Genomic DNA, 57,671 nt, shown 5'->3' with positions numbered 1-57,671 from the left:
GTGGTTTACTATTTTCAAATGAAACATTTAATGGAGCATCAGATAGTATTGTATCACTCCAAAATGAGTTTGGATTTCCATCTATAGCATTTTCAAGAGATGTTTCGTTATTGCAAGATTGTATAAATCCTTCCCCTAGCTGAAAGCTATAATTTAAACATGCTGTATATACTTTATTATCATACCTCAACATATTATCTCGTTTTAAAAATGGCAATGTTAACACGTTTTCATTTTCATCAAAATTAGCATAACACTTCTCTAGTATCCATTGCCCAGCTCTATCTTTTTGAATATTTCTACTTTTATCAAAGTTATTTGAATTTCTAAACCTCTCTATTATAAATTTAGACATATGTTTAAATGAAGTAGAATATCTACAACTCTCTAATTTATCTTTTATTTGATTTATCTTAGTTGTTATGCTATTTATATATGATGTACTGATACCATCATACTTTGATATCAATTCACTCATTGAGTTAACTACACCAAAACTGGTTAATAAATCTATATATAGTTCATTCATAGTCTTATTGATTGATTGAGATTTAATATTTACCTCATGCTCATTTAGACTTGATATTAGTGTATTATTTTTAATTTTCGTCTTAAATTCATTTTCTAAAATCTTTCTTTCTTCATCAGTTGAACAATTTGAAGCTATTTGACTTACAATTTCTTCTATAATCTCATCTTTTATTTTATTTATATTCAAGTTAGTACCTAGCATATTATATTCCAACCTTTAATTTATACTTTTCGCAACATTTATCAAGTATATCAATTAATTCATTTATAGCTGTTTGTACATCTTCCTTAGTTTTCATTATTTCAAATTCTACTCTGGTACCATCCCATTCTGATTTTTTCCAATTAATTGGTCTAATACCTTCCTTTATCAACTTAATCCACAAAGATAATTTATGAACTTCATACATATTTTCATCCATTAGTTCTAGTTCTCTAGTTAACTTTTTTCCTATGATAACACCGCTTTCCATAATATACCCTTCCAAACTTTCTTTTGAAATGAAATATCTATCTTCTTCAAAATCTTGCACAAAATTTCCTCCTTTATCTATTTTGTTACTTTATGTTCATTCAGTATTTTTATCTTCTTTTATTTTTCCATTTATAAGTATTAAATCTTTATTAGTTATTATAACTTTATTTTCCTCAAATGATATTCCCTTTTTTAGTAAAAATGCTTCCAATAAATCTTGAGTTTGAGGTAATATAAATTCTTCTTTAACTCGTTGTATGACCTCATCTATAATTTGCTCTTTAGAACCCAGAACTTTTTTACCATCATATTCAAAATATCTTTGAATTACATTTATTAGATATGCATCAACTTTATCTAGCCCTTTTACATAAATGTTATCTTTTTTCTGTTGTATTCTCATATTTCACCAACTCACTATATTGTCTATATGTGTTACTATTTTTTCTTACTTATAACTTGCATTAATACTTTTTCGACTTCTTTATCACTATTTTCATAATCATCATATATAAGATAAATATCCTCTTTTTTATCTCCTGATACTGTTTCATAAATATTTATTGTATCTAAATTTCCTTCTTCACTATAATTAAGCAGTACATCTTCATTAGCACTGCTTACTTTTATTAACTTATCATCATTTTTAGAATCTCTTAATATAGTTGTTACATCATTTAAATCTGGATATTCAGTATTTGGAAGTCTTCCTAAATCTGGATTAATTAAACCCATTTGAGCTTCTGTAAAATCATCATTATATAAAAGTGCTATTGCATTAATTTCAGGGGATTCTCCTGCCAAATTTGACCATATCTTAGCTCTTATTTTTACAGTTTTAGGTATATCTTCCTCTTTTTGTATAGTATATGGTACAGTATTATTTGCTCTTATCTGAAATACTTCTTTTTTATCTGTTATTAGATAATATATTACTTCTGACCCTTCTGGTATATCTTGGTCCACCAGTAGAAAAAAATTATTTAATGACGAACTTTTATGTTCATGAGTATAAATATCAACTGAATTATATTCTCCAAAACTGCTACCTTCATTTAAAGATATACACGTTTTATCAAAATCAAATTTTATATTTATGCTATTTAGGACATCAGAAAATTCCTTATTTTTAAATTCATTTATAAATAAGGAATTTGCATATCTATTATTATCAAAATTAAATAAAATTCTATCAAAAAACAAATTATCTGAATAGTAAGATATATCATTTTTAGATGAATTTTTAACTATTTCTTTATCAGTACATAACTTATCTATTATATTTTTGCTTGAAACCTTAGTAAATTTTTCACTCATAGTTCACCTATAATATAGAGTGTTGCCCTGTCAAATATTCTTTATTAAAAACAGGTATTACACTATACTCACATTTATTTAAAGTTTTATGCACGTATTTTATTTTATCAACTTGATATTGTATCTCAATAAAGTCTGTAGGAGAAAGTTCCATATGAATATATAAAATTTTAAATTTAGAATTAAATGTATAACTATTTCTATCTAACTCTATATTATTTACACTAACTCTTATATATTTACTTACTACTCCACTTATCTGCTTGGATACATACCACTTTTGATTTGAATTATACTCTAGCATTTTACTTTCATTTAACAAAACTTCAACCTTTGGATTCGGTATTTCTGTTAATAAATATTTTTTCCACTTTTCTCCTATTTTTTCATTTACATATAATTTATAACTTGTACATTTTAAATTTTTTATCCTTGAAAAAGTTATTGTATTTTCCGTATATATCTTTGTAAGATTATTGATATTTTCATACATATGTATACCTACAATACAGCCACTACTGGGTCTGATATATTTCCTTTCTCATCATATAAATATATAGTGTAGTTGTACTTATTTGAATAAAAGCAGTAATCCTTTATTGACAAAAGTGGATATCTAGAATTTAATACGACCATCTCAATTGTATCATTATCTTCTATATTATTTATATAATCATTATAGTATTTGCCACCTTGCCTTATGTATATTTTAAATATCGTGGCATTTTCATCTTTCATGTCAACTGGTTTTTTCTGCTCATCTATACTTAAATTTGTTACATCTTTTCTGTAAATGAGCATTTTATCAATTAATATTTCAAATTTATCTTGAAATATTATTGGTTTACAATAGTCTGTTGATATGTTTTTGTATATGTTTTTCATCCTAAAAGCTCTAGATTTTCTATAAAATAATTCTCTTTTATTCTTATGCCATATATTTGGTAATTTCACATATCTTATTCCATCAGTTATTAAAGTGGAATCATCTGAATGTATCTCTTGACTAGTTATAGTCTTTATTACTTTACTATATAAGTCATCCTTATTGATATTTATATCTTTCGAAACTTTTTCTCTCTTTATCTCTTGCCATTTGGTTATTTTAATGTCATCCTCTTTTACTTCTAATACTTGAATTATTTCATCTGGATTTTCATATAATTCACAAACGCCTACATTTGATAGTTCTGAGATAGATCCATCTTGAAATTTACTTATTACTCTATACTCATATTTATTCTTTTGTTCTTCTTTTTTCTGGTAAAATAAGATGTAGTTTTTACCTTCTATTGTAGATACTACTGGGTCAAATACTCCATGTGCATGTATATCTATATATGTAACTATATCTATAGAAAAATCTAAGGTAACTTTATTGTATTCAGCATTGGATTTTTTTATTAGAAATCCATTATTATTTCTAATCTTTATTATGTCGTCAATTTCATATTGTTCTGTTATAGTTCTATATGTCTCATATCCATTATAATCAGTTTTTTTCTTAAATAAAATTCTTGATATAGTTTGATATGAACTTAATTGTATTTCTATTTTTTCTTGAGGAACTGAGGATAAATCATTTTTTAAATTTACAATTAATTTTTTAAAAGGAATTACTATTTCAAATGGTAGCGTAAATTCAGTATATCCATTATATCCTTTTGGAAAATCATTTCTACTAAGTAAAAAATCTTTGATGTTAGTCGATTCTATGTCAGCATTTTCTTCTAATATTTCTATAATTGGGTCTTGATTATTTATGTACTCTTCTATTTCTGTTTCTGATGAAATATTTTTAAATCTATAAATATAGTGTAGTAAATTTCCTTCTGTAGATTTACATATATTTATTTTGGGATGTTCCAAATAAACTCACCTCTTTTCCATTTTATTTTTGTAAAATCACTTTCACTCTTAATATACCTTGCTTATACTCGAATTTGTTCAACATTTTTTATTATATTATCAATTTTTTATACAAATAAATTTTGCAATTTAAGTTTGCCACAAATAATATATATGATTACTATAAAAGGGATTGTTTCAATTTTAATTAAAACAATCCCTTTATCCTAATATACTTACTATTTTTTTTGTGCTATTGGAGTCCATTCTGCTAGATATTTTTCACCACTAGTTGTATTACCATCACTTTTAGTACAAACATAAAGACCTATAGGGTATTTAGCATTCTCCGCATCTTTATCTTCTGTTTTTGTATCCAATATATGTTTTATCCATATATCACCTACTTTAGGTTTTTTAAATGGTTTATAATCTCCAGGGGGACAAAAAGATAGTATAAGTCTAGGACCTGGCATACCCTCTCCATCTCCAAAACGAATAGCGTTATTGAAAAACCACACACATCCACCATTTCCATCTTGAGGTCTATATGATAATATTCGTCTACCTTTCCTCTTAGTACCAGTATTATCTTTATACTCAATAGCTTCATCATATAAACAAAAATGGTCAACCTCTCCATCACTATCAGGATGTTGAGTATCCTTAATGTCTCCACGTAATGATATTTTTCTATCTCCTTCATCAGTTATAACTATCTTAGAATTCTGAATCATGGTTAAATCCCCATACATGGAATCCCCTCGTCTTTTGACATAATCTTTTTTAATATTTTTAATTTCATTTTCTATATTGATTATATCTCTTTTTATATCATCAATATCATCCCTTAGTTCATCTAACTGCTCTTGAACATTAGTTCTTACCTCTTTAAGTTGAGCAAGTTCTCTAGTTGTAACTGAACTTTCACTAATACACTTATTAGTATCACTAACTAAAACTCTTGAGCCATTTCTTCTATAATCTGTATGTCTTTCCATATTATCATTTGAACAAAAAACATTTCCATTATCATCTGTCATAAGAATTTTTTTAGCATTATCACTTCCTTGAGCTATTACAACATAATAATCAAAAGTATCCCAAATTTCTTCTACTTCATTATCAATCTTATCCAATCTAGACTCATAATCATAATGTCTATGTCTAATATGAGAATATCTATTATCATAAATCGATTTTGGTTTTATAAAATGATTTGTCTCAGGAAGTCCAGATATTGTAATTGGACTTTGATATTGATGAACTATACAAGAACTAGACATATATGGTTGTATATGTACTTCTGTTTTTTCATCTATAGCTAAATATAATTCAAACTTATGAGTAACTATTTCCACACCATCAACTGTAGTAGAGTCTGACTTCACATGATACAGTCTTAATACATCTATATCTCTTTGATAACTATCTCCTTCATGTTTATATGGTGGAAATTTTTCCGCTTTATAGTCATTTTTACTAGGGTCTGGAGGAGTCTTATAACCACTTAAATCAATAGGTCTTTCATGTGCATGATTTTCACTTGGTGGTGTCATACTTGAATATGTTGAAACACTTTCCTCTATATTTAACTTTTCTATAGTTGCTTTTTCTTTATCTTCTATATTGTTATTTAAATGATTCTTTACATCATTATTTTTGTGTGTTGTTATTCTATCTTCTTTTGTTAAAGTTTCTTCAGAAGATAAATCTTCGTTTATAAATGGTAATTTTTCATCATGTAATGACACATAAAAAAACTTATTTGTACAAGTCCATCCATCCTTATTTTTGTTTGTAGGGTCTTCAAACAAACCAATATGAATATCCATAGTAGTTGGATTATTTCCTTTAAGAAGAGTTATGGAACCTCTAAATAGTGAGTTGTAAATTCCTTCTGTCATCATATCAGTATGGTCAAACTTCCCTATATTAGGCTTTGTGTAGTCTATGTAATCAGATGTAGATTTAACAAATTCATCAATATAATCTTCATTTTTCATTTTAGCTACCATGCTATTTGCAAATATACCTTGATATGGAAGTTTACCATCTGTAGAAAAATCAGGAGCATTTCCAACTCTTCTCGGAGTAAATGTAGCTATTTTGATATATCTTTTATTAGACACCATTGCGGCATGTTTAAAATGGTTGTATCCTAATCTATCTTTAAAATCAACAGCATGATATCCATCTAGACAATCTGCATTTAATCCACTATTAGGTCCTTGATTTAACTCGCTCCAGACTTTTTTATCATTTAAAGTTAATTCACTTGTTATAATATTTAATCTTGGTTTATCTATCCACCAATCGAATTTAATATCACTTGCTCTAAAATTCATTTTTGCATACGAATATCCATCATTTAAGTCAGCATCTCCAAATGTAACTGATAACTTAACACCTTTGAAATCATGCAACTTCAATTCATTTGTAAGTAATGTTGCTGAAGGTAAAACACCCAATAAAATCACCTCATTTAATCTAGTAATACATTTTTAAAGTTATATTTACTAATCATCTAATTTATTTATTTTTTAACGAGTTTCATTTAAATATATTTTTTATGAATCTCAAATTATGTTATACATTATAGTTCACATTTTCTATCCATATACTTGGTCTGATATGTTTTTGATTGTCTATATTTTTATGGACTTCTATGCTAGTTTGAGGCAATTCCTCATCTCCTATTACATCTACAAATTCAATAATAGGATAACTACCATAGGCAGCCCATTTTTGAACAGCTTTTTTAATATCTTCTTCAGAAAACCTTCCACCATTTTTATAAAGTAACTTACTATCTATTCTTATTATAATTACAGAGTTTTCTTGATATGGTTTACCATCAAGTGTACCAATATCTAAATAATAATCGCTTTCAGGCTCTAAATCTCGACGAAGTCTATCTTCCATTTCTTTGATAATACCTCCACCTCTTAATCTAGTATCTATTAGATTTGTAGACTTTAGCGAGGTATGATGTCTTACAAAAATTCTACCTATATGTAAATCGAATGGTTCTAAGGCTTCTTGATTATCAAATTTATGATATACACAAAAATAGTTGTCTTTTAGAATATCACCTGTCCCTCTATCTATTATTCTCATCGGCTTTAAAAAAAAATGGATTGTTCGATTAAATAAATCATATGAGTTTCTCATTTCATTTATCTCATTTGAAGTGTCTGTATAAAAACTATACATATTTGGATTTAAATTTAAATCTATAATTTTACTATTTTTATCTTGATTTTTATAATAGCCTCTATAATTAAGGTTTTTTTCTTCATAGCTATAATCTACTAGTATTTTATCATTGTCACTTATTGAATCATTAATTTCTATAAATCCATACTTGAAATTAAATCCTTTTATTTCAAGTTCTTTTTTATTTTTATCACTTAATATCTTATAAACTCTTAAATTAGTTGGTTTCCAACTATTATCTACTTTTATATACATTGGAGTATTCTTTACTTTAATAGTATTATTTCCAACAAAACTTCCCTTTTCTTCAGATATATCAATGTATGGCTTCCCATATTTTCCAAATATTTGTAAGTCGTATTCTGGTATAGAATATATAAGTTCTATTGTTTTATCAATTCTTTCGTATTTTTTACTAAAATAAGCATATTTAATGGTTGGGAACCATCCTTTTAAAGGTTCTTTTTCTAGAGGTGTTCCCACAATAATTTGATTTATGTTTCTACATACTACTGAATATCCTTTATAAACTTTTCCATTAGCTGACTTATATATAGAATCTTTATCTAAGGTTCTAGTGTTTTTATTATTTCCAATAATACTTGAATTTTGTTCTGGAAATCCAGTATCTTCATATGTTCTCCCATATATAAATCCACTTCCATCTGATGCTGTATATATCAAAGTTTTATCCTTTGAATACATGGTATTTAAATTTTGAATATTATATTTAACTCTAAAAGTTGAATTTTCATTTATTTTGTCTCTATCTTCATCAGATGAATACTTCATAAATATATCTCTTGCTGTCATATATCCGTTTGTATCCTTTTCAGATATAATCATATCTTCATTCTTAAAACTATCGAGTTCTGAATATAATGCATATTTTTTATTTATTATTTCCTTTGTAATAGGTGCTATTTCCAAATCATCAGCCACTATAATATATTCAATTTGTATTTTGGTTCTTTTATCCTCTAATATTTCATATTCGAACACTTCTATAGAAGACTTATTTGTTATGCCTTGAAGCCTATTCACTTTATACGACTCTAAGTCACAACATTGAACTGGATTTATTTTTTCAAGTATTCCTACTTTGATTTCTAAAGGATTTACACTGTCTTTTCTATAAGCTTCTTCTGACAAACCATCATACATAACATATATAGGATTTTCTATAGTTGGAATAAATGATGTATATATATATGCATCATATACATTTTCATATTTAGTTTTTTCTATAAAGACCTTATACTTAAATTTATTTTCATCTATTGGATAATTATTTCCTGAAACAAGACTTATGTTTTCTGAATTATACAGACCATTTATATCTAATCCAACATTATCATAAATTTTGTACTTTAACTTATATTTGTAATACAATGGAACATTGTCCTTAAATTTATTTGTTATATAAAATAAATCATCATCTACCAAATATTCTCCATTAATCTTATGTAAAAGACCACTTTCATCTGGATACATTATTATTTCCTTTGCCTGTTCTGGATATAGATTTGATATCTCATCTTTTTTATTTACAACACCACTGTACTTAGCTGACCCATTATATAATACTTTTAATTTCCTAACTAAACCTTCATATCGCGTATATGCATTATAAGTTTTGGGATTATAGTCAATCAATTCATTCTCAGTTTCAACAAAATTTACAGCTTCGAATATCGAATTTGTCAGATTTAAAACACCATATCTGTCACCATCATTGTATATCTTATCTATAGGCACTCTTTTTGCTAATAGACCTTGAAATTCCTCATGTTGAACTTTATGTTCTGGCTTGAAATCAGTGATAGTAGATTCATCCCACATAACAAAGTCTCTGTATAAAATTCCCCAATATCCTTCTAATTCTGTACCTTTTTCACCATCAAACTCAATAGTCTCTGGAAAATAATCTTCATTTTTTGTAGCTAAGTTTCTTTTATGAATCCAATCATCAACAAAATGCAATGTTACATTATTGGTATTGGTTTCTATTACAGAAACAGTATCATCTAGAGATGCTGTTGTATTATAATAATAGGCTAAATTTACTGCACCACTTGGAATATTTCTTCCAAGTTTAATAGATTTATTACCTTTATTATCGATTTCCTTATGCACTTTTGTATTGGAAAATAAATCTCCCGATATACATTCTTCTTTTTCCAAAATAGATTCATATTTTGGTGCTTGCGGATAATCTATAGTAGGTATTTTGAAATCAGGCGTACTTATATCAGGTCTTTGATTTACTACAATATCATCTTTAGGATTATATTCGGTTGCAATTGTTCTTGCATGCCAAACTATATAAACTATTTCTCTTGTAGGTGAATCAATATTGTATTCTTTATTTACAAAGTTTTTAAATATAATTTTTCCATATTCATCCCCTAAAAACTTCTTATTTTTTATAAAGGATATATTGGCACTGTTAATTACTTTTATACTTGCTCCATTATTTACTATATCATTCTTAACTTTAGTCACTATCTCAACCTTACAATCATATAAAGGGTATGGTATTACACTAAAGTTATTTATAGCATCATTAGTTTCAACACATTTATCAATATTAAATTCTTTATCTGTTGAACTATAAACTACTGTGGTTGGTAACTCTATAGATTGGTCAACATTGCTTGATATATTCACATTTACTCTATCTTCTTGTTCATCATCAAAATATATTTCTATAAATCTTTCTTTTGAATTTATAGGTACTATTTTTTGCTCAATTAAAATATCGATTGTTTGAATATATGTCATACCATTTTCTAATTTCACAACAAAGTCAAAAGAGTCTTCTCCTATGTATAAATCATTTGCATAATAATTAAAATAAATTATATTGTTTGAAATATTAAAAGTAACATCTCCAGCTAATTTTAAAAAAGTCTCTTCTTCAATAGAGCCTTTTTTATATGCATCTCCTAAAGAATTTATTTGACCATCATTTATCAGAATAGCTCCTTGAAGGTTAGACCCATTTGTAATCTTATAATTTAATGTTTTCAGTTTACTAATATCCATAAAACATTCCCCTTTTGTAACTTATCTATATTTTTCTATTTACTATATTAATTTCATCTTTAGCATTTTCATTGGCAATTGCTTTTATAACATCTATACAATTGCCTGTCCAACTTGTATAAATACATGCAATTATTCCATTAATATCAGTTCTATCATTTAATTTTTCTATTGTTCCAAGAGCAGCTTCTATGTTTACAGATGCACCTTCAATTGGATTATTATATTTATCTGTTACTGATATTAAGATGCTTATATCATCTTTTCCATTTGCAAATATAAAGTTGTTTTCTGAGTAAATCTTTAAAAAGTAAGGTTCTAAAGTGTAGTCTGATATGTATATATATCCATTGTATAGGGTATTGTAGATTGGATTTAATGATATATGCTTTAATTCTTTTAGTGAAGATGTTTTATGAGTTTCAAAATATACCTTCACCTTAGTTGGGTATTTTTCTTCAAATTTATGCAATTTTATTTCAACTTCATCTTTTTCATAGTCATATAAAGCTATAAAAGAGTTCTTAATTTTGTATCTAACATTTATTGTACTTCCTTTAGGAATTTCCTTTTCAAAAACTACAACATTATTTTCAATATTATAGTTATTCATTGATATATCATTTATTGTAATCTCTATGGTTGTCTCATCTATACCTATATTTTGTAAGTATAAAGTTTTAAATCCTAGAGATTCAAATTTTTCTTCATTTTCAAGTGAATATTCTCCTGTTTTACTTATAAAAAATACTTGAGTATATGGTTCCTCTATTCCAATTTCATATATAATAATAGGTGAATATTGTTGTGGTATAGGAGACATTCTTATAGTTTTAGTATATGGAACCTTAAATATTATTCCATCTTGGTCTAATTCTGCTATAAAATCATTTTGAGATACATATAATGATTGTGCTTTTAATGGTTTTTTAGTTATTTTACCTTCACCATCATATAAAAGATTATATTCTTCAGAATATACATCTACTTTGGTAAATTTTATACTTTGAATATTTTCTACTTTGAAATCATTTGCTTTTGCGACTGCCTCTGCATATTCCTCAATATTTTTTATAATTGTATATTGTTGGGTATCATATGGTAGATTATATGATGTTATATTTTCATATTTAGATGAGTGTTCTGTAGGATTATAAGTGGCTTTAACTTGTATATTTCCTATCGCAGGTACAAATGTTTCTAAATTCATTCCTGTATACTCATATCTTCCAACTTTTAGATTTAAACTATATAATTTTGCTCCCTCTTTCAAAACAATTTTAAATCTCACAAATCTCTTAGTTTCAATCTTTGTATTATTTTCTACTTGAATCCATTTATCTGAGTTTAGTTTTCCTTCTAGATTAATCAACACATTATCATCCTGTATATAAAATTCTACTTTTCCATCAAACTTCATTGCTGGCATTATATATCTTAAATCTGCTGATTCTTCTACTGTATCTCCTAAATCAATTATATTAGTTATAGATACTGAAATAGAATTATCTGATAATGGCATCAATACTTCTTCTCTATAATAAAAATTGAAACTCAAGAAAGAGTCAATAAAATTTCTCCAATCAGATTCACATTCATAAATTAATTCTCGATGTTGTAGTTTAGGCATTTTAGACGGTTTGAGTACAAATCTTAATTTAAATACTTTGCATAGTATTAAATTTTGAGGAATGGGTTGTCCATAAATCAATTTAACTGGTTGCATCCATTCTCCATAAATATCGTTATGCCCTACATAATATACATCTACAGTACTGAATAGACTAGATTTTTGTATCCATGATATTTCTTGAATAGATGTAGGTTTTTTGTTGAATACAAATGGTGTTGTTTCATAAATATATTCATCAAGAAAGTCATAATAATAATCGTTATAACATTTTGTTGGTTTTGGCCACAGCATATTATCTTTGTAGAAAAATTTTGAACTGTCAAGTAATAAGTCTTTTTTATTAGTTTTTCTAATATCGTATCTTTCAAATTTTCCTTCTGACTCTGATACATTCAATGTAACTTTTATTAATACTCTAAATTTATTAAAAGCATCCTGTAATACTTTTTCTTGACCATTCATATTGCATTTATTATATAAATAATACTCATCTTGATTATAATAATAATATCCATTATGTATACTTGGACACCAACGTGCTAAAGCATTTTGTAATGTCCTTAAAGACACAATTATAATATCATCAATATGCCCATATCTTATAGTAAGCACTTTGGGATAATCTAAAATCACCACATCACTTATACTAGCTTCCACTACAAGCTCAAACCTCTTATACTCAGTTGAATTTAAATTAAATTCGGTAAGACCATATATATAAGTGTGTTTTCTATTATCATCAATTATGAATTCCCCTCTATCAACTTGGCCTAAAAACTCCTTATATTCAGTTGAATCTGCAATTATAGAATCTGAATAAAATTTTATTTTATCTCCATTGATTAGAGTATAATTATCTTCGTCTACTTGATTTTCAAATTCATATAAAACATAAGCTTCTTCTGGGCTAAATTTTTCTATGATACAATAATATTTTCTATCATAAACATCAATAGAAGCTTCAAAGGGTGGAGCTGTATCCATCATATCTTTTTTACCATTTTCTGATACCTGAAAATCTCCATTTATAACTCCAACAAGCGAATCATATTCTAATGGTGGAAATATCTCTATATACTCTTTTTGTCTTGTAACTTCTATCGCTTTTATACACACCTTATGGTCAAAATAACCATATTCACTAAATTCAACCCTATTATCAGTTTCATTATCTTCTAAAAAATCCCTATATCCATGCGTATATGAATATATTCTTACTGGTCCTTTTATATCATAAACTTCTATATCAAATTTATATCGCTTTGAATAATCCTTATTTTTTAATTCTGGCATCAAACTATATAAATAAATATCTGCTACTTGAGTATATTCATCAAATATATAATCTAAAGTTAGTTCAGATGTGTAAGTTGGTCCAAATGGTTCTCCTTCAATTTTTTCCCCAATTGAAGATACTTCTCTTGCGCTTACTTTCACTCTTACTTTAGAATCATAAGTTATATAATTAATTTTTGCTTCCATCTTATATCTATAATAAAATTTTATAGTGTTGTATTTCACTTTGTTACTTGCTCTTATTCCATATATTTTATTTAACAGTTTAAATGTCTTTTTATATGTAGTATCTTCTGATTTATATAACTTACAATCATTATAATCTCCTATTCCAGATTGAAAAGCTTTCATTCTACTTGCTATATTAGTATTTATATGTGGAACCATTTCCACTCTTTCTGGCAATTCAAATTTAGTATGATTTGGTATTTCATTTTCTTTCATAATTGTACTCTTTTCTTCTTCCATCTTTTCACCTCCAGTCTACTTTTTATAATATCCATATTTTGAAAAACCTTTTATACTTGAGTCAAGAAATGTTGGTAAAAACGAAAAACTATTGTCATAATCTTCATCTTCTCTTACCCATATATCTTCATCATACTTAAAATCATTCCAAAAAATTGAAGTATCTTCTTTTATCTTTGTTACATAATCAATTAATAACTTGGTTGGGGTTGCATCTGAATTATATAATTCTATACTTAATTTTTTATTATTTATATCTACTAATTCATACATTTCAAGACTCTTTATAAAAGAAACAACTGATGATTGATTTTTTTTATCAGGATTTCCTTTTAATAGAATTTCCCCTGTAGAAGTGATGTAAACATCATCTAAAGTTATTAAATTGTTATCTACTAATATAGTATTTACCAAAACCATCTTTTCAGATATAACAAAATCTTTACTCATATCTTTCCATTCTTTTACTTCTCTAATTCCAAGCTCTCTTGAAATTCCATTGGCAAGACCTCGTTTTGTGGAATTAGCTGGATTTTTAAAAACATCAAGAATTCTAAGCTTATATTCATGGTTCTTTTCTCCTTTAAGCCTAGAACATCCTACTAAAAAACCAAACTCATCAAAAAAATTCCATACATGATGTAAATTTAACTCAAATAAAAATTCTTTATTATTGCACTTTACTTTTATTTTCCCAAAAGGCAAATCTTCTTCTTTATCATATGATTCTCTAACATAAATTACTTTTTTCTTTTTATCAATAAAATAATAATCTGGCTGACTTATGTTGTTTTCTAAATTTTTTTCATTTTTCTTTATTCCAAAAAAAGTATACAAATCCCAACTTCTTTCAAGTATAAGTTGATTTGTATACACCATAGAAATATTATTTACATTAAAGTTGCTTGGTAATAAAACTTTATATACCAAATCGACAAAATCCTCATCTGCTGACTCAATATAGATTTGCTTTGAAGCATAAAGCAATATTTCTTCTATTTCATCTAACTCCATGCCAAAGATATTTAAAAACTCAATCCCAATAGATTTGTTAGGGTTTTTCTTCATTTCAAACCAAAAGGGAAGCATTGATCTTATTTTTTCTGTATATCTTGCAAAATCACTTTCTTTCATTTAGATAATCACTCCTCTAAACTTAAGCCCTACTAAATCTCCATTTAAATTATTTAATGTTTTATTTGCATCAAACATAATATCATTCATTACAAATAAAAGTGTGTCAAATACTGTTATAGACTTATTGTATATATCTGTATAAAAAGCAGATACACAAATTTCTTGAATCCTAGCAACTATTTCCTGTTGCCTATCTGAATTCCAATGATTATACTTATCCATTACTATATCAAGTACATTTACTTCTTCTTGTGAATAGCAATTGCTATCTTTATAAAAACTTTTCAAATCAGCAATAATATTATTTAATGTATAAACACTCTCTGTATATAATTCATCTGTATCCACAATCTTTCCAGAATCCACTTTTTTACATAGTTTTAAAGCATGAATTTTAAATATATTCATATGATTAATTAATATTTCTCTAAAAACAGCCTCTTTTCCCTTATTTTCAAGTGTAAAATGTATTTTTATAATATTTTTATTTAGCTCTATTTTTTTAAATATTGGATGCGAATACAACATTAACTGATTATTTTTGGCTCTATACTGTTCTTTATTCTTTATCTTATATTTTTTTCTACCTAAGTAAGCTCCAACTACAGTTATAATTGCAGTTATAATTGCTACAAAACTCTTTATTAATTCCAAATATACGTTTTCAGTCATTATGTCCCCTATATAATTACTACAGAATCCTCATCTGGAGAAACAATAAATTTCTCATCCCATCTGCAATCATGATTAATTAACAAACAATTTTTATTGTTTATCTTAATACTGTTACAAGAATAAGTTAGTATAGAATCACTAACTTGCATTATTCTTTGCGTCAGTTCATTTATAAATAGTGATTCTCCTATATTTATTGAATTTATATAGCTTATAATTTTTTCTCTTACAGACACTCTTATAGACTGTTTCTCTATTTCATCCACATATGAAGAAAAAACTAAATCTATATTTAACTTTAGATATTTAAAATTAGGTAACTTTACTACAACCTTTTCTCCAAATGATGTTATATCTAATAATGCTTTTTTTACACTTGAAAGCAATTCTTCATCACCTATATTTTCAGCTATTGGCACAATAGTCATACTGCCTGGACCATGAGAGTATCTTTTTAATATTACATCTTTTACACCTTCTATACTTAAAACGGCTAATCTTATTGAAGTTTCATTTGCCTTAGCCAAAGTTAATGTTTGATGAGTAATTCTTTTTCGGTAATCTTCATCTGATTCTTCAAATAATCTTTTGCATCCCACTAATAAACCTATAGCATTTAAAAATTTGCCTGTAGCTGTAGTTACAAAAGCTTGAAGATGGCTCATTGTAAGTACATCATAAAATTCTGATATATTTTTATTTATTATGTCAGAAAAAAGTTTAGCTATAGAACCAGGGCTTGTGTCAAACCCAATTTTATTTAACTCAACTTCTGTTTCTTTAACCAGAGATTCAAAATTTTTATTGTGTATTAATATCATACTTGATTTTCACCCCACTAACTATGTCAATTTCCATGTTAATAACAATCGGATTGTTATTTCTTCTTTCTTTTATGAAAATTAATAATTCTATCTTATTTCTGTGTATTTTAGGTATAAAAAACAAATTATTTTCTCCAACCAACCTGTCATAAAATAATGCATTCTCAATAGATGCTATAATTGAATCTAGCGTATCTTTATTATTTAGTTTTCCTAAAAATTTTTCTATATCTGAACCTATATAGTCCACATTAAACCAATCTTTTGTTACAGATTTTATTCTACAAATACATTTTTGTCTAAGTAAATCATCTGAATTTAAATACAACAAATTATTGGAATTATTATCATATATAAGTTCTCCACTATCTGTTATGCAAAAATCAAACATTTTTATCTACTCCATTTATTTCTATCTTTTTTGTATCAATAACTATCTCACTTCCAGATAAAATAATTTTATCTTCAGCACATATATTTATATTATTTGAGATTATTGACCAGTTTTCTGATTTAGTAGAAAAATCTCCAAAAACTTCTATAGTTTTATTTTCAGCATTTATCCTTAATCCAACATTAGTTGCTGTAAATATGTCTATACTGCTATCATCTCTTAATTTTACAATTGAAGATTTCTTAGGATGATATATACCAACTTCCTTACCTGCAAAACTTCCTTTTTCTTCTATTTTTTCTAAAACACTATCAATAGGATTTTTATCCATAAAATCTTTATATTTTGATTTATCTTTATTATCATAATCTAACCAAGTCTCACTCATTTTCTTAGTTATTTCTCTTGAGTCTCTCTTTATATTTGATAACAGACATCCATCTCTAATGTGAGTTTTTCTTTTTCTTGATAGATGTTGGTGAGACTCATTTGCTATTCCTGTTATCTTAGGCTGAAATACAGAGCCATTATTAAATTGTATATAGACTTTATCATCTTTTTCTAATGGTAATAGATGAACTCCTTCCCCTATATTTTGAAAAGGTACGTTTGAAAAAACTGCACTATTACCTTTTACATTCTCTATATATATATCTGCTGTATTTTTATGCCTATTAAAATCTATGACTTTTCCTATAGAAGTTGTAAATATTGTATTTGAATATGGATCTATGATGTTATCTATTAATTTATCTTTGAGCTTCACATAATCCCCCCTACTTTAGATTAAACTTCATATATGAATTAGACTTTATATAATGGATATGTAATTATAGTGTTTTTATAATTAAACATTTCATATTGTGTAGTAAGCATATTATTTAGATTTTCATAATTATATAATCTTGTCCGTTTAAATTTATCAGTTGTATCGTTTAGATTTGCTAATCTTTCATTATTTAATATATTTGATACAGAAAATAATGCTTTATTGCATGATTTTAGTACATTACTCATACCGCTATATTTTAATGAATTTGTAGTTAACAAACCTGGAGTAATTGATGTTGTAAATCCAGTTTTCATATTTAGTGAATGTGTTACTTTCTTTGCTAAACATACACCTACCATTCCTCCAAACAAATCATTAATTGCTATTAAATCATATACATTTATTTGCGGTTTTCCTGTAATAATCAACTCGCCATCGTAAGCTTCTTTCCATGAGTTTTGAATTTCTGATATACAATTTCTTATGGCCATATGTCTATTATTTGCATATAATTCTCTGTATTTTAAAGTTTTATCCTCTAAGTTAGAAAATACATTAAAATTTTGTATTCTTGAATTGTCTAATACTTTAAGCTTTTGGTTTGACCATTTTATATTGCTATCACTTATTATAAAAGGTGTAGATTCTAAATTACCTAATACATTATAGATTCCTCTTACATTTGTTATTAAATTATTATTATCTATAATTATATTATTATCTATAATTGAGTCATAAAAATCTACTATATGCATTTGTGAAAAAACCTTAGAGTACTCATATATATCATTTTTTATATTATTTATATTAAATTTATACATCCAAATAGGTAAACCAAAAAACAATCTATGTTCAAATAAAAATGGTCTTGGATATACTACAAATTCAGGCATAGATTTTTCACTCATTTTACATATATCCCATATCTTTTTACCTATTGGTAAAAACTCATAAATCGATTCTCCCGTATAATCAATATTCTGAATATCATTGAAGTATATTCCTTTATAAGTACTTAAATATATATTTTTAGATATGTCATTTTGAATTGTTCTGTAAGTTCCTATAGAGTTAGAATCGTACATACCAAAATGCTCTACACCGTATTTACTCTTAAGATTTTTTTCATTACATTCAACGTTTTGGTATTCTATTTTTAAATTTCTCTTACTTATTAAATCTAATATTATATTACTTGCATCTTTTTTTAAATCTATATTATCATCTGAAAAATTCATTTTTTCATCTAGATATTTATCTGTAAGCTCTATACCATCTGATTTTGCTTCTATTAATATATTATCTTTTGAGATATTTATTTCAACTATAGTTCCATTAAATACAACTGGATATTTTGAAGGATTTGAACCATACCCCATACGAATATGTACTCTGGTTCCTTCTTTTAAAACTTTTTGACTGTCTAATTTATTTCTCTTTTCTACTATATCTAAATCAATTTCAGATTTTGAATCTATTTTATATTCCTCTGAACATTTTGATGATATAGGTTGATTTTTATTAAATATATTTAAAACATCATTTTTTATATAATTATTATCATCTAAATTTTTCTTATTATTAAAATCATTAGAAATGATTACTTTTGCACTTGATATGGGAGAATCAACATTTTGTGATATTTTTATATCTACAACAGATTTGTATATATAGTAGTTTGTCCAACTTTTTTTCCCCTCTAAAAAGCCTATATCTTCATCACATAACATAAATATAAAGTTTGGAAATGCTCTAGTAAATGTACCTTTTTGTGAATATAAAAATTCATCCACTAACATATTTTCTACAACTGTACTTGGATTATTCTCAGGAAGTTTTTTAAAGGATTGCTTTGGTTTTACTTGTTCAATATTAAATTTTCCAATCTCATTACCATGTATTTTATTAAAATTTTCATTCTTAAATATTAAATTTTCATCAGAAGGTAGCTCTTTTCTAAATTCGTTCTCCAATTTATTTATATCTTGAGGTTCATATCCATATTTATATTCTGGTTCTATAACTGTATCTGATTTAATATTTTCTAGTTGTACATTAACTTTATTAAATTCAAATTTATCAGGATATATAATATAAAAATCTGGTTCTACAAAACCATTATATTTTTCATTTTCTTCTATTTTATTCATAACAATATCTGTTCTAGGATATTTTATAAGAGATGTTTGTTTAACTCCATTTTTAAATCTAAAATCTCTTATATTTTGTATAGCATTGTCTATTTCGTAATATTTTGGTAAATTTAGAGTTGGATACATTTCTAAATACATAATTTTCTTGTTAACACAAATATCTTGCATAGTTTTCCTATCTATACCTCTAGATGTACAATCTATAAAATCCTCTTTTGTACCTAATCTACCCTCAGGAATTTCATTATATTCATATCCATTTGTTTCCTTAACTTCATCGAATGGTCTAAATCCTATTGGTTTAGTCTTTTGGATTTTATCTATATCATAACTTCTACATTTAATAGTTATATTGTATAGTCCAGAAAATCCTAAAACAGTATCTACTTGAACATCTTTTATCATTATGTATTCTGTGCCAGTCAAATTAACAAGTTCATTTTCCACTTTTATAATATCTATATTTTCATTTTCAAAATTTCTATTTTTATTATTTAATTTGTTGAATTTTTTTATTATACTCTCATCACTAGTTTTAAATACAAACACAAAGTCAATTTTATCAAATCCCATGTATTGTTTTGTTGGTATTTCACCATTATTTAGTTTTATGTTAGAAAATATATTATTTAAATTAAAATTGATATATGTAAGATACACATTTTCTTTATCACTTAATATTTCATCAAAATAAATTTTATTTGTTGTTGTGGTTTTGCTCTTTATTTTATTGGAATCTATATTTTTTGAGTGTAATTTTTTAAATGTAAATTTACCAGTAAAGTTTACTGACTTTATCTTATTAATCCTCGATAAATTAGAATTTTCAAGATTTTTTTGAGTATAAAATCTATACAAATCCCAATCTATATGGTTATCTAATGAGACATAATCTTTATTAAAATAAGGATTTACATTAAGCTCTTCCATAATTATTTTAATTCTTAGACTCTCAGAAAAACCTTCTACAGTTTCAACTGACATACTTTTTAAGGCCACATTATTTATACCATTTGCATTATTCACAACTTTACATTCAATTGGAACAAATGGAGTATATTTAAATTGACAAATTAAATTTCTTAATCCATCTACATAATATTTGAAATCAAATGGTGATTCCACCTTATATCCATTAACTTGATTTATACCATTTGTCATTAAGTTTACAAATATTTCTCTTCTTATATTCTGTTTTTTAGATTGTCCTATATTTGCAAATCTATTTTCATTAAAACTTTCACCATCATTGGTAGAAGTTACACTTATATATTCTGGAGGTATTTCAAAACAGCAATCTCCTATTCTAAAAATATTATCAACATTGTCTTTATATTTGAGTCTATGTTCATACTGAATATATTCATAATAACTTAAAGGTTTATATTTATTACTTAAGTTTCTAAGTGTTGCTTCTTTATATAGCATATTAACTATTTCTTGACTATCTCTATCTGTTATTTCCTGAGCAATAGCTCCATAATATGATTGATTTGAACTTTTATTAGACTCATTACCCATAAATTCACCCTCTTTAGCTCATAAATACTTTTATAAATTCATAAAATGATTTTAGATATTATGCTTTCAATTTCATCGCTTGTTATATCTTTTCTATCATCTTGTATTGTAGTTCTTATATTTAAATTTTTTATATTTTTAAATAATTTTTTTATAATCTTTTCACCATAATCTATATTAACATCTAAAGGGGATTGAGCAGATATTTTCATATTTAATGCTTTATCATTGTTTATCAAAATATCATCTTCTATTATGTTATCTTTACTTTCTGAATTATAATATTCGTCATTTAATTTAGATTTAATATTATTAAAAACTACCTTAGCTTTTATTCCTCTTCCTAATAAAAAGTTTTCATATTCTTCATAAAATTTTTCTTCAATATTATTTATACTATTCATGTATAATATCTCCAATCATTTTTAACATCTTTATTTTAAGTTTTTCAAGTCTGTTTTCATAAAAATTTAAATCTATATTTGAATCTTTTCCACCTAAAATATAATTTATATCAATATTTTTATATCCTGCTCTATTTAAAATATCTCTTATTTCTAAATGAATCTTTGATATGTTGTTATAATCTTTTAAACTTTCGTCGATATAAAAATCATTTATTTTAGAATTAATTCTATAATTACCATTTTTAAAGTCATCTTCATTTTCAGTATAATCTTTATTCTTATCTTTTTTATATATTGAATAAGTAATATTATCTTTATTATTTTTATTCCCTATATTCAAAACATTTGAGCCTATATATTTAGTTTCTATATTTAGTTTTTGTATATTTTTATTCTCTATCACTTTTAGTTTATCTGGAGTGTCCCATTTTGTATTTATAAATTTATTAGAATCTAGATGATAGTATTTAGGTCTTATATAATTAATTTTGAGGTTTTTCTTGTTTAAACTTTTTATCTTATTTTGACTATTCATATATTCTTTATTAGATTTATTATTTAAATAGTCTTTGTCATATTCAAGATTTACATCTACACCTCTTAGTTTAAGAATATATTCAGACTTAGCTGTCATATCCATAAGCTTCTCATAATCCCAATTACATATTTCTTTAAAAGAAATATCTGGAAATGCTGCTTTTACAAATAGCTTACTTTGTTCTAAAAAAGTATTAAGTTTTCCTCTACTTTCCTCAAAACAATTTACTATTGAACTTTCATCTAAAATATGAGATTCATAAATTAGTTTTTTAGAAATTTCATCTGTTAATCCTGCCACTGAACTTTTTGAAAAAATAAATTCCTTAGGATATATTAATGCAGATTGACATATAAAATCATTAAATTCTTCGTATGTATTAGAAATAATACTAGCTTTCATATATATATTTAGATTAATCAATTTAAATATATATTCATGTGTGCCAAATTTGATATGAATTAATTTTTTATAACCCATTTTTTCTTTTATATTTATAATATCTTGTATTGAAAGCATTCTATATTACCTCTATTACAAAATCTTTTGTAAAACCTGACTTCTCCATAATAACTTCAGAATATGAAGTTGCTAATCCTGCCTTAGACTTATCTTTCCAATCATAGTTTTCTGGCCATAATGTCACAGTTTGGCATATAATTTCTTCACGTTCTAAAGTATCAATATTTTGAAGAGACAATAACTGCTTATATTCAAATCTATTAATAGTTCTAAATATAAACCTTTTTTTTAAAATATCAATCATATATATATCATAATCAGACCATTTCTTTTTCCATGTTTGTAATTGAATTGTCCCTGGTCCATCTTTAAATAATGGTGTATCTTCTAACGCTAAATCTTTCAGTTTTTCATTTTTACTGCCATCATTAAAAACATCTGCATATAAATCAATTTCATCTATATTTTTTCCATATTGAGATTCTAAATCCAACTTAGCCTGTTTTGCCAATAAATCTATTTTTTTTTCATCATAATTCATTTAATCTCCTCCAAACACTATTTAATTGTTAATTTCAATTACATCTTTTGCTATAAATTCATAAACATCGTATACAGGATTTCCTGTTGTATCTATTTCTTGACTTACTGATATAGGTGATACTCCAATAATTTTTCGATATTTTTCTTTTTTGTCTCCATATATAAGACTTATAGAAAACTTACTCTTTTTAAGTGTATTTATATTATTAGGATTAAAAGAAAGTTGATAGTCTGAATCTTCTAAGTCAAACTTTTGCTTATTCTCTCCATAATAACAATCATCTATTAAAGCATCAATCAAATTATAATCACATTCTACTTCATCATATATAAAAGAATTTATAGCTTTTAGATTACAAGGCGATTTATATTGATTCTCTTCTTGTTTATCTTTAATACAGATTTCTTTTTCACTATTCTTCAAAATAATTATATTATAATTGGAATATAATTTTCTAAATATCAAACTCCAGGTCTTCTTACACAATCTTCCAGTTGGTATTATCTTATGTTCTTTTTGAAAAACCTTAATCATATCATATGTACACACACAATAATAACCATATTTTAATTCACTAAAGCTTCGTTCCTCATACATATATCCCATATATACTAAAGCTGTTTGAACAGAATGTACTCTAATATCATATTTGCTACCAAAATTAACATAGAACAGAGATTTATCATAAAGAAATGAGACATCATTGTCATATACATTACATTGATTTTTATATAAGACATTGTCATATTCTCCATATATACATTTATCATTTAGATTTCTTAAATCATATCCATATATCCAATCTGGTATAGATATTTTTTCTTCTTTATTTGAAATAGGCTCATCACAAGTATTTATATTTTGTTCTAAAGAATTAGAGAAATTTTTTAAAGCATTGCTGACAGGGATTTTTATATAACCTAATACTATCCTATTTCCAATAGCTATATTATCAAATGTATTAGATGTATATCCATAAATAGGTTTACTTTGTTCTTTGACATAAAATTTTATTGCAGATATTTGTTTATTATGTTTTCCATTTATATAAATCAATACATCCGAACTACCATAAAACTCTTCTTTATATGTACTATAATCTCTCCTTTTTTTATTTACATCATCAAAGTTTAAATTTGTCATATTTAACGCCTTTCAAATTGCTTTTTTTAGAATATTCATATCCTTCAATCGTAAAATCATAATAGAATACTGAATTTGAGTATATATTTGAATTACTTATATTATTTGATACTGTTTTATGAGTTTCTAAATCTGCAAAATCCTTCAAATCCATTGCTACAAAGTGAATTATATTTTTTATAAAAACATCCTCAATAGAAATAATTTGACTATCATTGGTAATATCTATTCCATATATCATCATTTGTGTGGCATATTTGTATTCATTTAAAGATACTATCATCACATCAAATAAGGGCAATTCATCTGAACTAATCTTTTTTTTATTAGATAAAATTGAAACTTTATTTGTCAAATCACTTATTAGATTCTGATTTATTAAAGTAAAATCCATTTTCCCAGAAATCATCTTAGGTCCTCGAGTATATCCAGATACATGTGTACTTCCTATTGATGCTACTGGCTTTTTATTTCTTTGAATTAAGTAGGATATACTTGTCAAGTTACCTAAAAGAATTGGCTTAGATTCTGGAAATAAAATAAATGCGAGAGAATCTGTACTTGAGAATGCTTTGTAAAAAGTATTATCTAAATCCATTTTATTTACCTCTCTTTTTATTTATATTTAGAAAAAACCCATATAGTTTTTAAATACACAAAATATACTTACAAAGATTTAACTACATGGGTTTTTTAATTTTATGATTTATTTTTATTTTTCATCTTTTGAGTATACACCTTGTATAAGTGGTGATATTTTTCTAGCTCTATAATTTAGCTTTTTCTCTAAGACGATTGTATCAATAGATACCTCACTAGATTCATCTACTATATCAACATCATATATCTTTTGAAATGCACATTGACCTTGTTCATTTCCAAATGTCATTGTTATATCAAATGGTGGCAAAGAATCTAAATAAACTATTCTATTATCTCTTATCGGACTAAATCCATTAGGTACTTTAAAGTTTTCATCACTTACTCTAGAATTATTTTCATTATACTTAGACTTACTATTCATATTCATAGCATCTTGTGCTGTAACATTCCACTTCAACATTTCTACTGCATTTATAAAATTTTCCTCTTCAGTTATAGCTAAAGTTCCTGAAGTTGTAAATACTGTAGATTCTGATGATTTTAAAATGCTTTTCATAGATTTAATTAGAGAATCTTGGTCAAACATAGCAAATACTAATGACCCTTTAATCTCTCTTTTTCCACTTGAAAAACTTCGTGCATCTGGACTTCCTAATGTATATACTGGCTTTTTTCACGTTCTATACTCCATGATATTTTTTGTAATTCTCCAATAACCTGATTTGCAAAGCTTACAATTAAATCAGCTCCAGAAAATGCTGTTAGTGTGTTTATATTCGTGCTTGCCATAGTGATATCTCCTAACCATTAAATCTAAATGGATATTTTCTTCCATTTTATTTTTTTAAACCTACTATAGTGGTTATTTTTCTAAGTTCTTGTGGTGCTACTATACCAACTTCTAGCTTAGCCTGTCCTAATATTAAATCTTGTTGCGTTGCTATTAGGTTAAAACTATAATCTAGTATAGCTCCTTGTAATAGTAATGTATCTAATCTCTTTGCAATTGTTGCACTTAATGCATTTCTCTGCTCTATTGTATTTGCTTCCCCTATAAATGGGTCTGCTACTTCTCTTATATTATCAGTTACTGCTCTCATAACCTTTAATGTAGATAATTTTGAGTATACACTATCTTTCTTTGCGGATGTTGGAGCATCCACTACAAAAACCTTATTTAAACAAGTTCTGCTATTTAATTTTTTAGAATTGAATGAAACAAATTTATTCCCTGTTATATCATTTAATTGTGCATTTGAAAAAGAGTACTTTAATGATTTTACACCACTTAATATCTTATTTGTTGGAGATGAATATGGTAAGATATTCGTATTTAAAGCAGCATAAAGCACTGCCGCATTTCCTTCTCTAAGTGAACTTACCTTATGTTCAACTATAGGTGTAGGCCCTGCAACCACTGATATAAACTTTCCAAGGTCTATACAATTTCCCTGTCCATCAGTAATTATAGAGCCTTTATCATCTTTCATTAAAAACTCATTATTATATTGTGTTAAATATTTAGAGTGTAATTGAACACCTGACAAAGAGGTGTCTTTTAATGGCTTCATTGATATCACGCCATATGTAGATTTATTTCTATAAGATAAGACTGCACAAAATAAAGCAAGTTCATATGCAAAATTTTGATGTCTGTCAAATAGTTTATCATCAGCATAAACACCTAAGGGTACTATCCAATCTACATTATAATTTTCAAGCAACTGATAAGCACCTTGTTTTACTATATATCCATTTCTATCCCTTTCTCCTGATAATGCCTTAAACATATCTTCTTTATTCATGTCTAAACCATTAGAGCCTCCTATAAAATATGTAGCTGATTTTATCAAGTCTTTTGTTAGTACTTCTGGTGTATCTGTTTCTGCAAAATATGTTGTTTGTAAAGTATTTATTGCATCTACTAACTCTCCAAAGGTTATGTAGTCAAGAGTTGACAATATCAATGGTTCTTCACCAATACTCATTTTAGATTCTGGCTTAATTATTTTTACATATTTTCCTATATAATTGCCAAAAGTATCTCTCAAATCTTCTACTTTCACTTGACCTAAATTATATATATCTCCAGCAAACCTAGATTTTAATCTTATTTTTCTTTCTATATTTTCTTTAAATGGCATATAATAACTTACTGATACTACTTGCCCCATTTCAAAACATTCTTTTTTAAGAGTTATAGTCTTTGATTTTTTATCTATTGAAAAAGAGTTCAAATCGAGTACTTTACTTCCACCAACATATAATATAAGTGTTTCATCTACTGGAGTATTGCTTAAAAGTAGTTTTTGAGTTGTTGTAGCTGTCATAAAAATATTTCCATCTAATTGAGTTTCTATATCTTCTCCAACAACTTCTACCCTATAACCAACAGCTACTTTTTCTCCTTCACTTAAAGATGGCATTGTTATAACATTATCATTCATTTCAATGTCATCCTCTATAGGTTTACCATCATAAGTAGCTACTATAGCAGCTCCATTTGGTATATTGGATAGAAAAATTTTTTTATCTTTATTTAAAGTTAAATATTCTGGTTTCTGCTCAACCCAATATCTATAACTATAAGATACTGAAACAGGTACTCCTGCATCACAAGCATTTTTTTCTATTGATATACTTTTTGTAGATTCATTATATGTAAATCCAGATAATAGCTCAATTCCTTTTACATACACTCTAATCGAACTTGGAACAATTCCTTTTCCACTTAGTTTTATATCAGTTTTCTCACAACCTTGAATAATGGATAAATCCTCATCTATTTTTTTATTTCTTTCAACCACTTGTGATGGTGCACTTATATTTGATGTTGAACATGTACCAGATATTCTCATCACTCTTATATCTTGGCATCCAGCCTCTCTAGCTTGCTTATATGAGTGAACTAATGTTGCACCATTTGGAATTCCATTTAAATTAATATCTGAGCCAAATAGTAATTCTATAGAAGAATCATCTATAGCTACTGGCTCCATTACTGGTCCATCAACTGCTGTACCAAGTAACAACATGCTATCAGTATTGTATTCATCTGAGCTAAATCTAAGTGCAGAACCACCATCTTTAAATTCAACTAACATTCCTGGAAGATTAGGATACAAATTTCCTAAATTTGCCATAAAGGTTTTCCTCCTCTAAATCTTGTAGATTTTACAGATTTTATACCAAGTAAAATTCACATTATTCTTGGTTAAATTCTATCCTGTATAGAAAATTTCATTTCTATACTTTTTAGTTTATTAACATTTAAAGTCTTTACTTTCTCTAATCGTATAAAATATTCAGATATTTTGACTGAAATATTTTTATCAAAACCTATGTTATCTTCAGTCGACATCTCCTTTAAAAAGAAAATCTCTCCAAGACCTTTTTTCTTTAGAAATCCTGTATAAGACACTATTATATCTTCGAAATCTTCCATGAGTTTTCTACATTCTCTTTGTGTTTTAGTTAGAAATCTAAATTCTAATATACAATCAAAACTTTGTCTATATACTTTAATGACCTTACCTGTTTTTTCTTTATTTTCATTTGATTCATCTATTACATCAGTCAACATTGGTTTATGACTTTTTCCTTTAGATGTTTCTCTTAATTTTACAATATAATTTATTTGTGGAAGTATAATTTTATTTGCTTCATCTTTTTTTATTGTGTCAAAGGAAATTGCTCCCCAATTATCCTCTAATTCTACATTTAAAATGTCTCCTAATATTTCTTCCATTTTTTCAAAATTATCAATATATTCTTCAGTTGTAAGTATATTTTTATTATTTTGCATAAATTCCATATCCATTTTTTCACCTACCTATACTCAATCCACTATAGGTTTTAACATACTCTAACATATATACTGTCTTTAAACTTAAATCTAAAAATAATTCTCCTGACTTATGTTTAAACAATTCATTTATTATATATTCACTTATAATTTCTTTATCTATTAATTCATCTAACAATTGTGTTAAGTTTTCTTTTAAATATCCAGATGATAGCAAAGCATCCATATTTTCACCTATGTATGAATACATCATTTTTTTTATATAGCACATAGTCAATTGAATCATTCTTACATTACATAGATACTTATATTCTGTATGCTCACTCATTGTAATTCCGTTTGATACAACTACTCTTCTAAGTAACTGACTGAATCTAAATGATACATATCCAAGCTCATTCATTTTTTCTATTGTTAAAATATCAAAAGTATTAAATAATGAAAATGACTCTGGAATTTCTTTATTTGTAGTATTTTCTATTATGTTTAAACTGGCTATAAGAGGAGCATATACAATACTTGCATTTACAATATTAGTACCATATGTGGTATATATGTCACCAGCTACTACACTTATCAATTGTTCATAATTTTTATCAAACTTTGACACTTCATTTATTTTTTTAAAATATTCTAATCTACCAATATATTCTTTCTCATCTATCCAAATCTCATTAGTTGGATTAAGACCAATTACACCATGAGTTATAATACCTGTTTTCATTTGTACTATGCAGAAATTAAGTAATTGTTCATAAAAAGTTACGTATCTTTCTCCATTTTTCAGAGTTAGATATTCTCTAGTTAGGTCATAATATTTATCTATTTTTTCTATATCATCTGTAAATGTATCATCATAGTATACTCCTAAAGGCATAATAATATCTATGTCAAGCCCTTCCAAAATAGTGTATGTGCTATCTAAATTATTGTACATTGTGTTTTTATTGCAATCTAATCCACTATATCCTCCACTAAGTTTGTATATACTTTGATTTACTTCACTTATAGATTCCTTTGTTTCTATATAAGAATCACAATAAATACTACAAATTATCATCCCTTTTAGTTTTTGAGAATCTTTATTTATAGCTTCTGATAGGTCATATAGTGTAGGATAATTTTTATATGGATATTTTAATACATAATCCCCTAAACTTTTTGGATAGATTACCTGCAAATCATCCTGATTTACTATTATTTCTATATCATTATATATTTCATTCGCATACTTTGATTTAATATGTATACAGTTTTTTATTACTTCACCATTAGTACATTTTACATCTAAAAAAACTTCTGCATGTGCTCCTGTAACTTTGCATAGATAAACTTTACAGTCTAATTTAGATTCTTTTATAATTTTATATGCTTTAACTAAAGAGCCTGTTTTTCCAAATTTTGAATTCATATGAGAAATTGAGTTTATTTTTATTGGAGTGTTTACTGGTCCAAATTCTGAAGTTCCTAATAGATAAATATTTTTACCATAAAATTCATGTTCATTAAATAGCTTTTTTGATGTGTCCATATTTATTTAATTCCTTTTAAGCATCTTTATTTGTTATGATTCTTTAAGATTAGTTGAATACACTATGTATCTTGACATTATTTAATATACTCTTACTTATATCCATTTTGTAAGTTTTAGATTAAATTTTATTTACTATCTATTAATAATTATTTTCTTATTTAAATCTTAATTCATTATAATGTTCATTTCTTATTATACAAATGCTACTCCATAAGAAATTAAGTTAGAATTTTTATCTAATAAGAATTTTAACTTTGTACTTTCGATTACATCAATAAATTCTTCAAGATCTGCTGATATGTATTTATCATTATTTAAATATAAAACATTGTAGTTGTCTTTTATATTTGCACAAATAATCATTCTATCTTTGCTATATTTATTTTCAATAATAGTAGAAGTTATTGAGTGATTAAATATAAAAAGTTTATCTTCAGTAGGGAATGTATTTATTCTTATAAATGAACTAAAATTATTTTCATCAATTAAAGTAATCTTTAGTTCATTTTTCTCATTTAATATAAAATCATTTTTATTAAACACATAGCCTACATTTAAAGAACCATTTACTATATCTATCAAATCAGTAGATACTAAAGTATGAGAATTATTTATATTTATTATCTCTATTATTGCTTTAGGTTTTTTTATTGAGACATCTAAAATTATATTAGTTATATTAAAACAATTATTAATATCTCCAAAATAATTTATATCAAATATTGGAAATATATATGAATGTTTAATAATTAATACTGGTCTAAACCCAAATGTTGTACCTTTATTATTAAAAGTATTGTTTGTTGAGTAGTTTGTTAGACTAGAATACCCTCTAGTTATTATTTTAGAATTATCAGATGCTGATATAGAACTTGTTATACTACAAATGTCCCAATTCCAAATAGTTTTATCTCCTGGAGTTATTAGTCCATCCAAATCTGAATTTACAATATACTTATCATATTCAGATAAACCATTATTGTTAGAGCCACCAGTTAATGAACGCACTATTAATAAATTATGTTTGTAAGGCTGATTATCTAATTCATTACCATATATAAATCCTTTTTGATTTATTTCATCAAAAGACAAATTAGGAAAGACTTTATCAGATATTAATATTGATTCTCTATCTGTATGATTTACACAAATAAAATTCATGTCTGTCCCACTATAAAAATCTGTGAAACCATTATTATAAGTGTAATTACATGAAATGTATTCTCCAACTTTTATTACATTAATAATTCTATTTTTTTCTAAAGGTAAATCAGCGATATATCCTTCTTCATTTATATCTATACAATCAACAACCACAAATCCTTCTTTAACAGGTGATATTACAACTTCATGTATAGAATTTTCTAGATTTTCTAAACTAATTGCAAGTACCTGTGGAATAGGTTGACTGTTATATGAATTAGCTATATACTCAATTCCATCAATAGTTATCTTGGTATTGTCTTTTGGCCTATTTGAATTTTTATCTGATATAAGCCTTAACTTATTTCCATAAAATTTGAATTTATAACTGCTATCAGTACTTTTAAGTAAAGTGATTGAGCCTCCATAATAAGCACTATTAGACTCTGAACTACAATTTTTATTTATAGATCGTATTTTTGATTCATCATATCTTTTCCAACCTGCTTCTGGTTGAAGTAATTGTTCACCTACAATAGCCATTATTCTTCACCACCTATAACCAACATAGGTCTAAATCCTACATTAGAAGCCGTATAGGTATTATTTATTATACCATACCTTTTAGGGCTACTATCATTTACGAATTGATCATTATATCCCCTAACAGCAATTGAGACTCCATTTGGTCTTGTTCCCCATACATCTACAACTGATAAAATCGCAATGTTATCTGTTAAAGATGCAATATGTTTATAATTCCATATGTCATTATCGCCTACATCTATCTTTCCATTTAAATTATTTTTCCATATATATGTATCCCAATCATTAATAGTTGGCCAACCTCCTTGATTTTTATTAACTAAACTTGAAGAAGAGTTTTTGTACTCGTACTCTTTAAGTATTTCTAATTCTCCTATAGCTACATAACCTGTTGCTCCACTAAAATTAAATTGATAATATAAGTATTCTACTTGAGAATTAAAATAATGGTAAGATACAGCTCTAGCATTTTGAGGAAAGCTTGATGACTCATATATTTTTTCAAACTTTTCGTTGTCATTACTACCATATACGATACATAAATTTGGAGCTTGAGGGAATGAATCACTATTTCTATTAGTGAATATAAATCCATTTGAAATTATTTTTTCTTTTTTTGAAAATATTTTTATATATGAATTTGCTTCATTAGGACTATGCCAACAATCATTAGAATCAATGTTTGTTTTATTAAATGCTTTATACGTAAGAAGTGCGTCACTAAGAGACCCACTTGCATAAAGTATATATTCATCAGTTTCATTTGCATTTAAAGCTTTTTTAGGAAAAGATATTGTTATATCATTATTGTAAGCCACTCCTCCATCTGGTAAACACATAGAGAATTTTTTATAAAAAAAATCTAAACATTTTATAGTTACACACCCAGAGTTAGAATTTGAATTTGTTATTTTTATTCTATAATGATTATAAAAAATTTCATTTCTAAAGATATAATTTTTAATTTGATCATGTTTTGGAGCTGGATTTTCTTTAACTGTATGTAAAATAATCCAATTTAATTCATCATTACTAGCCTCTATAGTCCATTCTGTTGCTGACTGTGGAAACTGTTCGTTATTTCCAAAGTGAAACTTATATGAGTTTATTCTTTGAGGTTTTCTTTTGAAACTAACTTGTAATATATGTGGATAGCTATATAATCCACTGTGCCATCCTATTTTGTTACCAAATGCATTGTAAGCATACCTATTTGCATACACACTACTAGCTTTTAAAACATATTCATCTGTCTCATCACTTTCACAAATATTCAGAGGAAATATTTTTTCTCTATAAAAGATATCTAAATTACCATTAATCTCATTCCAAGATATATTATTTTGTATATTTCTATCTGCTATTAATTTATTATCATCTACTTTAACAAAAAAGAATTTTCCATCTGGAGTTGAATTTGATACATCCCTTGGAATTTCGTTATAGCTACAAGTTCCCAATTCTGAAAAATCTCCCACTTTCCCAGCAGTTGGAGCAGTATATCTACAAGATACTATATCTCCTATCTCCATACCTTCTATTAATGTTCTCTGTGTCAATTTAGATTCTATTGGTGACAATATATGTCCACCTTCATCTATATCTATACAGTCAAAGAAAAAATAAACAACAACACTATTTTTATTTATTGATATTTTAATATTATGTAGTTTATTATCTAGGTCTAATTTTTCATATACTATTTTAGAAAAATTCATAGCGTTACCAGTTCTTGTGCTAAATTGTTCAACTTTACCATCAAGATTAATATCAATTAAATCAGACCTATCGCTACATACATCACACATTATTCTTACTTTTGAACCAATAAAACTAAAATTAATATCTGTTTCGTCATAAGGAACATTTCTAACATATGTACCTGTTCCACCATAACATGAACTCATAGGAACTCTTTTATACAATTCAGAGTAGAATATATTTATACAATCATCATTATACCTTTTCCAACCTTCCTCTGGTTGAGGAAGGGCGTCTCCAACACTAGCCATACTATTCACCTTCTCTTTCTACTGTATCAAGCTTAGCATCTATATAATAATTAGATGTATAATTAGCTGAAAGATTTAATTCTTTGTCATATTTTAGTTGAATTTTTAAATCAGATATGTTTAGATTTTTATTTATTAAATCGATTTTCGGATTTACAATTTCATTTACTATTTTCACTATCTCTTCTTTATTTACAGACCCTGAGTCTCCTCCAGTTATTGGGAATTTATCTATATTGTTTGGTGGAGGTAAAACTTCATCAAAGTTAATGATATTTGTATCAATACAATCTTTCACATAAATTTTATAGGCATCAATTATAGCGTCTGAATCCATCAAGAACATTAATTTTATATTATTTGAATTTATTTGTGTAAAAGTGTTAATATTGCAGTAGGTAAATTCATTATCATCTGTTGAGTATAAAATATTAATACTACCATGACCCAAAAAGAAAGGTTTAAAATGAGTATATATTTTATCAAATAAAATATTATTTACCTCAAAACATTTACTTGCAAGTATTAACCTTTGATCAGCTTTATAAATTTTAAATCTTTTTATAATACGCCTAACGTTGTTAAATGTCATTAATAATTCAAATTCATTAAAGCCATCATTATAATTATCTAGCAATAAATTGAAAGAAATATTATTGAAATTATCTACTATAGTTTCTTTTAATGAATCATTTATAAAAATTTCAAGCTTATTCATTACATTCGATTTATCATTTATTGATAATATTAATTGATTTTCAGATGCTTGGTTTGCCTTCAATATAGGTTCGTAACAATATAGAATATTTGTTGGTTTAAAATTTTCATTGTATATATTCACATCAGAAATTCTAAACATGCTTAATTCATTAGTAAAACGATAATTACCTCCATCACATCTTTTTGACATATATATGTTGTTGCTTGCATGTTCTTGTGGTATTTCAGATAAAGTATCTGTTTTTTTAAGTATACCATTATGATAAATCTTTATATATTTGTAGTCTTTAATTTCAAAAGCGAAATGATGGTAAACACTTTTATCGAAGTTTGAATAATCTATAGAAGAATATGAATATTCACTAAGATAGAATGTTAATTTTTTAGATTCTGTATAAATTAAATATCCTTTGTTATAAGAAGAAACTCTAGTATCAAATAATATATCTTGTGTACTATTATCATTAAACTTCAAATAAAACTCTATTGAAAAGTTTCTAAAGTGAGGATTAAAATTTTGTATTTGCAAATACCCATAACTCATATTATAAAACTTATCAAATTTACCACCATCAGACATTGTTACTCCATTATTATTTATAACTTTTGGATTATAACTGCTATCCACTACATCAGTGCCGTTTAGAAAAAAAACAGTGTTTTCATCAAGTCTTTGTCTATAATGATACATCTTTTCTTCTACACTTTTAGCATCATTGTATTCAATAATAAATTTTATTTCATTTTTCCCAATTATATATTTTTCATCATATATAATATCAAATATCAAATTTTCAAAAACATCAATGTATTCTTTTTCTATTTTATTGTTTATATATACTTTAACCTTATTTACAGTAGTTGTATTTGCTAAAATGTTAAAGATTATATGATGTTCTGTTTGCTCTAGCATCTCAATATTAGGAGAATAATCATATTGCTCTATTGGTAGTTCAAAATCTTCTGTCCATCTTGCCACATCAGAAATTCTAATATTAGATATATTTGCATTAACTTTGTTTGTCCAAGCGTCGAAAAATAAAAGTTCATTGCCACAGTAAATAGATAATTCTTGTTGTAATTTCTTTTCATATGTTTTTATGCCATTCTCAAAACAATATAAAGTAAGATTTTCTTTTGAATAACAAAAAGCTTTATGTATCCATTTATTAAAGGTTTTACCTCCACAAGTTTCTTTACGAATTATATCCCAAGAACTTCCATTACTACTACAATAAAGAGTTGAAACATCTCCCTCATAATATCCTAAAAGTAGGCCATGTTTTAGTCTTTCATTAGTACTAAATATAGCTGCATCATAAACTGAGATTAAATTCTCAAACCATTCTATTGTAAAACTGGTGCTTCCATTCAAAGCTATCTCTTCAGATGGAATTTGAATTAATCCAGTATTCGATTTGAATGATTTTCCAAATAAATCATCTTCAACAATCAATACATCTATAGCAGTTACTGTTTTTGGATTTAAACTTAAATCATTAAAAGAATCACCTTTTAGATATAATAAAGTATGTTCATCTATTCCTTGTATATTATATACTTCTTTTATATCATTTATTATACAAATATCAGAATCTAAGTTTTCAGTATATCCACTTAAAAGGATTTCAAATACGTTAATCCAACTACTAGTACTGCTACATTCTATACTTATATTATTATAATTAGCAGTTGTGACATCAATGTCAACAGTAGTTAAATTATTTGGTACTACTAACGTTTTTTGACCTATTATTTTTGTACCAGACTTAATTACATAATTATTTTGTGATTCTGGAGATGCACTTACTTTCATTTGTACTTTATTTATATTTGTAGCTTCTTTAAATTCTAGTCTGAAAATTGCTTCAAAAGTTGAAGACATCCATCGTGTATTTATATTTCCATCTATTGCTTTATCTGGAGTATTATCACTATAAACACTATTAGCTGTAGCCATAATTCCTGAAGGTATATAACCATCATTATTCTTAATTAGTGTTATCTTCACATTAAATTTTTTATATACTTTTATTTTTATAGTTTTTAATATTTCATTTATTTCATTTTCATTATGTTCTTCTATATAAACAACCTTATCTTTGCTACTTACTTTGTTATTGTTTATCTCATATTCTGTCATTACATCATAATTTATACCTAAATGTTCTATTTTTAATCCACATTTACCATTAAATTTTGCAAATGCATTCGGAAATATAATTTTATCTTCTTCTACCTTTTTATCACCTAGACTAATTTCTTCTTTTTTATATTTGAAACTAAAATCTACCCTTGCTTCATTTATATATACATCTCTAATATCAGACCAGCCTCCATGAAATGTAATTGTTTTAAAAAACAAATGTTTATATTCATTTTTAGGAATAGGTACAATAATACTTTTATTTACACTACTGTCACTACCATCTGTTTCAACTAATTTAACAAGCGTTCCAGTTTCATCTTCTCCCCATACCTCTAAAAACTCATCTTGTAGACATACTGTAACAGACTCTATAAGTTTATTTTCTCTAAAAATCACATCAACACCCTGATTGTTAGATGTAGCTTGCCAATAAGTATCTTCGTTACTATCTAAAACATTACCAGCAACATTTTTTCCATAACTCTCCTGTTCGGCTTTAGCAGTTGTTCCTTCTGGTATAAGTGATAGGTAAATAGAAGCATTGAAATCATTAGTTGCTTTTATTTTTAAAGTTCTTAAAACATTCTGTAACTTAGTTACATCTTCTTCTGTTATTATATAAGTATTATTTGTAAGTTTTTTATTTATTTTTTTATTACCTGAAACATATTCAATTTCAAATTCATTTTTAAATCCATTATTTATTTCTATAACAGAACTTACCTTTCCAGTCTTATTGGCATTTATGGTTATATTTGGAAAAGATATTTCATTTCCTTCTACATTCTTATATCCTAAATCTATTCCTTGCATCTTATCACCTCACTTTATGTAACATTGTCATTATTTATATCAATCTTACAATCAATTAGATTTTGTATATAGTCATCATTTATCAAAGTATCAGTAAAACTATTTTTATTCAAATTGGTGTTTTTATGATACTCATCTACAATAAGTTTTGTTTTTGCAAGTTCATCTTCTAAACGATTCACTTCGCCCAATACATTAACCACGAACTCTTTTAGTTCCAAATTATTACCATTTAGTATAACTACATTTTGTTCTAACACTTTTACTCTTTCAATAAGGGGAGTTATATCAGCTACACCACCAGAACCTCCACCAATCTCCCCATTTTCTATCATTCTATTAATAATATCTATATCTTCTCTGTTACTTCTTATATTATTTACATTAATATTTATATTGTTGTCTATATCATCTAATTTTTTATTCAATCCAGTAATAGCTTTTATTGGATGTTGATCTTCTATATCCGTATTTTTTAATTGATTATGGTCATTTAAATATTCTGTTTTTCCATATCTTTTTATTTTTACACCCATCTCACCTACCACCTTACATGAATATAATATTAAAACTATATTTATCATCAATTGTTATGCAACTAGAGTCCTTTATTATTTTAATCAAAAACTTAGTTGTAGTTCCAGGCAATAAACTAACCTCTAGTTCTTTAAATAAATCAGAATTTCCACTTGAATCCCCATATGGCATCAAATAAGCCATGCTATTACCTTTATCATAACTAGAAACTCCTACTATTTTTAAAATTCCAGTTTTAGTAAGATTTCCTTCATTTACTACTTTTAACTCATAAACTCTATCTTTACCTTGTACTAATCCTAAATCAAAATCACCATTATTTATATTAGCTTCATCTACAATAAATTTAATTTCTGGTTCAAATGAATACACATCTCCACCATACAACTTATCTATAGTCACACTGTCAAATAATCTACCTTCACTTTCAACTTCTATCCTTACATTGTTTATTGGAAAAAGTTTTGATGATAAATCAACTACAACAGAATCTTTAGTATATTTCATATCTATCTTTGTAACTATTTCTTCATTATTTTCATCATATATTTTAATATTTTGTGTTTTATCAATTCCTATAAGTGTTATAAAATTACTCTTATACATTTCACAATTAAATATTTCTAATGAATTTTTATTGTCATTTAGATAATATCCTATAGAATTAGAATCAAGTAATTTTGTACTTCCAAAATCTTCCCAATTTAATCCATCTTTTGATGCTCTAAGATTTAATACAAAGTTCTCAGAATATATTACTTTTAAATATGAATAATATATTAATTCCATTTCTGCTGATAGTTCGCATTCTATGTAATTTTCTGTAATAGACTTTACTATACAGCCACCATTATTAGATTCTTTTGGTTCATATCTTATATGTGTTTGAAATACATATCCAGACTCTTTTGGACATGGTATCAATAATTCTGTTTTGTCAACATTTTCAAGTATTTTAATAGAATCACCTGTAAAGGTGATTCTATTATTATCACTTGGAAATATATCCCATAGAGGATTCATTGCACCATTGAATTCCTCACTAAATATATGTCCTGTAGATATTTTATTCAATTTTTTTTTACTCTGCATGAACTTCAACCCTTATACTAGTTACTTTACATATCTGAAAATTTTCATACCCATATTTTTTCACTAGTGATTTAGTAGTTGCTATTGCTGATTGTAAAGTTGGCATGTCACATACTACTCTCCAAAATTCATTTGCTTCATTTGGTGGTCCAGATAATACATTTTGATTTACTTTCTCTTTGTATTGAATTTGATAATTTACCATAATATCTCTTCCCTTCTAACATTTTTGATAATTACTTAGTAATTTATACTTGTTATTTCCTGATTACTCTTCGTCTACCTTTTTCTTTATTATCATGATGTTTAAACATGTAATCTTTAAATGTATCAAGTGCATATGCAACTTGTACTGAATTTTGAATTCCCAATTTAACTTGTGTACCCTCTATAGATTCACCTGCAATGGTTAACATATCTATCAAATATTCAACAGTTTTATTCGTTTTTCCAAGCTTTCCAAGATACTTTATATTAACAGATTTATTGAACATATCTTTTATTTTAAAAACTGCTATATCTATGAAAGATTCCTCATTATCATAAAAAAACAAAATTTCTACTTCTTTAACTTCTTTTGGAATTGTCAAATCTATATTGTAAGAGGGCTTTTCATCTCCTAAAAATGTATAAATTGCTTCTCCTATATGTATTTCTAACACGCCACTATTTTCCATATAAGCTTTAAATTTTAATTGTAAATCAAATTCTTGATTAACTTTAAATTTTACCCCAGAGTTTACACCTTTTTCTTGATTTGATAAAACAAAATCATTGGTCAATTCTAAGTTATCAATATATAGTATATTTTTTTCTAAATTTCCCAGCGTTTTTTTAGAATAATCAATCTCACAATCTTCTCTTATATACACAACTTCATACTCTGAATTACATAATATACTCATTTCTGCATACCACAAGAAAAGTTTCAATGTTCTTTCAAGATGTGGTATTTTGCATCTATCCCAATAGTATTTTTCACCTATATATTTCATGGTTGAATCTATTAAATCTTTTATAGCTTTTTCAGGCTCTATACCAGCATATCTATAAATATTATGCCTCCATTGATTGTATAGTGTGTCAAGAACATACTTCATAACAGAAACATCAATATTTATAACATCTATTGCTATATTTGCAAAATAATCTACTGGATTTTCTATAGGCAATTCAATTACTTGGTTTCCTGCTTGTGTATATTTTTTTACATACTTGTCCTTATCTAATATTATGAGGTTATCACCAAATATCTTATCTTTATATATATTATAATCAAAACCGTTTTTAGGAAGAATCAATTCATCTTGACTTCCATCAATAACCACAAATTCAGGAAAATATTCTGTTGCAACTCCAAAGAAGCCATCATTATTTTTATATGTAGGTAACTTTGAAAATTTTAATTCAATTGGCGATTCATTAGATGATACACCTTTAATTTTTTTTATTATTCCAAATTGAATTTGATACATATTATAGAGATTAGTATTACATTTATATAATTCGTCTATACAACTTGGAATACTTAATAAATTACCCTCTTTATAAAAATTCGTCAGATTTGAATCATAAAATATCTTAAAGTCATTTTTTTGTATTGTTCCTTTTTCAAATTCTTTATTTATTAGAAGTGTATATTTGCTACTTTCTAATAGCTTATATATATAGTTTTCAAATACATACAATGAAGATTTTGAAAGATATTCTGGTGATATAATTGAGTCAATAAGATACAAATTACCCTCTTGATATTTTCCAAACAACTCATACTCAGTTATTGATGTTTCCTTATTGTTAGATTTTGATATTAATAAGTTATATTCATCATTTTTAAAATCAAACTTTGGATTGTAGTATTTGGAAAATAAATCTGTACTAGAAATATAAATTTTTCGATTGTCAGCCTTTCTTGTATTCATATCTAGGTTATATAAATTAAATGTAGGCTTTCCTTTTATAAAATCATAACTATCTAGTATCTCATATATTTGAATATTTGAACCTGCATGTGTAAAAATTTTAATATTATCTACAACATGAAGACTACCATCTATGTTTTTTTCAATATTGTCTAGTAAATTATATAACTCTATATAATCTTCACCTTTATATAATTTATATTTAGATTCTAAAAATGTTTGTATTTTACTTGAATATCCCTTTGATAAATACTTTTTATCTTCTATAAGTATTTGTTTATTAAAATTATTTCTCAGTTTTATATTCTCATTTATTAAAATCTCTGACATGTTTGGCATATCAATAAAATAGGGCAAATTAATATATATATTAGATGAAGAATTTGATGTAGATGTTTTATTTTCTTCAATAAAAACATTCCTCAAATCTCCATCTTTTATAAGTTTTTGTAAATCTATAGATAGATTTTCAGTATAACCTTCAACCAACTTTGGTTTTTCCATAAAGATTTTATTATTTATTGAACTTTTAAGATTTATATAATCATTTATATTTATTTTTTTGTCTAAGTCTCTAATATTTTTTTCAAAATCAAGTATGTATGTATCATTTTCTGTTTCACTTATATTTACATCTATATTGTCTCCAAAAATTTGTTTACTTGGTGTGCCTATCATATCCTCATAATCATAATTTTTTAGATACTTATCAATATTACTTACTTCTGTTATATTGTATTGGAAAGATAATGTGTTTTGATTAGTCCGAAATGTATTATAATCATTATTTATTTGAATTTTATTTCTAGTATCTTTATATTCTACAAATAGTAGATATTCTATAATTGATTTATCTAAATATTGCTCTTCTCTAATTAAATACTTCAATGCATCATTAAAATTTCTAAATTCCTTAAGACCTTTATAAAAACTTATACATTCATCACTATTTTTATCATATAGCTTTTTATATATTTTATTTATACAGATATTCTTAACTGATATTGGTTGTAAAGACTTCTTACTTTTTATAAAAAATTTCTGTTTTTTACTAATATTCATTGACTTTATATCATTTTTTAACCTCAACAAAGTATTGCCTATATTGCTTTCTGTGTGTTCACACTCTATCTTATAAAATAAACTTATAGAGTTTTCATCCCCAGAAAGATTATATTTAAAATTAGCACTGACGAAAACGCCAGTGCTAAACTTAAAAGTTGCAATCATCTATTCTTCAATCATAGCTAATATCTTAGCTGAATATATCTTAGAGGCCTTAATTTCTTCTGAAGTTTCTTCTCCTGATAAGACAGTGATTTTAGCTTCTATTTTTAAATTAAAGCTAAAGTCACCAGTGCTAGAACTAGGTCTTACTATTATAGCTTTATAAGAAAGAGACTGACTATCAAGTTCTAATTTTATATTTGCTGATGTTAAATCTTCACCTTCATTATCAAGTGCTGAAAAAGTTAATGACATATTTTCAACTTTAGCAGGTAATGTAAAATTATTGCTAAGTTCTGTTAATGATTTATTTGGTGCAATATATGAAGCAAAATCAAAAGTTTTTACAAAATCATCAACCTTTTCTTGATTAGTAGGGTCTTGTTTAAGTATTCTAATATTAGTTATGGTCTTAATAGATGTAAGTTCACCCTTAGTAAGAGTTGCTGTAACAGATACAATACTATCGCCATCTTTATATGCAGGTCTAGTGACTACCCCTTTGTCACTTAGACAAGCAGAATTACTTGTAGTCCATGTTATTGCTATTTCATTTCCTATAGTAGTTGGAAGTATTAAATCAGTTGTGACCTTATTTATATCAGAATTTTTATTTCTAATAAGTTCCCAAGTTATTGCATTAGCTGCAGATTCGACTTCACCTTCTTGAGTCCATGCTGGTACTGTAACTTTAAATTCTTTACTTCTACTTACACTTCCCTTTGATACAATAACATTTATAGTAACTTTTGCATCTACTTCTCCAAATACAGGTCTTGTTACTCTTCCTGATTGTCCTATTATATTCGGACTAGAAGATGACCATACTATAGTTGAACCACAACTACCTTTTTGTATAAATGTTAGATTTTCTGTAACTATACTTGGTATAGATATGTTTCCTATATCCTCTAGGATACTTTGCAAATCAGTTCGCTTTGATGCTTTTACAAGCACCTTAAATTTTTTAGTTTTAGAGACTTCTCCAGATTTCACGTTAGCAGATAAATATATTTCCTTATCTCCTTCATAGAAATCTGGTCTATTAATTATACCTAACATTAATATTCATCCTTTCTATTTCTAATCATATTTTATATAATAGGTTCCTCTTGTAAATCTGATTCATCCAACTCATCTGTAGACTTTACATTTACTTCAGTTTGGACTTTTCTGCTTTTATATCTAGCAGTTATAACGGCTCCACCTATTTTTATTCCATCCAATTCTCCATTTTGAGAAACAGTAACTATACTTTCATTTGATGAAATCCAAATTACTTTATCATCCACTACTACTTCTTCTCCTTCAAGTAGGGAAAGAGCTTTTTTTGCTCCAACTGTTATAGTTGGGTTTTCAGGAGATATTTTTAATTCTAATGTAGGTTCTTCAACATCTGCTCCTTTAGAAAAACTTACTATATTCATGTCAGAAGAATCCCAGATTATTTCTAATCCATTATTTGTTTTATCAGCAAAATAAACTGATTCTGTATTGTTTGTACAAGAATAGATATCTTTATACATATCTTGTATTTCTCTTAATGCAGCTTCACACTTAGAATCATCATTACTTTCATTATATTTAAGTTCTTTTAATATTCCAACACCGTATCTTTCATTTGGAGAATTTGCAAAAGGAGTATAAGGAGTAGTTAATGGAAGGTATATATATGTTTCTTCTGGTTTATCTTCGTATTTCTCAAAAGATTTGTTTACTATTAATTCATCAAATGGGAAGAGTGATTCAGCATCTATCACTATCATACCTGATAAAGCTCCACGAACACCTTCTGCACTATGGACAATTTTTATTCTATCTGCGAAGTATTCGTTTGTATAAACTGATTTGCCATACATATGTTTTTTCATGAATTGCTCTGTTGATGAGAACATAAAATAGTGACTTTGGAAATAGTCAGCAGAATCTGTCTTATACATTGCAAAATCTGTTGTTCCATTTGCTGTATGTACACCATAAGTCTGATGGTATTTTATATCTACAAGATTCCCATACTTATCTCTATTTGAACCACCTTCTTGAGTAGTTCTTTCTTCTACCTCATCAAAACCTAGATAAAAATAAATTGGTTTTTCAACCATTCCATCTTGTGAACCATAGATATAATAACTTAAGTCATTTAAGAGACCTTTTCCATCATTTTGTGCTACATATTTTCTTATATAGTTGTATAAGTCTTGTTCATTATAAGTTACCTGAACTTCCACTATCATATCTTTTACTATTGGTTTATTTATAGTTATTGGCAATTCAGATGGAAAAGTAATTTTTTCTCTTGATATGGATGTTCTTGCATTAGGTGTAATATAATATGTTCCATATCCGTTATTATATTTTACGTTTGGATTCATTAATCCAAACTCAGATGCAAATTCATTGTTTACAGATGCACCTATTGTAACTTGTAAACTAGGTTCATATATAGTCGTTTTCCCACCTGCAATATTTGATCCAAAATCTCTTGGTATATCCCTTCTATTATAGGTATATTTTATTACAGTATCTGCTGGTCTATTACTAAGTAGTGAATTATTTAACCAAGGAAATGTACCTATATTTACCCATGCTGACTTAGCACCTGCATTTGATATAACAGCCTTTCCTGATGTTTTGCCACCATCAGTGCCAAGTGTATTAACTCCATTGAAAGGCTCACTGTACTTAATATTAAACTTTGGTATAGAAGGTACAGATGAAGAAGTTGCAAATATACCAAAATTTCCAGCTATATCCTTTTTAGCAAAATCAAAACTGTCAATAGAGCCTATATATGCTTGACCAACTAAATATCTATTATCCTCATAATCTACATTTGGATTACCTGTAACATTTATAAGTACTCTATTTGGATGTATATTAGCAAGTACTCTTATCTTAGTCTTATTGTTTAAAGAAGATGTAATAGGAATTCTTAAAAGAGCATCTGATCCAGTTATACCAAGCTCAGATTTAAACTTTTCATCAAAGTCTGTAAACCAAGATAGTTTACACCATTCAGATGAAGCAGAGTTAAATTCAGCTATATCTCCAGTTACCATATCTATAACATTTTCTGCTGGACCAGAATAATCCTTATTTGGATTATCAAAAATTCTCATATAACAGTTATGATAGTTTCTAGCTTGTGCATCTTTCTCACCAGTTTTTAGATTTACAACTTTTGGTACAGTTTTTCCATCTCGTTGTTGAGTAGGGTCATCCAATTCTGTATCACATAAATACTTTGGAAAGTACACTTCCATATACATAACTGCATTTTCTTCTATAGCTTCATCCAAAAGTCCATATTTTGAAACTTCATCAGAACCAACTTTTATTGTTTGCTGAGTAATTCTATCAACTGGTCTTGTAACAGCTCTTACAACAACAGAATCAGTTATTTTAGAAATTTGATCTTTAGTTATTATTTCATATTCTCTTGCATTTACCTCATCAAAAGAAGAGACTTCTCTATCTTTTATAAGTTTAAAGTTTGGATTTGGATATACTATATTCCAACAATCTTCTTTTGAAGGCAATGACTTTCTCATTAAATTTCCAGATACATCTTTTACTTCTTTAGTATAATTTCCTAAGGCTAAAACATTTGCTAAATCTTTTACAAAACTATCTGCATCTGTTTTAAACTCATGGAATACAAAGTCTTTTATTTCATTACTTAACATATTTAATTTTCCTTTCTATCCCTAAATTGGTTCTGGGTCTTTTAACATTCTTATCCCAAACCATAATTTCTTAGAAGTTCCACTATCATTATGAAATTTTAAAACTACTCTTGAATCTGGAGGTGCTAGATATACATATGTAGATGAACCTAAGAAAAGACCTTCTTTTACTTCTCCTAAATACCAATCTTTAAACCACAATTGTCCATTAAAATATAAATTATAGTGGTCATTTTCTCCATATCCACTACATGTAACAGATATAGCAAGAATCTCAACCTCAGATGGAGATAAAACTATCTCTTCTTCAAATACTCCTCTAAGTGCTGGAACTTCTATTAGCCTCATATAATTATATGGTTGTGTTTTTGATGCAAATCCTCGTATACTCCCTATCGCTTTTATTTCTTTTACTACATTAACTTCATTGAGGTTATCTATATTAGAAACAGATTCAAGTTTTTCTACGCTTTTAACTTGCTCCAAGTTTTCAATATTTTTAAGAGTCTCTATTTTTTCTATTTCAGATAGGCTATCTATTTTATCTATACTTTCTATGTTATTTATTTCTTCTATATTTCCAACTTTTTTTATTTTATCTAAATTCCCACCAGCACTATAAGTGACATTAAAGTTACTCATAATTTCACCTCTATCATACTATTTATTAAACTTCTTCTTTAGGCACTGGTTCTACTTCTATAGTCTTGTCCTCAACACCAGTTAATACTGGAGGTATATTATCTATTACAGATACCAGCCTAACTGCTATAGTTTCATTTGATGATTTATCAGATACTTTATAAGTAACTTGATATTCTTTTACAACAGATGTATCAACTAAATCTCCACCTTCAACAGTTATTAAATCTGTTAAATCTCCATCAACTTCATCTACAGCTGTTACCCCTTCTAAAGCATCAAAGTTCTCATTTAAATTTAATGTTAAGTCATCTATACCTGAAAACACTGGCTTAATAGTATCAACAACAGTAACTTTTCTTATAGCACTTGCTTCATTATTTGCTACATCTGTAACTTTGTATGTTAATATTTGTTCTCCTAAAATAGAAGTATTAATTACTCCTTCTATTACTATCTTTGAAGTTAAATCTCCATCTATATTATCATTAGCAGTAACTCCAGCCTTTGAATCAAATGTTGAGCCATATTCTACAGTACAATCTTCAACACCAAATAATATAGGAGCTATATTATCAACAACTGTTATTATTCTATTTACTACACTTTTATTTTTAGATTTATCTTCTACAGTGTAGACAATATTATTCTCTCCAGGTATAGCATTATCTACTGTTCCATCTATAACTATAGAATCAGTTAAATCCCCATCTATATCATCCATTGCTGTAACTCCAGCTCTTAAATCTAGTTCTTCCAATAAATTTATAGTCTTATCATCAGCACCACTTATTATAGGAGCACCTGTATCTACAACTGTTATTGTTCTATTTATTGTTGTTACATTTCCAGATTTATCTGGGGCTGAATACTTCAAAGTATATTGCCCTATTACATTGACATTGACTTCCCCTTCAACTGTGACAAGTTCTGTAACATCTCCATCTATATTGTCTATAGATCTAACTCCTTGCATTGGGTCAAAAGAACTACCTCTTGGTATCTTCAAATCATTAAAAATCATAATATTTTCTCCTTTATTTTTATTATAAATATTTTTGAAAAGTTTTTTAGAATATAAATATATTAGCTATTTAAGAAAATCTATTACTTGTCATCTAAATACCACTTATTCTCTGTAGCATTATCATTCAATATTCCAAGTGCTGTGAGTAAAGCTAAAAAACAATTTACTGTATCAGAATAATTTTTTGGTAGTATATCGACATATCCAAAAGATTGAATTGTAAGTACTAACATCGCCGATAGAGAAACCCAAAACCCTTTGTTTCTTAATCTCTTTTTTAAATAGTTCTTCATATATTCTCTCCTTTGACTAGCGTTTTATTTTTTTACGTTGTTTTCTAGGAATGTTTGGAGTTAATGTACAATAAGTTATATAACCTGAACTTTCACTAGACTCCTTTCTTGCTTGATACAAACAGCCTTCTTTTTTAATACAATAACAACATTTTATTCTTACTGCTTTTGAATAAAGTTCTTCTTTATCTTTCTTTTTAATATTTTTTTGTTTAACAGCCACATATTCACCTTCCTTATTAATACTTTTCATTTTCTGAATATACCAACTATCTTTCTCTATTGTAAGTTATTTAGTAAAAAATTCTCTTATTTTTGATTTATTCCATAATGAATTGTAAATATCTCTTTTATAAATTACAGATAACATACAAGCACTTATCAGTTCATCAATTCTAATTTCTATATCGTTTAAATTATCTTCCTTTATTTCATTAACTAAATTGGAATCATCTTTCAAAACATCTAAATTCATAAAACCATTTATAAATGTATTTACATCATGTTTAGCTAAAAACAAATTATGTAAAGAAGTCTCTATATTCCCATAAACACTTTTGTCATTAAATAAATCATTTTTCATAGTTTTATTTATAAGATTAAACTTTTTGCTTAAAATAGTATAAGTTTCTGAATTTATTGGTTGCCTTTTTTTATTATTTTCAATCAAATATAACTCTTTAACTATTTTTTCTATATCATTACAGTATTCTAATAAAATAAATGCACTTTGGACATCATAAAATAAAGAAAAATAATTTATATTATGATTAATATCTTCATATTCATATTGATTCAATTTATCAATAAATGAATAATCTACATCATCAAATAAATAATCATTCTTTTTGGTTGTATAAATTCCATTTATAAAGACTTTTCTTATATTCAATAGTTCATCTTTTATATTTAAAATTTCTAAGTAACTTTCAAACTTAGAGTCACCATATAAATTATTAAAATTTTCGTCTTTTAGTATGTCTTGTTCATTTTCTGTAAAGGAAAAACAATAATTTTTCATAATTTTACCTTGGTATGTATCATTCTCTATCAAACTCAAATATGATTTTGATAATGATATAAGTTTATTTAATTTTGATACTACACTTGATGGATGATACATTTCAAATGATTTTAAAATATTAGTTTTATAATTCTCAGCTGTAATAGATTCACTTGTACACTTTGTTGATTTATATTCAAAATCATCAAATCTACCTACTTTTAAATTAGGTCTATAGCTCAATACATCTTCTTCATTTATACTTTTATTCATATTCCTTAAACCTTCCTTGTTTAAATATCTTAGATTTGCATACTTAAGCTTGTTAGCATTTAAATAATGCTAACAAGCTTATTTGAGGTTATTAGACTTGTTGGTATTGCGTGGCTTTTTGAGTGGACATATTTTCTATTCACTTGGTAATATACCCTATATAAAATATACTTTGTTAAATTAAAAAGTATATTTTTTCTTTTATATAAAATTTTTTTTTAATTTACTTTCAATATCTGCTAAAGTATTTCCATATGTAAAATCAGTTATGCTCATATTATTTGCTACATTATGATTCAAATTTTCATCATAGGCTAACTTATAATACTTAAGCTTACTCTGAAAGTTGTTATTTGTATTTATTATTAACTCCCTGTGATTTTCATCTACTTTTACAACTACACCTAAATAGTTATATCCTTTTTCTATAGCATGCTTAAAACAACTCTCTAAATTGATTTTTTTTAACATTTTCTCCCCCTATTATGTTTAACTTTTTATATTTATTTATATACATGTATACAATGATTAATTTTCGTATCATCAAAATTAATATTATATAAAAAATATTCTACCTACCATACTATTTAATTTATTAAAATTTACATTATTAAATATAATTTTTACATTACAATAGTAAAAGAGCTTAATTTTCGTCAAATGTCAAAGAATATTTATCATCTATATATATACCTATACAGTTCTGCATTTTGTAACAAAAAAACAAAATTTATATTATGCTTTTTGTAGAATATATGTATTTAGAGCAAAATATTGTCTTTGTAATTATATACTTGTTTAAATATTTCAAATTAATTTTCATAATATAAGAAATTATACAATCTCTTATACTAATATATTTAACAAAAAATGGATTTAATTTATCATATAACTTCTTAAAAACTAATATGAATAAAATTAAATCCATTATCATCAATTGTGAAACTATGCATTTGATTTTTTTATTATAAAAGGAATTGTTACAATTGTACCTATTAAAGCATCTACCATATCAATCATAGTATCTTCTAGTCCACCAGCTTGTGTAGTAGTACCAATAAAAGTATCCATTAAAAATTCACCTATCTCCCACAAACTAGCTACTCCCATACTAAACATAAATACAAATATAATTAAAAATATTTTACTCATTTTGCTTATATCTCTTTGTGTATAGAAATATTTGATTATGGAAAATGCCACAATAGCAGATATTATTCCTGACCATAAATGTAAAAAATCATCATAATAATTTATATCATAAAAATTAAAACAAGTACCTAATAATGCTGAAAACATTATAAATAAAGCAAGAACTATATATAGCTCTTTACTTAACAACCTTTGATTTTGCTTATTTATAAAACTCAGTATAAAAGTACCAACTAAACTTATTGCTACTAATCCTATGTTACCTAATTCTTTGTTGATTGCAAAAAATATAGCAGAAAAAATATAAATTATATATAATAGTATAGTTATTGGTTTTAAAAGTTTATTCATACACACTTTACCTTTCTAAAACAAGTCTATAATAGCTTAGGATTAACATCATTATCGCCATAACCATAAAGATTTAGTGGTTTAAGAGCTGGCCCTTCAAGTATATTTCCCTTGTAGTCAAATCTAGAACCATGACATGGACAGTCCCATGTTTTTTCTTCACTATTAAAATTCAGTTCACATCCTAAATGAGTACATGTAGTATCTACAATATAAAATTCTCCCATATCATCCTTATACACACCATATCTTTTCCCATCAATATTAACAATCTTTCCTTCTCCATTATTTTTAGGCATATCTCCACTACCTATTTTTAATTTTCCACTTACATAATTCATTGCTACATTTGCATTTTCCTTTATAAAATCCTTTGAGAAATAACTGCCTAATCTTGATGGATTAAAAGTATCTTTATAAGCTGAATTATTATTTACTATCAAATCCTTTATTATTATTCCTGCAACAGTACCATTAGTAATACCCCATTTAGAGAAACCTGTAGCTACATAAATATTGTTTTCTCTTTTATTAATGTAACCTATATAAGGAACATTATCAAAACTCATATTATCTTGAGCTGACCATTTACACTTAAAATCTTTTACCTTAAAGACCTTTTTTCCATAATGCTCTAAGTCATTAAATATTTCTTTCTCAGTTCCTCCTTGACCAACTTTATGGTCTCCTCCTCCAAAGATTAGTAAGTTCTCATTTCCATCATTATATTGTCTAAAAGTTATGGATGGGTCATCTATACTTATAAACATACCTTCTGGCAATTTATTTTCTAAAACTGCTGCCATTAAATAAGCACGTTCTGCGTATTCTTTTGCAAAATAAAAATTCAATCCATCATACCATGGACTATGGGATGAAATTATAACATTCTCAGCTTCTATTGTATTATCTTCTCTTGTCTTAACTCTACATATTTTCCCTTTTTCTAAATCCACTACTGGTGTATCTTCATATATTTTTAGACCTAAGTGTACTGCTATTTCTGCTAATCCATCAATATACTTTTTGGGGTTAAATTGACCTTGATTTGTAAAACTAATAGCTCCCTTTATATCTAATGGAATATCTTCTATAGTTTCATGATATTCACACTCTATTCCTATTTTTTTACATGTACGATATTCATCCTTTATATCCTTTATAGTATCTTCTTTTTCTGTAAACACAAAAGATGGTTCTCTTTTAAAATCACATTTGATATTATTATCTGTTATTATTTGTTCAATTAAGTTTAGAGCTTCATTATTTGCATTATAATATGATTTTGCTTTCTCTAATCCATATTTTTTCTCTATCTTAGAATAAAATATGTCATGCTGACAAGTTACTTTACCAGTATTTCTTCCTGAAGTTCCATATCCTATTTTATCAGCTTCAACAAGCGCTACTTTTTTACCCTCTTTTGCTAATAAATATGCAGTTGTTAATCCAGTTATACCTCCACCTACTATAAGACACTCTACTTTTATATTTTCGCCTAATTTTTTATATTCCTTTGGATTTGAATTTGAAAACCAATACGATTCGTTCATATAAAATACTCCTTTACATATTAAATAATAGTAGTTTTCCCATCATCAAGTTTATTTATTATAAATAGCATAAAAAATAAATATCTCTTTGTAATGAATACTCTGTTATATTACTTAGTATAAATAGAAATAACTATATAATTAAGTCAACGCAATTAATAACACATACCAAAATTTAGTGTATAGAATCTACAAATTTTATAAAATAAAAACTAATACATCTCTGATTAGCATTTTATAGTTACAAAAAAATATTACTAGAAATCAAATTTTCCAGTAATATTTAATAACAAAACATATCTATACAAATTTATAAGTCTTTCTATAAAATTAATATACCTCACTAAGCCTTTCTTCTAGCTTAGTCTGAACAAAGCCTAATATAAGATTTACAATCCAATATACTACTATTACACAAGTAAAAGCTTCCAAATATTTATAACTTGCTGCTGCTTCTGATTGAGCAACTGCCATAATTTCTGTAACCCCAATAGTAAAAGCAAGAGAAGTTCCTTTTATAATATCTGCAAAAGTATTTGTAAAGGGAGGAACTGCAACTCTTATAGCTTGTGGCAAGACAATTCTTTTCATTGTTTGTACATACGTCATTCCAAATGCCAAACTTGCTTCTATTTGACCTTTATCTACAGATGTTATAGCACCTCTTAAACTTTCTGCAAAATAGGCAGAAGAATTTAAACCAATTACTATTACTGCTGCTGAAAATGCTTCCAATGTTTTAAGTTCTGGTACTAATTGTATTAGACCAAAGTATATGAAAAAAAGTTGAGCAGCAAGAGGAGTACCTCTAAAAAATGAAATGTATATTCTTGATACTGTTTTTAAAATAGGAACTTTAGCATCTACAATTAATGCTATGAGTAAAGCTACAACAATTCCCAATACCAAAGATAACAGAGACATTTTGAATGTTACTGTCAAATATTTTAATATTAACGGAAATATACCTGCTGCAAATCCAAAATCAAATACTTGCATCATTAACCTCCAATTAATTTTCCTTAGTTGTATCTAAGCCAAACCATTTTTCAGATAGTTTTGTAAATGTTCCATCTTCATGCATTGCTTTTATAGCTTTATTTACATCCTCTATTATAACTTTACTTTTTTCTTCTTTTCTAAATGGATATTGATTTACTTCATATACACCAGTATCTATATCTGCAACTTTTAATTTAAGTTTACCTTGTTCTATAGTTGTTTTAGCTTTAACCTCTGAAAGCCATGCAATATCAATTCTTCCATTCTCTACATCTTTTTCCATAGGTACTCCATCATATGTAACTATATCAAGTCCTAAGTTATGTTTTTCATTTAAATCTCTTATAGTTTTTTCTCCATTACCACCTAGAACACAACCTACCTTTTTACCTTTTATGTCTTCTATCTTACTTATAGTGCTATCCTCTGGCACTATAAATTTATATTTACTATATGCATAAGTATCCGAAAAATCATATTTTTCTACTCTTTCAGGAGTAGTTGACATTTGGTGTGCTACTGTATCAACTTTACCAGCATCTAACATACCCATAAGTCCACTAAATTTAGCAGTTTTAAACTCTATTTTATAACCTGTTCTTTTTGATATTTCTTTCCATACATCAATTTCAAAACCTTTATTTTCATCATTTTCTTTATAACACCATGGTGCATATTCTACCGATACTCCTACATTTAAAATTCCTTTATCTTTTTGAGAATCATCTTGTGTTGTAGCTTCACCATCTTTACTTGAACAGCCAACTAACATTGTTGTCCCTAAAACTAATGTCAATAATAATGATGATACTTTTTTACTTTTTAATTTCAAAAATAACACTCCCTCTTTCTATATATTTGTGTACTCAAACATAATATCATAATTTGAAAAGGTTTTTTATTGCTTTTCTCTATATAATTCGACACTGATATTCTTCTTTTCTATACTTTCTTTGTAATTTATTTTTGAAATTAATACTATTTTGTTAAATTTATATTTATTTTTATTTTCTATCAATAATTAACAATTTAGTTATAAAATTTAATTTACATGTTAAAAATTATAAGCTCTTAAAATAACTTTACACAAAAAGTGAACTTTGTATATCAAAGTTCACTTTTTTGAATTCCTTGCTCTAGGATAATGCAGTAATATATTAATTTTTATAAAATAAAGTATTTTTAATTATTAAATAATCTTTATTTACTATGCTTCTTGATTTAGTGGTTTTTTAAGTAATGCTAAAAGCATCATTCCAACCACAGCACCTATAGCTATAGCTAATATATATCCAAGTGGATGAGTAACTACTGGTATAACAAATACTCCTCCATGAGGTGCACGAAGAGCTGCATTGAACAACATACTAAGTGCTCCTGCTACTGCTGAACCTCCTATACATGCTGGTATAACATGAAGTGGGTCTCCAGCTGCAAAAGGTATAGCTCCTTCAGTTACAAAAGATAATCCCATTACATAGTTAACTTTACCAGAATCTCTTTCTTCTTTTGTAAATCTATTTTTAAAGAATGTAGTTGCAAGAGCTATCGCAAGAGGTGGAACCATACCTCCAGCCATTACCGCTGCCATTATTTCAAATTGCCCTGATTCAAGTGATGCAACCCCAAATACATATGCTGCTTTATTTACAGGTCCACCCATATCTACAGCCATCATTCCACCCAAAACCAATCCTAAAACTATTTTTGAAGTTCCTCCTAAGCCATTTAAAAATCCAACCATTGCATTATTAATTGCTGTAACTGGAGGTATTACTAAAAATGTCATTATAATCCCCATCAAAAGCGTTCCAAATAAAGGATATAATAATACGGGTTTTATTCCTTCCAATGAAGTTGGTAATACACTAAATACCTTCTTAAGTCCTTCTACTAAATAACCTGCTATAAAACCTGCAAGTAATGCACCTAAAAACCCTGAACCACCATCACCTGCAAGGGCTCCTCCTACAAAACCTACAACAAATGCTGGTCTATCAGATATAGAGTATGCTATATATCCTGCAAGTACAGGTAGCATAAATCCAAAAGCTTTATCTCCTATTCCCTTAAAAAATGCTGCTGTTGGAGTATTTGAACCAAAATTTGAAGGATTAATAGAATAATCATCAAGTAAAAATGCTATTGCTATAAGTATTCCTCCACCAATAACAAATGGTAACATATTAGATACACCATTCATTAAATGTTTATACACTTTTCTAAATCCACTTTCATTTTCTTCATTTGATTCGTTGTGATTTGCCTCTCCTCCATGATAAACTGGAGCATCACCATTTACAGCTTTATCTATAAGTTCCTCTGCTTTGTGTATACCATCAGCAACTTTAGTCTTTATGACTTTCTTCCCATTGAATCTAGCCATCTCAACATTTTTATCTGCTGCTACTATTATACATGTTGCATTTTCTATTTCTTCTTTTGTAAGTCTATTTTTGATGCCTGCTGAACCATTAGTTTCCACTTTTATTGATATTCCTTTGCTTTCAGCCATTTTGTTTAAACTTTCAGCTGCCATAAATGTATGTGCTATTCCAGTTGGGCATGCTGTTACTGCCAAAATTTGAGGATATTTGTTAATATCTTTATCCTTAGTATCTACTATATTTTCTTTTTTAATTATTTCATCTTGATATTCCTCACTGAACTTTTCTCTTTCTTTTTTATCTATTATTTCCTTAAATTCTTTCTCAGAAGTTGAATTTATAAGTTTATTTCTAAAATCTTCATCCATAAGTATTGTAGATAATCTTGATAGCACTTCCAGATGTGTATTATTAGCTCCTTCTGGTGCAGCTATCATAAAAAATAGATTTGATAAGCTTCCATCAAATGATTCATAATCTATACCTTCTTTTGATATTGCTGCTGCTATACAAGCTTTAGTAACTGATGTGTTCTTAGCATGAGGAATAGCTACACCTTCTCCAATTCCTGTTGTACTCATTTCCTCACGAGCTAAAATAGCTTTTTTATAAGTTTCTTTGTCCTTTAAATTACCACTGTTTGCAACTAATTCAACTAATTCTTCTATTGCTTCTGATTTGTTTTTTGACTTTAAATTCAACTTAATTGATTTTTCATCTAGTAAATCTATAATTTTCATAATTCCTAACTTCCTTTCTATATATTTTTAGATATTTTAGAATCTATTTACAGATATTTCATTTACCAACTCATCAATGTATTCTCTTTTAGCTAAGTCATATGAAAAAGCAGTTGCACTACCTGATGCTGCTCCTAATTTAAGAGCATAATCATATTTGCCAGTATTCAAATATCCAGATATAAATCCAGCCACCATTGAATCACCTGCTCCTACAGAATTCTTAACTTTCCCTTTAGGTACATTACTTATAAGTACCTCATCTTCTTCTGTAACTAGCAGTGCTCCATCTTTGCCCATTGAGACTAAAACATTTTTAGCCCCTAGTTGCTTTAATTTCTTAGCATATTTTACTATATCTTCATTTGAGTTTAATTTAACATTAAACAGTTCTTCTAATTCATCACTATTAGGTTTAATTAGAAAAGGCTTGTATTTTAAAACATTAAGAAGAAGATTTTTAGTTGCATCTACTACAACTCTTATATTTTTTTCTTCTAGTCTAGACATTATATTCTCATATAGTTTTTCATCTAAAGTAGAAGGTATACTTCCTGCCAATATTAAAATATCATCTTGATTTAATTTATCAAGTTTTTTATACAACAAGTCAATATATTCATCAGCTATATTTGGTCCTTGCCCATTAATCTCAGTTTCTTCCAATTCTTTTATTTTTACATTTATTCTTGTAAAACCACTTTTTAACCTTATAAAATCTGTCTTCAAATTCTTTTCTTCTAATGTTTTTATTATATATTCTCCAGTAAAGCCACTTATAAAACCTAAAGATGTATTATCATTTCCAAGTTCTTTTAGTATACGAGATACATTTATACCTTTTCCTCCTGGATAAACGTATTCTTCATTTACACGATTTGTATTTCCAGTCTTTAATTTATCTAGTTTAACTATATAATCTATTGATGGATTTAATGTCACTGTATAAATCATCTTGCCACCTCTTTTTATTTATTTACTTTATGTTTATATCTTAACTTCATATTAATATCTCTGAAAGTCAAAAAATTTCTCTTAATTAAAAGAGAAATTT

General features: G+C 26.5%; 46 protein-coding genes (1 of these 46 running past the window's edge). All 46 read right to left on the bottom strand.

Annotated elements, in window-relative coordinates; all coding sequences use genetic code 11:
* Nucleotides 1-733, bottom strand: the 5' portion of a protein-coding gene (locus Q3223_RS03285; RefSeq protein ID WP_407811632.1) for a hypothetical protein. It extends 1,448 nt beyond the left edge of the window; 733 of the gene's 2,181 nt are visible here — the first part of the coding sequence; it begins with the start codon at nucleotides 731-733; its stop codon lies beyond the left edge, outside the window.
* Nucleotide 734: 1 nt separating this feature from the next.
* Nucleotides 735-1,064, bottom strand: coding sequence for a hypothetical protein (locus Q3223_RS03280; RefSeq protein WP_074179677.1), 330 nt, complete (start codon nucleotides 1,062-1,064; stop codon nucleotides 735-737).
* 36 nt (nucleotides 1,065-1,100) lie between these two features.
* Nucleotides 1,101-1,409: a hypothetical protein gene (locus Q3223_RS03275; RefSeq protein WP_074179676.1), complete on the bottom strand. Its 309-nt coding sequence runs from the start codon at nucleotides 1,407-1,409 to the stop codon at nucleotides 1,101-1,103.
* Nucleotides 1,410-1,444: 35 nt separating this feature from the next.
* Complete coding sequence (locus Q3223_RS03270) at nucleotides 1,445-2,323, bottom strand: hypothetical protein (protein ID WP_054270745.1); 879 nt, start codon at nucleotides 2,321-2,323, stop codon at nucleotides 1,445-1,447.
* A 7-nt stretch (nucleotides 2,324-2,330) separates the two neighbouring features.
* Nucleotides 2,331-2,816, bottom strand: a complete 486-nt coding sequence (locus Q3223_RS03265) for a hypothetical protein (protein ID WP_054270746.1) — start codon at nucleotides 2,814-2,816, stop codon at nucleotides 2,331-2,333.
* Between the two features lie 8 nt (nucleotides 2,817-2,824).
* Complete coding sequence (locus Q3223_RS03260; protein WP_054277040.1) at nucleotides 2,825-4,192, bottom strand: hypothetical protein; 1,368 nt, start codon at nucleotides 4,190-4,192, stop codon at nucleotides 2,825-2,827.
* A 218-nt stretch (nucleotides 4,193-4,410) separates the two neighbouring features.
* The gene (locus Q3223_RS03255; RefSeq protein ID WP_407811628.1) at nucleotides 4,411-6,642 is read right to left on the bottom strand and encodes a hypothetical protein; all 2,232 of its coding nucleotides are present in this window, start codon (nucleotides 6,640-6,642) and stop codon (nucleotides 4,411-4,413) included.
* 118 nt (nucleotides 6,643-6,760) lie between these two features.
* Nucleotides 6,761-10,438, bottom strand: coding sequence for a hypothetical protein (locus Q3223_RS03250; protein WP_407811626.1), 3,678 nt, complete (start codon nucleotides 10,436-10,438; stop codon nucleotides 6,761-6,763).
* 25 nt (nucleotides 10,439-10,463) lie between these two features.
* Nucleotides 10,464-13,835 carry an Ig-like domain-containing protein gene (locus Q3223_RS03245; RefSeq protein ID WP_407811624.1) on the bottom strand — a complete coding sequence of 1,124 codons (3,372 nt, stop codon included), beginning with the start codon at nucleotides 13,833-13,835 and terminating at the stop codon, nucleotides 10,464-10,466.
* 15 nt (nucleotides 13,836-13,850) lie between these two features.
* Nucleotides 13,851-14,969: a hypothetical protein gene (locus Q3223_RS03240; RefSeq protein ID WP_074179671.1), complete on the bottom strand. Its 1,119-nt coding sequence runs from the start codon at nucleotides 14,967-14,969 to the stop codon at nucleotides 13,851-13,853.
* Nucleotides 14,970-15,644 (bottom strand): hypothetical protein, encoded by a 675-nt coding sequence (locus Q3223_RS03235; RefSeq protein WP_054277045.1) that lies wholly within the window; start codon nucleotides 15,642-15,644, stop codon nucleotides 14,970-14,972.
* A gap of 8 nt (nucleotides 15,645-15,652) precedes the next feature.
* Nucleotides 15,653-16,468 (bottom strand): baseplate J/gp47 family protein, encoded by an 816-nt coding sequence (locus Q3223_RS03230; protein WP_169469966.1) that lies wholly within the window; start codon nucleotides 16,466-16,468, stop codon nucleotides 15,653-15,655.
* Nucleotides 16,449-16,862 carry a hypothetical protein gene (locus tag Q3223_RS03225; protein WP_054270754.1) on the bottom strand — a complete coding sequence of 138 codons (414 nt, stop codon included), beginning with the start codon at nucleotides 16,860-16,862 and terminating at the stop codon, nucleotides 16,449-16,451. The genes Q3223_RS03230 and Q3223_RS03225 overlap by 20 nt, the downstream gene beginning before the upstream one ends.
* Nucleotides 16,855-17,631 carry a hypothetical protein gene (locus Q3223_RS03220; protein WP_407811621.1) on the bottom strand — a complete coding sequence of 259 codons (777 nt, stop codon included), beginning with the start codon at nucleotides 17,629-17,631 and terminating at the stop codon, nucleotides 16,855-16,857. The genes Q3223_RS03225 and Q3223_RS03220 overlap by 8 nt, the downstream gene beginning before the upstream one ends.
* Before the next feature lie 38 nt (nucleotides 17,632-17,669).
* The gene (locus Q3223_RS03215) at nucleotides 17,670-21,311 is read right to left on the bottom strand and encodes a hypothetical protein (RefSeq protein WP_407811619.1); all 3,642 of its coding nucleotides are present in this window, start codon (nucleotides 21,309-21,311) and stop codon (nucleotides 17,670-17,672) included.
* Between the two features lie 38 nt (nucleotides 21,312-21,349).
* Nucleotides 21,350-21,715 carry a hypothetical protein gene (locus Q3223_RS03210; RefSeq protein WP_407811617.1) on the bottom strand — a complete coding sequence of 122 codons (366 nt, stop codon included), beginning with the start codon at nucleotides 21,713-21,715 and terminating at the stop codon, nucleotides 21,350-21,352.
* Entirely contained in the window at nucleotides 21,708-22,775 is a 1,068-nt protein-coding gene (locus Q3223_RS03205) for a hypothetical protein (protein ID WP_407811615.1), read from the bottom strand. The genes Q3223_RS03210 and Q3223_RS03205 overlap by 8 nt, the downstream gene beginning before the upstream one ends.
* Before the next feature lies 1 nt (nucleotide 22,776).
* Nucleotides 22,777-23,259: a hypothetical protein gene (locus Q3223_RS03200; protein WP_054270797.1), complete on the bottom strand. Its 483-nt coding sequence runs from the start codon at nucleotides 23,257-23,259 to the stop codon at nucleotides 22,777-22,779.
* Nucleotides 23,260-23,280: 21 nt separating this feature from the next.
* Nucleotides 23,281-24,405: a hypothetical protein gene (locus tag Q3223_RS03195; RefSeq protein WP_054270798.1), complete on the bottom strand. Its 1,125-nt coding sequence runs from the start codon at nucleotides 24,403-24,405 to the stop codon at nucleotides 23,281-23,283.
* Nucleotides 24,386-25,003: a hypothetical protein gene (locus tag Q3223_RS03190; protein ID WP_407811613.1), complete on the bottom strand. Its 618-nt coding sequence runs from the start codon at nucleotides 25,001-25,003 to the stop codon at nucleotides 24,386-24,388. Before Q3223_RS03190 ends, Q3223_RS03195 begins: the two co-directional genes overlap by 20 nt.
* Before the next feature lie 114 nt (nucleotides 25,004-25,117).
* Nucleotides 25,118-25,594, bottom strand: coding sequence for a hypothetical protein (locus Q3223_RS03185; RefSeq protein ID WP_407811611.1), 477 nt, complete (start codon nucleotides 25,592-25,594; stop codon nucleotides 25,118-25,120).
* A 65-nt stretch (nucleotides 25,595-25,659) separates the two neighbouring features.
* Entirely contained in the window at nucleotides 25,660-25,797 is a 138-nt protein-coding gene (locus Q3223_RS03180; RefSeq protein WP_407811609.1) for a hypothetical protein, read from the bottom strand.
* Between the two features lie 47 nt (nucleotides 25,798-25,844).
* The gene (locus tag Q3223_RS03175) at nucleotides 25,845-28,151 is read right to left on the bottom strand and encodes a phage tail protein (protein WP_284182078.1); all 2,307 of its coding nucleotides are present in this window, start codon (nucleotides 28,149-28,151) and stop codon (nucleotides 25,845-25,847) included.
* Nucleotides 28,152-28,222: 71 nt separating this feature from the next.
* Nucleotides 28,223-28,828 carry a hypothetical protein gene (locus Q3223_RS03170; RefSeq protein WP_054270802.1) on the bottom strand — a complete coding sequence of 202 codons (606 nt, stop codon included), beginning with the start codon at nucleotides 28,826-28,828 and terminating at the stop codon, nucleotides 28,223-28,225.
* A gap of 4 nt (nucleotides 28,829-28,832) precedes the next feature.
* The gene (locus Q3223_RS03165) at nucleotides 28,833-30,344 is read right to left on the bottom strand and encodes a hypothetical protein (protein ID WP_284182079.1); all 1,512 of its coding nucleotides are present in this window, start codon (nucleotides 30,342-30,344) and stop codon (nucleotides 28,833-28,835) included.
* A gap of 195 nt (nucleotides 30,345-30,539) precedes the next feature.
* Nucleotides 30,540-32,033, bottom strand: a complete 1,494-nt coding sequence (locus tag Q3223_RS03160; protein WP_407811606.1) for a hypothetical protein — start codon at nucleotides 32,031-32,033, stop codon at nucleotides 30,540-30,542.
* Nucleotides 32,033-34,048 carry a discoidin domain-containing protein gene (locus Q3223_RS03155; RefSeq protein WP_284182081.1) on the bottom strand — a complete coding sequence of 672 codons (2,016 nt, stop codon included), beginning with the start codon at nucleotides 34,046-34,048 and terminating at the stop codon, nucleotides 32,033-32,035. Before Q3223_RS03155 ends, Q3223_RS03160 begins: the two co-directional genes overlap by 1 nt.
* Before the next feature lies 1 nt (nucleotide 34,049).
* Nucleotides 34,050-37,730, bottom strand: coding sequence for a LamG-like jellyroll fold domain-containing protein (locus Q3223_RS03150; RefSeq protein ID WP_284182082.1), 3,681 nt, complete (start codon nucleotides 37,728-37,730; stop codon nucleotides 34,050-34,052).
* Between the two features lie 14 nt (nucleotides 37,731-37,744).
* Nucleotides 37,745-38,266 carry a hypothetical protein gene (locus Q3223_RS03145; RefSeq protein WP_141668732.1) on the bottom strand — a complete coding sequence of 174 codons (522 nt, stop codon included), beginning with the start codon at nucleotides 38,264-38,266 and terminating at the stop codon, nucleotides 37,745-37,747.
* Nucleotides 38,267-38,279: 13 nt separating this feature from the next.
* Nucleotides 38,280-39,359 (bottom strand): hypothetical protein, encoded by a 1,080-nt coding sequence (locus Q3223_RS03140; protein WP_284182084.1) that lies wholly within the window; start codon nucleotides 39,357-39,359, stop codon nucleotides 38,280-38,282.
* The gene (locus Q3223_RS03135; RefSeq protein WP_054270811.1) at nucleotides 39,349-39,564 is read right to left on the bottom strand and encodes a hypothetical protein; all 216 of its coding nucleotides are present in this window, start codon (nucleotides 39,562-39,564) and stop codon (nucleotides 39,349-39,351) included. Before Q3223_RS03135 ends, Q3223_RS03140 begins: the two co-directional genes overlap by 11 nt.
* A gap of 52 nt (nucleotides 39,565-39,616) precedes the next feature.
* Nucleotides 39,617-42,511: a hypothetical protein gene (locus Q3223_RS03130; protein WP_407811602.1), complete on the bottom strand. Its 2,895-nt coding sequence runs from the start codon at nucleotides 42,509-42,511 to the stop codon at nucleotides 39,617-39,619.
* Complete coding sequence (locus Q3223_RS03125; RefSeq protein WP_407811600.1) at nucleotides 42,512-43,570, bottom strand: immunoglobulin-like domain-containing protein; 1,059 nt, start codon at nucleotides 43,568-43,570, stop codon at nucleotides 42,512-42,514.
* Nucleotides 43,571-43,602: 32 nt separating this feature from the next.
* Nucleotides 43,603-46,194, bottom strand: a complete 2,592-nt coding sequence (locus Q3223_RS03120) for an Ig-like domain-containing protein (RefSeq protein WP_407811598.1) — start codon at nucleotides 46,192-46,194, stop codon at nucleotides 43,603-43,605.
* Between the two features lie 21 nt (nucleotides 46,195-46,215).
* Complete coding sequence (locus Q3223_RS03115) at nucleotides 46,216-46,836, bottom strand: glutamate-rich protein 5 (protein WP_223153159.1); 621 nt, start codon at nucleotides 46,834-46,836, stop codon at nucleotides 46,216-46,218.
* A gap of 25 nt (nucleotides 46,837-46,861) precedes the next feature.
* A complete protein-coding gene (locus Q3223_RS03110) occupies nucleotides 46,862-47,860 on the bottom strand; it encodes an immunoglobulin-like domain-containing protein (RefSeq protein WP_284182087.1) in 999 nt (332 codons plus the stop codon).
* Nucleotides 47,861-47,943: 83 nt separating this feature from the next.
* Nucleotides 47,944-48,156: a phage holin gene (locus Q3223_RS03105; protein WP_074178349.1), complete on the bottom strand. Its 213-nt coding sequence runs from the start codon at nucleotides 48,154-48,156 to the stop codon at nucleotides 47,944-47,946.
* A 16-nt stretch (nucleotides 48,157-48,172) separates the two neighbouring features.
* Nucleotides 48,173-48,379: a hypothetical protein gene (locus Q3223_RS03100; RefSeq protein WP_054270817.1), complete on the bottom strand. Its 207-nt coding sequence runs from the start codon at nucleotides 48,377-48,379 to the stop codon at nucleotides 48,173-48,175.
* Between the two features lie 66 nt (nucleotides 48,380-48,445).
* Nucleotides 48,446-49,432: a hypothetical protein gene (locus Q3223_RS03095; protein ID WP_407811595.1), complete on the bottom strand. Its 987-nt coding sequence runs from the start codon at nucleotides 49,430-49,432 to the stop codon at nucleotides 48,446-48,448.
* 201 nt (nucleotides 49,433-49,633) lie between these two features.
* Nucleotides 49,634-49,903, bottom strand: a complete 270-nt coding sequence (locus tag Q3223_RS03090; RefSeq protein ID WP_054270819.1) for a hypothetical protein — start codon at nucleotides 49,901-49,903, stop codon at nucleotides 49,634-49,636.
* Between the two features lie 474 nt (nucleotides 49,904-50,377).
* Nucleotides 50,378-50,935 carry a hypothetical protein gene (locus Q3223_RS03085; protein WP_284182088.1) on the bottom strand — a complete coding sequence of 186 codons (558 nt, stop codon included), beginning with the start codon at nucleotides 50,933-50,935 and terminating at the stop codon, nucleotides 50,378-50,380.
* Between the two features lie 26 nt (nucleotides 50,936-50,961).
* Nucleotides 50,962-52,488 carry an FAD-dependent oxidoreductase gene (locus Q3223_RS03080; protein WP_284182089.1) on the bottom strand — a complete coding sequence of 509 codons (1,527 nt, stop codon included), beginning with the start codon at nucleotides 52,486-52,488 and terminating at the stop codon, nucleotides 50,962-50,964.
* 330 nt (nucleotides 52,489-52,818) lie between these two features.
* Nucleotides 52,819-53,487 (bottom strand): amino acid ABC transporter permease, encoded by a 669-nt coding sequence (locus Q3223_RS03075; RefSeq protein ID WP_065388405.1) that lies wholly within the window; start codon nucleotides 53,485-53,487, stop codon nucleotides 52,819-52,821.
* A gap of 13 nt (nucleotides 53,488-53,500) precedes the next feature.
* Entirely contained in the window at nucleotides 53,501-54,322 is an 822-nt protein-coding gene (locus Q3223_RS03070; RefSeq protein ID WP_407811591.1) for a transporter substrate-binding domain-containing protein, read from the bottom strand.
* A 375-nt stretch (nucleotides 54,323-54,697) separates the two neighbouring features.
* A complete protein-coding gene (locus Q3223_RS03065; RefSeq protein ID WP_167640606.1) occupies nucleotides 54,698-56,617 on the bottom strand; it encodes a PTS fructose transporter subunit IIABC in 1,920 nt (639 codons plus the stop codon).
* A 36-nt stretch (nucleotides 56,618-56,653) separates the two neighbouring features.
* Nucleotides 56,654-57,571, bottom strand: a complete 918-nt coding sequence (gene pfkB / locus Q3223_RS03060) for a 1-phosphofructokinase (RefSeq protein ID WP_054270824.1) — start codon at nucleotides 57,569-57,571, stop codon at nucleotides 56,654-56,656.
* Between the last annotated feature and the right edge of the window lie 100 nt (nucleotides 57,572-57,671).

It is taken from the genome of Clostridioides sp. GD02367, assembly GCF_045900275.1.
Taxonomy (GTDB): Bacteria; Bacillota; Clostridia; order Peptostreptococcales; family Peptostreptococcaceae; genus Clostridioides; species Clostridioides difficile_A.
This window is presented reverse-complemented; position numbering and strand designations above follow the sequence as displayed.

Coding starts and splice junctions, on each gene's coding strand:
- Q3223_RS03275 (WP_074179676.1), bottom strand. CDS start 1,409: ATGAGAATACAACAGAAAAAAGATAACATTTATGTAAAAGGGCTAGAT.
- Q3223_RS03270 (WP_054270745.1), bottom strand. CDS start 2,323: ATGAGTGAAAAATTTACTAAGGTTTCAAGCAAAAATATAATAGATAAG.
- Q3223_RS03265 (WP_054270746.1), bottom strand. CDS start 2,816: ATGTATGAAAATATCAATAATCTTACAAAGATATATACGGAAAATACA.
- Q3223_RS03250 (WP_407811626.1), bottom strand. CDS start 10,438: ATGGATATTAGTAAACTGAAAACATTAAATTATAAGATTACAAATGGG.
- Q3223_RS03245 (WP_407811624.1), bottom strand. CDS start 13,835: ATGGAAGAAGAAAAGAGTACAATTATGAAAGAAAATGAAATACCAAAT.
- Q3223_RS03240 (WP_074179671.1), bottom strand. CDS start 14,969: ATGAAAGAAAGTGATTTTGCAAGATATACAGAAAAAATAAGATCAATG.
- Q3223_RS03235 (WP_054277045.1), bottom strand. CDS start 15,644: ATGACTGAAAACGTATATTTGGAATTAATAAAGAGTTTTGTAGCAATT.
- Q3223_RS03230 (WP_169469966.1), bottom strand. CDS start 16,468: ATGATATTAATACACAATAAAAATTTTGAATCTCTGGTTAAAGAAACA.
- Q3223_RS03225 (WP_054270754.1), bottom strand. CDS start 16,862: ATGTTTGATTTTTGCATAACAGATAGTGGAGAACTTATATATGATAAT.
- Q3223_RS03215 (WP_407811619.1), bottom strand. CDS start 21,311: ATGGGTAATGAGTCTAATAAAAGTTCAAATCAATCATATTATGGAGCT.
- Q3223_RS03210 (WP_407811617.1), bottom strand. CDS start 21,715: ATGAATAGTATAAATAATATTGAAGAAAAATTTTATGAAGAATATGAA.
- Q3223_RS03205 (WP_407811615.1), bottom strand. CDS start 22,775: ATGCTTTCAATACAAGATATTATAAATATAAAAGAAAAAATGGGTTAT.
- Q3223_RS03200 (WP_054270797.1), bottom strand. CDS start 23,259: ATGAATTATGATGAAAAAAAAATAGATTTATTGGCAAAACAGGCTAAG.
- Q3223_RS03195 (WP_054270798.1), bottom strand. CDS start 24,405: ATGACAAATTTAAACTTTGATGATGTAAATAAAAAAAGGAGAGATTAT.
- Q3223_RS03190 (WP_407811613.1), bottom strand. CDS start 25,003: ATGGATTTAGATAATACTTTTTACAAAGCATTCTCAAGTACAGATTCT.
- Q3223_RS03185 (WP_407811611.1), bottom strand. CDS start 25,594: ATGTTTGACCAAGATTCTCTAATTAAATCTATGAAAAGCATTTTAAAA.
- Q3223_RS03180 (WP_407811609.1), bottom strand. CDS start 25,797: ATGGCAAGCACGAATATAAACACACTAACAGCATTTTCTGGAGCTGAT.
- Q3223_RS03175 (WP_284182078.1), bottom strand. CDS start 28,151: ATGGCAAATTTAGGAAATTTGTATCCTAATCTTCCAGGAATGTTAGTT.
- Q3223_RS03170 (WP_054270802.1), bottom strand. CDS start 28,828: ATGGATATGGAATTTATGCAAAATAATAAAAATATACTTACAACTGAA.
- Q3223_RS03165 (WP_284182079.1), bottom strand. CDS start 30,344: ATGGACACATCAAAAAAGCTATTTAATGAACATGAATTTTATGGTAAA.
- Q3223_RS03160 (WP_407811606.1), bottom strand. CDS start 32,033: ATGGCTATTGTAGGTGAACAATTACTTCAACCAGAAGCAGGTTGGAAA.
- Q3223_RS03155 (WP_284182081.1), bottom strand. CDS start 34,048: ATGGCTAGTGTTGGAGACGCCCTTCCTCAACCAGAGGAAGGTTGGAAA.
- Q3223_RS03150 (WP_284182082.1), bottom strand. CDS start 37,730: ATGCAAGGAATAGATTTAGGATATAAGAATGTAGAAGGAAATGAAATA.
- Q3223_RS03145 (WP_141668732.1), bottom strand. CDS start 38,266: ATGGGTGTAAAAATAAAAAGATATGGAAAAACAGAATATTTAAATGAC.
- Q3223_RS03140 (WP_284182084.1), bottom strand. CDS start 39,359: ATGCAGAGTAAAAAAAAATTGAATAAAATATCTACAGGACATATATTT.
- Q3223_RS03135 (WP_054270811.1), bottom strand. CDS start 39,564: ATGGTAAATTATCAAATTCAATACAAAGAGAAAGTAAATCAAAATGTA.
- Q3223_RS03130 (WP_407811602.1), bottom strand. CDS start 42,511: ATGATTGCAACTTTTAAGTTTAGCACTGGCGTTTTCGTCAGTGCTAAT.
- Q3223_RS03125 (WP_407811600.1), bottom strand. CDS start 43,570: ATGTTAGGTATAATTAATAGACCAGATTTCTATGAAGGAGATAAGGAA.
- Q3223_RS03120 (WP_407811598.1), bottom strand. CDS start 46,194: ATGTTAAGTAATGAAATAAAAGACTTTGTATTCCATGAGTTTAAAACA.
- Q3223_RS03115 (WP_223153159.1), bottom strand. CDS start 46,836: ATGAGTAACTTTAATGTCACTTATAGTGCTGGTGGGAATTTAGATAAA.
- Q3223_RS03110 (WP_284182087.1), bottom strand. CDS start 47,860: ATGATTTTTAATGATTTGAAGATACCAAGAGGTAGTTCTTTTGACCCA.
- Q3223_RS03105 (WP_074178349.1), bottom strand. CDS start 48,156: ATGAAGAACTATTTAAAAAAGAGATTAAGAAACAAAGGGTTTTGGGTT.
- Q3223_RS03095 (WP_407811595.1), bottom strand. CDS start 49,432: ATGAATAAAAGTATAAATGAAGAAGATGTATTGAGCTATAGACCTAAT.
- Q3223_RS03090 (WP_054270819.1), bottom strand. CDS start 49,903: ATGTTAAAAAAAATCAATTTAGAGAGTTGTTTTAAGCATGCTATAGAA.
- Q3223_RS03085 (WP_284182088.1), bottom strand. CDS start 50,935: ATGAATAAACTTTTAAAACCAATAACTATACTATTATATATAATTTAT.
- Q3223_RS03080 (WP_284182089.1), bottom strand. CDS start 52,488: ATGAACGAATCGTATTGGTTTTCAAATTCAAATCCAAAGGAATATAAA.
- Q3223_RS03075 (WP_065388405.1), bottom strand. CDS start 53,487: ATGCAAGTATTTGATTTTGGATTTGCAGCAGGTATATTTCCGTTAATA.
- Q3223_RS03065 (WP_167640606.1), bottom strand. CDS start 56,617: ATGAAAATTATAGATTTACTAGATGAAAAATCAATTAAGTTGAATTTA.
- pfkB (WP_054270824.1), bottom strand. CDS start 57,571: ATGATTTATACAGTGACATTAAATCCATCAATAGATTATATAGTTAAA.